The sequence below is a fragment of the Fulvivirga sediminis genome, from assembly GCF_016757215.1.
GTDB classification, from domain to species: domain Bacteria; phylum Bacteroidota; class Bacteroidia; order Cytophagales; family Cyclobacteriaceae; genus Fulvivirga; species Fulvivirga sediminis.
The window spans coordinates 230,686-288,356 of record NZ_JAESIY010000003.1; the positions used below are offsets into that span (position 1 = coordinate 230,686).

General features: G+C 38.0%; 40 protein-coding genes (2 of these 40 only partly in view). 26 read left to right on the forward strand and 14 right to left on the reverse strand.

The annotated features are described in order from the left end of the window. From JL102_RS06820 to JL102_RS06855, 8 genes are all read left to right on the forward strand, one after another. On the forward strand, window positions 1-935 hold the 3' end of the coding sequence (locus tag JL102_RS06820) for a SusC/RagA family TonB-linked outer membrane protein (RefSeq protein WP_202243516.1). It extends 2,257 nt beyond the left edge of the window; 935 of the gene's 3,192 nt are visible here — the last part of the coding sequence; its start codon lies beyond the left edge, outside the window; it ends in the stop codon at window positions 933-935. An 11-nt stretch (window positions 936-946) separates the two neighbouring features. Next, the gene (locus JL102_RS06825; RefSeq protein WP_202243517.1) at window positions 947-2,788 is read left to right on the forward strand and encodes a RagB/SusD family nutrient uptake outer membrane protein; all 1,842 of its coding nucleotides are present in this window, start codon (window positions 947-949) and stop codon (window positions 2,786-2,788) included. Window positions 2,789-2,828: 40 nt separating this feature from the next. Continuing rightward, window positions 2,829-3,518 carry a DUF3823 domain-containing protein gene (locus JL102_RS06830; protein ID WP_202243518.1) on the forward strand — a complete coding sequence of 230 codons (690 nt, stop codon included), beginning with the start codon at window positions 2,829-2,831 and terminating at the stop codon, window positions 3,516-3,518. 127 nt (window positions 3,519-3,645) lie between these two features. Then, the gene (locus tag JL102_RS06835) at window positions 3,646-5,181 is read left to right on the forward strand and encodes a glycoside hydrolase (protein ID WP_202243519.1); all 1,536 of its coding nucleotides are present in this window, start codon (window positions 3,646-3,648) and stop codon (window positions 5,179-5,181) included. A 145-nt stretch (window positions 5,182-5,326) separates the two neighbouring features. Next, window positions 5,327-9,415, forward strand: coding sequence for a hybrid sensor histidine kinase/response regulator transcription factor (locus JL102_RS06840; RefSeq protein ID WP_202243520.1), 4,089 nt, complete (start codon window positions 5,327-5,329; stop codon window positions 9,413-9,415). 247 nt (window positions 9,416-9,662) lie between these two features. After that, the gene (locus tag JL102_RS06845) at window positions 9,663-12,758 is read left to right on the forward strand and encodes a glycoside hydrolase family 2 TIM barrel-domain containing protein (RefSeq protein ID WP_202243521.1); all 3,096 of its coding nucleotides are present in this window, start codon (window positions 9,663-9,665) and stop codon (window positions 12,756-12,758) included. An 11-nt stretch (window positions 12,759-12,769) separates the two neighbouring features. Next, complete coding sequence (locus JL102_RS06850; RefSeq protein WP_237390456.1) at window positions 12,770-14,911, forward strand: family 43 glycosylhydrolase; 2,142 nt, start codon at window positions 12,770-12,772, stop codon at window positions 14,909-14,911. Window positions 14,912-14,988: 77 nt separating this feature from the next. Continuing rightward, window positions 14,989-15,945 (forward strand): glycoside hydrolase family 43 protein, encoded by a 957-nt coding sequence (locus JL102_RS06855; protein WP_237390458.1) that lies wholly within the window; start codon window positions 14,989-14,991, stop codon window positions 15,943-15,945. A gap of 194 nt (window positions 15,946-16,139) precedes the next feature. Here the strand turns inward: JL102_RS06855 and JL102_RS06860 are convergent, their stop codons facing one another. Then, window positions 16,140-16,439, reverse strand: coding sequence for a hypothetical protein (locus JL102_RS06860; RefSeq protein ID WP_202243522.1), 300 nt, complete (start codon window positions 16,437-16,439; stop codon window positions 16,140-16,142). A 14-nt stretch (window positions 16,440-16,453) separates the two neighbouring features. Here JL102_RS06860 and JL102_RS06865 point away from each other — a divergent pair, with 14 nt between their 5' ends. The 5 genes from JL102_RS06865 (at window position 16,454) to JL102_RS06885 (ending at window position 24,639) form a co-directional block, all read left to right on the forward strand. Then, window positions 16,454-17,353: a glycoside hydrolase family 16 protein gene (locus JL102_RS06865; protein ID WP_202243523.1), complete on the forward strand. Its 900-nt coding sequence runs from the start codon at window positions 16,454-16,456 to the stop codon at window positions 17,351-17,353. A gap of 1,680 nt (window positions 17,354-19,033) precedes the next feature. Beyond that, window positions 19,034-20,791 carry a DUF6119 family protein gene (locus tag JL102_RS06870; RefSeq protein ID WP_202243524.1) on the forward strand — a complete coding sequence of 586 codons (1,758 nt, stop codon included), beginning with the start codon at window positions 19,034-19,036 and terminating at the stop codon, window positions 20,789-20,791. Window positions 20,792-21,503: 712 nt separating this feature from the next. Next, window positions 21,504-21,758 carry an AAA family ATPase gene (locus tag JL102_RS06875; protein ID WP_202243525.1) on the forward strand — a complete coding sequence of 85 codons (255 nt, stop codon included), beginning with the start codon at window positions 21,504-21,506 and terminating at the stop codon, window positions 21,756-21,758. A 236-nt stretch (window positions 21,759-21,994) separates the two neighbouring features. Next, a complete protein-coding gene (locus JL102_RS06880; RefSeq protein WP_202243526.1) occupies window positions 21,995-23,293 on the forward strand; it encodes an ATP-binding protein in 1,299 nt (432 codons plus the stop codon). 851 nt (window positions 23,294-24,144) lie between these two features. Next, a complete protein-coding gene (locus JL102_RS06885; protein WP_202243527.1) occupies window positions 24,145-24,639 on the forward strand; it encodes a J domain-containing protein in 495 nt (164 codons plus the stop codon). Window positions 24,640-25,042: 403 nt separating this feature from the next. On the opposite strand, the gene JL102_RS06890 is transcribed toward JL102_RS06885, so the two are convergent. Both JL102_RS06890 and JL102_RS06895 read right to left on the reverse strand, forming a co-directional pair. Then, entirely contained in the window at window positions 25,043-25,600 is a 558-nt protein-coding gene (locus JL102_RS06890; protein ID WP_202243528.1) for a hypothetical protein, read from the reverse strand. Then, complete coding sequence (locus tag JL102_RS06895; protein WP_202243529.1) at window positions 25,600-25,971, reverse strand: hypothetical protein; 372 nt, start codon at window positions 25,969-25,971, stop codon at window positions 25,600-25,602. The genes JL102_RS06890 and JL102_RS06895 overlap by 1 nt, the downstream gene beginning before the upstream one ends. Before the next feature lie 289 nt (window positions 25,972-26,260). On the opposite strand from JL102_RS06895, the gene JL102_RS06900 reads away from it, so the two are divergent. Beyond that, complete coding sequence (locus tag JL102_RS06900; RefSeq protein WP_202243530.1) at window positions 26,261-28,636, forward strand: glycoside hydrolase family 127 protein; 2,376 nt, start codon at window positions 26,261-26,263, stop codon at window positions 28,634-28,636. Window positions 28,637-28,660: 24 nt separating this feature from the next. Here JL102_RS06900 and JL102_RS06905 read toward each other — a convergent pair whose 3' ends face one another. Both JL102_RS06905 and JL102_RS06910 read right to left on the reverse strand, forming a co-directional pair. Then, a complete protein-coding gene (locus JL102_RS06905) occupies window positions 28,661-28,987 on the reverse strand; it encodes a carboxypeptidase-like regulatory domain-containing protein (protein ID WP_202243531.1) in 327 nt (108 codons plus the stop codon). Window positions 28,988-29,072: 85 nt separating this feature from the next. Next, a complete protein-coding gene (locus JL102_RS06910; protein ID WP_202243532.1) occupies window positions 29,073-30,185 on the reverse strand; it encodes an alkaline phosphatase in 1,113 nt (370 codons plus the stop codon). A gap of 290 nt (window positions 30,186-30,475) precedes the next feature. On the opposite strand from JL102_RS06910, the gene JL102_RS06915 reads away from it, so the two are divergent. The 4 genes from JL102_RS06915 to JL102_RS06930 all read left to right on the forward strand — a co-directional run bounded on the left by JL102_RS06915 (window position 30,476) and on the right by JL102_RS06930 (window position 33,765). Further along, window positions 30,476-31,747 carry an alginate export family protein gene (locus tag JL102_RS06915; protein WP_202243533.1) on the forward strand — a complete coding sequence of 424 codons (1,272 nt, stop codon included), beginning with the start codon at window positions 30,476-30,478 and terminating at the stop codon, window positions 31,745-31,747. 269 nt (window positions 31,748-32,016) lie between these two features. Beyond that, on the forward strand, window positions 32,017-32,814 hold the full coding sequence (locus JL102_RS06920) for a HipA family kinase (protein ID WP_202243534.1): 798 nt from the start codon (window positions 32,017-32,019) through the stop codon (window positions 32,812-32,814). Then, entirely contained in the window at window positions 32,792-33,175 is a 384-nt protein-coding gene (locus JL102_RS06925; RefSeq protein WP_202243535.1) for a DUF3037 domain-containing protein, read from the forward strand. The genes JL102_RS06920 and JL102_RS06925 overlap by 23 nt, the downstream gene beginning before the upstream one ends. A 20-nt stretch (window positions 33,176-33,195) precedes the next feature. Next, the gene (locus tag JL102_RS06930; protein WP_202243536.1) at window positions 33,196-33,765 is read left to right on the forward strand and encodes an NADAR family protein; all 570 of its coding nucleotides are present in this window, start codon (window positions 33,196-33,198) and stop codon (window positions 33,763-33,765) included. 94 nt (window positions 33,766-33,859) lie between these two features. On the opposite strand, the gene JL102_RS06935 is transcribed toward JL102_RS06930, so the two are convergent. The 3 genes from JL102_RS06935 to JL102_RS06945 are packed head-to-tail and all read right to left on the reverse strand — an operon-like array spanning window position 33,860 to window position 37,852. Next, the gene (locus JL102_RS06935) at window positions 33,860-35,491 is read right to left on the reverse strand and encodes an efflux MFS transporter permease (protein ID WP_202243537.1); all 1,632 of its coding nucleotides are present in this window, start codon (window positions 35,489-35,491) and stop codon (window positions 33,860-33,862) included. Next, on the reverse strand, window positions 35,463-36,524 hold the full coding sequence (locus tag JL102_RS06940) for an HlyD family secretion protein (protein WP_202243538.1): 1,062 nt from the start codon (window positions 36,522-36,524) through the stop codon (window positions 35,463-35,465). Before JL102_RS06940 ends, JL102_RS06935 begins: the two co-directional genes overlap by 29 nt. Window positions 36,525-36,526: 2 nt before the next feature. Further along, a complete protein-coding gene (locus JL102_RS06945) occupies window positions 36,527-37,852 on the reverse strand; it encodes a TolC family protein (protein ID WP_202243539.1) in 1,326 nt (441 codons plus the stop codon). A 131-nt stretch (window positions 37,853-37,983) separates the two neighbouring features. Here JL102_RS06945 and JL102_RS06950 point away from each other — a divergent pair, with 131 nt between their 5' ends. The 7 genes from JL102_RS06950 to JL102_RS06980 all read left to right on the forward strand — a co-directional run bounded on the left by JL102_RS06950 (window position 37,984) and on the right by JL102_RS06980 (window position 47,792). Further along, entirely contained in the window at window positions 37,984-38,772 is a 789-nt protein-coding gene (locus tag JL102_RS06950) for a helix-turn-helix domain-containing protein (protein WP_202243540.1), read from the forward strand. 150 nt (window positions 38,773-38,922) lie between these two features. Then, window positions 38,923-39,765: a DUF1206 domain-containing protein gene (locus JL102_RS06955; protein ID WP_202243541.1), complete on the forward strand. Its 843-nt coding sequence runs from the start codon at window positions 38,923-38,925 to the stop codon at window positions 39,763-39,765. Window positions 39,766-40,171: 406 nt separating this feature from the next. Then, complete coding sequence (locus tag JL102_RS06960; RefSeq protein ID WP_202243542.1) at window positions 40,172-41,698, forward strand: pyridoxal phosphate-dependent decarboxylase family protein; 1,527 nt, start codon at window positions 40,172-40,174, stop codon at window positions 41,696-41,698. A gap of 23 nt (window positions 41,699-41,721) precedes the next feature. Further along, complete coding sequence (locus tag JL102_RS06965) at window positions 41,722-43,047, forward strand: lysine N(6)-hydroxylase/L-ornithine N(5)-oxygenase family protein (protein ID WP_202243543.1); 1,326 nt, start codon at window positions 41,722-41,724, stop codon at window positions 43,045-43,047. 4 nt (window positions 43,048-43,051) lie between these two features. Further along, window positions 43,052-44,236, forward strand: coding sequence for an MFS transporter (locus tag JL102_RS06970; RefSeq protein ID WP_237390460.1), 1,185 nt, complete (start codon window positions 43,052-43,054; stop codon window positions 44,234-44,236). 30 nt (window positions 44,237-44,266) lie between these two features. After that, entirely contained in the window at window positions 44,267-46,729 is a 2,463-nt protein-coding gene (locus JL102_RS06975; protein WP_237390462.1) for a GNAT family N-acetyltransferase, read from the forward strand. Beyond that, entirely contained in the window at window positions 46,710-47,792 is a 1,083-nt protein-coding gene (locus JL102_RS06980) for a heparan-alpha-glucosaminide N-acetyltransferase domain-containing protein (RefSeq protein WP_202243544.1), read from the forward strand. Before JL102_RS06975 ends, JL102_RS06980 begins: the two co-directional genes overlap by 20 nt. A gap of 60 nt (window positions 47,793-47,852) precedes the next feature. On the opposite strand, the gene JL102_RS06985 is transcribed toward JL102_RS06980, so the two are convergent. The 6 genes from JL102_RS06985 to JL102_RS07010 form a co-directional block, all read right to left on the reverse strand. Beyond that, window positions 47,853-48,704, reverse strand: coding sequence for a CheR family methyltransferase (locus JL102_RS06985; RefSeq protein ID WP_202243545.1), 852 nt, complete (start codon window positions 48,702-48,704; stop codon window positions 47,853-47,855). A gap of 65 nt (window positions 48,705-48,769) precedes the next feature. Continuing rightward, window positions 48,770-50,473, reverse strand: a complete 1,704-nt coding sequence (locus JL102_RS06990) for a methyl-accepting chemotaxis protein (RefSeq protein ID WP_202243546.1) — start codon at window positions 50,471-50,473, stop codon at window positions 48,770-48,772. Between the two features lie 48 nt (window positions 50,474-50,521). Next, window positions 50,522-51,028 (reverse strand): chemotaxis protein CheW, encoded by a 507-nt coding sequence (locus JL102_RS06995; RefSeq protein ID WP_237390464.1) that lies wholly within the window; start codon window positions 51,026-51,028, stop codon window positions 50,522-50,524. Next, entirely contained in the window at window positions 51,018-53,051 is a 2,034-nt protein-coding gene (locus JL102_RS07000) for a chemotaxis protein CheA (protein ID WP_202243547.1), read from the reverse strand. Before JL102_RS07000 ends, JL102_RS06995 begins: the two co-directional genes overlap by 11 nt. Before the next feature lie 5 nt (window positions 53,052-53,056). Further along, entirely contained in the window at window positions 53,057-53,431 is a 375-nt protein-coding gene (locus JL102_RS07005; protein ID WP_202243548.1) for a response regulator, read from the reverse strand. A gap of 366 nt (window positions 53,432-53,797) precedes the next feature. Continuing rightward, window positions 53,798-56,449: a glycoside hydrolase family 2 protein gene (locus JL102_RS07010; RefSeq protein WP_202243549.1), complete on the reverse strand. Its 2,652-nt coding sequence runs from the start codon at window positions 56,447-56,449 to the stop codon at window positions 53,798-53,800. A 355-nt stretch (window positions 56,450-56,804) separates the two neighbouring features. On the opposite strand from JL102_RS07010, the gene JL102_RS07015 reads away from it, so the two are divergent. Beyond that, window positions 56,805-57,671, forward strand: the 5' portion of a protein-coding gene (locus JL102_RS07015; protein ID WP_202243550.1) for a GH92 family glycosyl hydrolase. 1,422 nt of this gene lie beyond the right edge of the window; 867 of the gene's 2,289 nt are visible here — the first part of the coding sequence; its start codon is at window positions 56,805-56,807; the stop codon falls past the right edge of the window.

Here is a 57,671-nt window from a genome sequence, read left to right on the forward strand (position 1 = left end):
CAAGATATGACGTGCTATTGCCAAGTGAAGTGGGCTATACTTTGCCTAACGAAAACCTGAATAAGGATGGATATAACGGCGCTGAAGGTAGCATTACTTACAGTAGCAGTGTTGGTGAAGTAAGCTACCATGTAGGGGTTAATGCTACTTACTCAAGATATAGAAACATATATACTTATAAACAGAGGTATGGAAACTCATGGGATGAGTACAAGAACTCTAATATAGACAGAGTAGGAGGTACCTGGTGGGGATATCAGGTAGTAGGTAGGTTCCAGTCTGAGGAGGAGATCAGAAATTATCAAATTGATAATGACGGCAATAACAACAGTACACAGTTACCTGGAGATTTTATTTATAAAGACGTGAACGGAGATGGAGTGATTAACTCTCTGGACGAGCGTCCTATTGGTTACCCTAATAACTGGTCTCCTATGCTATCTTTTGGTGGTAATTTAGGTGCTGAATGGAAAGGGTTTGGTCTTAACATAGATTTAGTAGGTGGAGCTATGCAATCTTGGTTTCAGGATTATGAATTGAGAAATGCTTTTCATGCCGGAGGTAACTCACCCGCTTACTTGCTAGAAGACAGATGGCACCGAGCTGATCCTTATGATCCAAACAGTGAGTGGATACCTGGATATTATCCTGCTTTAAGAAATGGTAAATCTGGACCAAATTCAAGAAACAGCGACTTCTGGTTAACTAATGTGAAGTATCTGAGGATTAGGAATATAGAATTAGGATATACCTTCCCTAGTGAAATAACTTCAAAAATGAAAATGCAAAATTTGAGAGTTTATGCTAACGTTTCTAACCTCATCTCTTTTGACAATGTCAAGAAGTTCCAAATCGATCCGGAAATTGAGGCAAATGCAGCTGTAGTTTATCCTCAACAGCGAACAGTAGTTGTAGGCTTCAATCTAACACTCTAAATCTTGATATTATGAAAATACTTAATATAACACTATCAATAATACTCAGCATTTTCGTATTGACATCATGCGATAATGATAAATGGTTAGAAAGAGAACCTAAAACCATTATCACCGATGACCAATTGTGGAATGACACTGACCTGATTCAGTCACTATTAGCAAATTATTATAACCGACTTCCAGCTTTGCATGGCTTGTTTGATAGTCAAGCAATGAGCGATCTGGATGATGCACTCTGGTCAGGCCATCAGGATGCCAACTGGCATAACGATTTCCAGTTTCAGAATTCATATGGAGAATATTGGGATTATGGGTTTATTAGAGATATTAACCTTGCACTGGATAACCTTGATCAGTACGGAGTAGATCTTGATGAGCAACAAAAAGTTCTCTTCAAATCAGAGTTACGCTTTATTAGAGCTTTTGTATACTTTGAGCTGGTTAAGAGAATGGGAGGAGTGCCTATCATTACCGAGCAATTAATATATCAGTATGATGGTGATGCTTCTTATTTACGTAGACCCAGAGATACTGAAAAAGCAGTGTATGATTTCATTTATACAGAGCTTGAGGATATTAAAGAAGGGCTGAAAAATAATAATGGAAGTAAAACCCGGGCTAATACTTATACAGCCTTAGCATTGGAAAGTAGAGCCATGCTATACGCAGGTTCCATCGCTAAATACAATAGTCAAATGGATGCGCCCTTAACTTTACCTGGTGGTGAAGTGGGTATACCTGCTGATTTGGCTGCTGATTATTACACAAAATCTTTGGCCGCATCACAAGATATTATTAATAACGGTCCTTATTCACTTTATAATGAAAATCCGGACAAAGGCGCTAATTTCTATGATTTATTCATGCAAAAAGAAGGTAACATGGAAATTATTTTTGCTAAGGACTATGAATTAAGCTTAAAAACACACCTTTTTGCCTACGATAATATTGTAAAGAGTTTAACTGAAGACAATGAATCTTCTTCTAACCTTACTCCATCGCTTAACCTAGTGGAGAGCTATGATTATTTAGACGGTACAGAAGGAACTATTCATGCAAAAAATGCCGATGGCTCTTACATTGCTTACGATAATTTGCAAGATATTTTTGCCAATAAAGATGGTCGATTATATGGCACTGTAGTTTACCCAGGTACTACATTTAGCAGTAAGCCGGTAAGCATTCAAGCAGGTGTGGCCGTATGGAGCGGTTCTGCTTATGAATTTAAGGTGACAGGTAATCTCGGTCAGAGGTATGAAGACGGAGGCCTATGGACTGGTTTTGATGGCCCGGTAGATAATGCTCGAGATGTAAGTAATACAGGATTCTACATGCGCAAATTTGTAAGTGAAGCGCCTGGAGCAAGTACAAGAGGCACGGGTGCTGTAAACTGGTGGCCATGGTTCAGATTAGGAGAAATCTATCTGAATGCCGCTGAAGCAGCTTTGGAGCTAGGAAGTGCTGAAGGACTAGATTACGTTAATGCCTTAAGAGAAAGGGCTGGTTTTCCTGCCAACAGTATCACTAATCTTACTATGGATATTATTAGAAAAGAAAGAAGAGTGGAGCTGGCATTTGAAGATCATAGATTCTTCGATTTAAAGAGATGGAGAATAGCCCACGAGATGTGGGATGGTAACAGTGCCAATGAAGATGCTGTTATTTACGGTCTTTATCCTTATAGAGTGGTGCGCCCTGGGCACGAAGATGATGGTAAGTATATTTTTGAGAAAATGAGACCAACCAGATTCAGACAACCAAGATTGTTCAATGTTTCTAATTATTATTCTGCCATTAAGCAAGAGGTGCTGAACAATAATCCTGACCTGATCAAAAATCCATACCACTGATGGGTAATGGTTGATGTTTAATCACTTTAAAAATCAAAAAATGAAAAAATATTATATATATCTTATGGCGATAGCCTCTTCTCTTATGGGGTGTCAATATGATAATTTTGAAGAGCCAAAGGCAATGTTATCCGGCAACGTAATCTATAACGGTGAAAAGGTAGGAGTGGACAACAAAGAAGTTTCCAGATTGGAGCTTTGGCAAGATGGTTATGATTTGGATGTAAGCATTCCTATTTATATGGCTCAAGATGGTAGCTACTCTGTTTCTTTGTTTGACGGAGAATATAAAATGGTTAGAAAGTCAAATGGCCCTTGGGTTTCTGAGTTATCAGATACTTTATACATTACAGTAAAAGGTAATACAGTGTATGATGTACCTGTTACTCCTTATTTCACTATTTCAGATGAAAAATACAATGTAGGGGCTAATGGCGCTATTAATGCCTCCTTTTCGGTTAATAAAATCATTGACAATGCCAAGCTAAAAGAAGTCAAGCTATTTTTTGGATATAACATCCTTATTGATAATGGCGCTAATAGCAATGGAGATGGCGATAATGGTGCTTTTGATGTTTCTACTGTTGACTTTATAGATCTTAATCAAGTTACAGCAACTATTCCGGAAGCCTTAAGAGGAGAGGAGTATTTATTTGTGCGCATGGGGGTTAAATCATCTGTTTCAGATGAGTTTTATTACACCCAGGTACAGAAAGTAAGTCTGAAGTAACTAGGTGAAAGTGCATTGGTGATATCTTAAGGAGATTATTGATGCACTTTTTTAATATTCTAAGGTCTTTTCCTTAACCATTAATAATAGTCAAAATAGGCTTTTGTACTAGAAAAATAAATTAAAGATGCCATCATTAAAAATAGTAGGGGTGCTAATGGGCATCCTACTTTTTCCCTCCCTGTATATCAAAGACCAAACTAATACAGAAGATCACATTATAACCTATCACGTAGATACTAAACAGCGCTTTCAAACTATTGATAACTTTGGTGCATCAGATGCCTGGTCTTGTCAGTTTGTAGGCAACTGGCCTCTGGAGAAAAAACAAAAAATCGCCGAGCTACTTTTTAGTAAAGAGATGGATCAAGCTGGCAATCCGAAAGGAATTGGGTTGTCTCTTTGGAGGTTTAACTTAGGTGCAGGTAGTGCTCATCAAGGAGATTTAAGTGGTATAAAAGATGAATGGCGGAGGTCCGAATCATTTCTTCAGAAAGATGGAGATTATGACTGGACTAAGCAGAGCGGACAGGTCTGGTTTGCTCAAGAAGCCAAAAAATACGAGGTTGAGAACCTGTTGATATTTAATAACAGCCCACACATTAACTTCACTAAAAATGGTAAAGCTTTCACCGATAGTGGAAAGCACTCTAACTTATCTGCTTCTCAGGTTCCAAACTTTGCTAAATATCTTGTGAAATCAGCTGAAGGTCTTGAGAAGATGGGACTAACGGTAGATTATATTAGTCCTATCAATGAGCCACAGTGGGACTGGCAGGATGGAGGCCAGGAAGGTACTCCTTTCTGGAATGAGGAAGTAGCTCAAGTGGCTAGGCAGCTGAATAAGGAATTAAAAAGTAGCCAACTAAAAGCCAAAATAGATATAGCCGAGGCAGCTCAGATTAACTATTTATATGAAGTAGGAAATAAACCAGGTAGAGCTAATCATATTAATGATTTTTTTAACCAACAATCAGATAACTATCTGGGAGATTTGGAAAATGTGAGTCATACCATTTCTGGGCATAGTTACTTTACCACCGCCCCTAAGTCTACTCTTACAGGTACCAGAAATAAGCTTTTCGACCAATTACAAAACAAACCAGACCTTAAATATTGGATGTCGGAGTATTGTATTCTAGGAGATAATCACGGCGAAATTGATGGAAATGGGAGAGATCTGGGCATCGATCCTGCGCTGCATGTAGCCAAGGTTATTCATACAGACCTAACGCTTACAGGCGCTTCAGCATGGCACTGGTGGCTGGCGGTGTCTCCTTATGATTATAAGGACGGTCTTGTTTATATTGATCACAATAAGACAGATGGCCAATATTACCAAAGTAAAATGATGTGGGCTTTTGGTAATTATAGTCGTTTTGTAAGGCCAGGCTATATAAGGGTAGCTGCAAAATCAGCTGATGAAGCAGAAAGCTCACTGATGGTGTCAGGATATATAAACCCACAGGGTGAGGAGATGGTAATTGTTGCTGTAAACCCCACAGAAAAGGATACAAAAGTCAATTTGAACGTTGAAAATCATAGCATGAAATTGAAAGAGGCCTTTGAAACATCTAAAAATCATGATCTGGAAAAGGTCGATCTGTCTGTTAAGGATGGATTGCGCATTCCAGCCCAATCTATTGTGACTTTGATATATTGATTTTCGATGTGCGGTGACTTTCTGTGTATAATTATAACCGAAGGCATTAATCTTAACATTGAGAGTGAGGGACTGGTATTATTTCATGAAGTTTTATTGAAGGGTATAGTGTATAGATTCTAACCAAAATTTTGCTTATTTGAAAATGAGTAAATTCAATGACAAGACAAGCAAGCTCAAATTGAAACATGTGGCGATGTGTTTACTCTTCCTCTGGAGTAGTCAGGTGCAGGCGCAGTTATTTAAGCAGTATAAGTTTCATAGGCTCAATGAAACCCACGGCTTAACCAATAATGTAATCAATGACATTTGCCAGGATACGTTGGGGCAGATTTGGGTGGCTACCAACGAAGGCTTGTTTAGATATCAGGGGTTTAGTTTTCAGAAATTCATCAAAAATAAAGACAACCCCAATTTACTTCATAATAATTTTGTGGAGCATCTCTATAGAGATAATGCCAACAGGATTTGGCTAATGACTGATGATGGCGTAGGCCTCTACAGTTATAAAAATGACATTATAGAGCGCTTTATGCCCGACCAACTTACCGGAAGGATCAGTTCCATGGCAGTAGATAAGCGTGGAAACTACTATTTCGGGAAGTATGAAAGTGGGCTGATCAAGGTAAGCCCTGATGGAGACCTTACTACTATAGATGGTGGTAGCTCAGAGTATGATTTGAATTTCTCCAATTACAGTATTTTGGAACTGAGCCTGGTAGGAGAGCAGCTTTGGGCCATTGTGGCGGATTTAGGGGTGGTTTGTTACAATCTAAAAACTGAGAAAGTTGTCTTTTTCAGTGCTGACGAGATGGTAGGCAGGCCTAAACTTAAAATGACTGATTTGTTTATAGATCATAATCAAGTGGTTTGGGTGAGTACAGAGTATGGTGTTTATGCATTCTCTGTAAAAGGAAATGGAACAAAGCATATAGATAGAAGTTTACAAGAAGTTATTCCTGAAGGTGATTACCTTACTATATGTGAAGATCGTGATTATAACCTCTGGATCGGTTCTCGCCAAAATGGAATGTATAAAATTTATAGATTGCCTGATGGCAGCTACACTATAGCTACACATTTTACTCCCAGGCCTGATGAGTATGGTATTTCTCACCGAAGTATCAGTAAAATTCTTCAAGATGAAAACGGTTTTTTTTGGGTAGGTACACATAATGGAGGCATTAATGTATTCAACCCAGATGGAGAAGATGTAAGGTCTGTAACCAGACAGTTGCAGCCTTCCGAATTATCTTTAAGCTACCAAAATGTATGGGGACTGAGTCAATCTAAGAGCGGTAATATCTGGGTAGGTACCGATGGTAAGGGACTTAGCTCGCTTGAACCTGCTACTGGCCGTATTCAAAACAACATTTATCCAGAGCTGGAAAATCATGCTATTTTAGCTTTAATGGAAGATAGCTACTCAAGGCTTTGGGTAGGTACTTACTCTGATGGGATATACCTTTATGATTTAAAAAAGAATAAAAAAATAAAGACCATTAATACCAGTTCATCTCAGTCTGACCTGGAAGTGGATGATATCAGGTGCTTTTATGAAGCAGATGATGGCAAAGTTTACATTGGTACAAACCAGGGTGGTTTATATGTTTACGAGGAAGAAACGGGTTATCTAAGACAATTGCCCGGGCTGTTAAAACTAGATATTCGTTCTGTTACCGCCAATGATCATGACTGTTTGTGGCTAGGCACTTTCGGCAAGGGTTTAGTGAAATATAACTTAGTGAGGGAAGAGGTAATACCTACCAGTTGGAGTAGTGATCCTCAGCACAAGGGAGATGTTATCTTTGATGTTTATAAACATGGGAAAGTGCTTTGGGTGGCTACCAGGCATAATGGAGTAGTACTATACGATACGCGCAATGAAAAATTTCAAAAAGAACCAGCACTAGAGCAAATCAATGGCCTTTCTGTGTCTGGTTTACAGATGGATAAAAACCAGAACTTGTGGTTTACCACTAACACAGGGGTATACTTACTCAATCGGTTATCTCACGAATTGAAAAAATTTGGCGTTGAAAATGGATTTCAATCTGGCCACTTTAATGATGGATCTATTTTTTTATCGAAAGAGGGCTATTTGGTGCTTGGCGGAATACACGGGATGAATCTTTTCTATCCAGAAGATCTGATGGATGTACCTGTGATGACAGATATTGTGCTCAATGAATTTAAGATTTTCAATAAGGCCGTTAATCCTGCTAATTCACCAATTTTTCCTGAAGGCAAAAGTATCTTTTTAACCAAAAAAGTTACTCTCAGCTATGCCGACAATATTTTTTCTGTTCAGTTTGCTCTTCCTGGCTATACTACCTACGCCAAGCATGATTTTGTTTACATGCTGGAAGGGTATGAACAGAAGTGGCAATATGGAGCTGAGTCTAACCTGGCTACTTATAGAAATGTGCCGCCGGGTCACTATACGTTTAAGGTGAAAAGTCTGCAAAACGGAGCCGAAAAAAAGCTAAAAGTGGTTATTGAGCCTCCTTTTTGGAAGACATGGCAGGCATACATGTTTTATGTGCTCGTTATTATTCTTGTCATTTGGAGGATTAATAAATTTAGCAACAGTAGAATTTCGTTAAAACAGAAGCTAGAGTTTGAGCAAGAGCTCAGAGAAAAGGAAAAGCTCGTGATGCAGGAGAAATTAAGGTTTTATACTAATTTCTCGCATGAGTTAAAAACACCATTAACCCTAATACAAGGCCCAGTTAATGATTTGTTAAAATCAGTGGAAGATCCACAAAAGCGACAATACCTCAAGCTCATTCAGAAAAATACAGGCATCATTCTTAAGTTCATACGCCGTATGCTGGAATTTAGGAAGATTGAGATGAATAAAATTACCCTTAATGTGGGGCATCACGATTTGAAAATTTTAGCCCAGGAAGAGGCTGAGAGCTTTAGTTATTTGGCCAGTGAAAAGGAAATTAAATTCGGGTTTTATTGTCAAAATGATATTGAAGGATGGGTGGATTTGGAGAAAATACAAGTGGTTATGAATAACCTTTTGTCTAACGCGTTTAAGTTTACTCCAAAAGGGAAGAAGGTTAATTTTGGGGTTTTTGATGAGGATGACTACCTGATTATTGAAGTGAAAGACAAGGGCGTGGGGATTAGAAAAGAAGAGGTGAATAGTATCTTTTCGCCATTCTTTCAGGCCAGTAATTCTTATACCACCGGGGGAACAGGCATAGGCTTGGCCCTTTGTAAGAGTTTTGTGGAGCTCCATCTCGGCCACATAGAAGTGAGCAGTGAAGAAGGCGCAGGAACCTGTTTTACAGTTAAAATACCTAAAGGAAAGACCAAATTTGAAGATAAAGACTATGTCCGTTTCATTAATGAAAAGGAGGTAGAGGCTGAAGCCTCAGATATGAGTGAAATTGGGCTTGAAGAAGAAGACTCCATACAGAATACTGAAAATGAGAAAGTATTGCTGATCGTGGATGATAATAAGGATATATCAGCCTACGTAAAAACACTTTTTGACGATGAGTTTAGAATATTATGTGCAGAAAACGGAGTTCAGGCCTATGACCTGGCCATTAATAATCCTCCCGATATTATTATTTCTGATATGATGATGCCCGGCATGGATGGCTTAGAGTTTTGCGCGAAAATAAAAGAGAATATTTCTACCAGCCATATTCCTGTAATTATGCTTACTGCCAAGGACACTAACAAGGATAAAATTACGGGCTATAAGGTGGGTGCTGATGATTATATTACTAAGCCTTTTTCTTCTGACATTTTAGTAGCCAGAGTCAATAATCTGTTGAAGAGTAGGAAAATGTTGGAGTTGAGGTATGAAACTAATGACTTGATACATCCAGACAACGTTCAAAACTCCAAGGAAGTAGAGTTTGTGCTCAATACAGAATCTATCATTCTGCAGATGATGGAAAGGTCAGAGTTTAGTGTAGCCGCTTTGTGTAAGGAGTTAGGAATGAGCCAAAGTGCCTTATACCGAAAGATTAAATTATTAACGGGGGTTTCCATTCAGATATTCATAAGAAAGATAAGAATTAAGCAGGCGGCACAGTTACTACTGTCAGAGGATATGACGGTTACTGAAGTGGCGTTTGCTCTTGATTTTTCTGATCTCAAGTATTTTAGAAAATGCTTTAAGGAGCAGTTTAAAATGACCCCCTCAGAGTTTAAATCTACTCATAGTAAAACTGGAAATGTTAAGATAGAGCTCGATTCGTTATAGTGTTTATGTGGCATATTTATAACTCTTTGATTTTTCAGTATTTAAGACGGATAGCCCCCTATATTTTGAACGATAGTTCCCTCTTATAAAATAAATGATTAAGCAAATTTGAGGTGTAATTTAAGTGGTGTTATAGTATTCTTTCTATCCCAAGAATAATTAACAAGCGTTGATTTTTTTGGCCAAAGCTGCAGGTCTTGGAGGGTTCATGATGCCATTCACTTTTAAAGTTAACTCGACAGATTCAATGAAGAAAAATTTGATGCTTATTGCGTTGGTTATTATGCTACAATCGGCATTTGCCCAAAGCCCCCAAAATGAATGGGAAAATCCAACGATCTATGAACGAAACAAGCTCGCTGGTCATGTAGATTTTATCGCTTACCAAGATGAAAAAACGGCCAGGGCAGATGATTTTAATTCTCCTTACTACCAATCACTCAATGGTACCTGGAAGTTTAATTTTGTAAAAAAGCCGGCAGACCGTCCTACCAATTTTTATGAAACAGATTTAGACGATTCTGATTGGGCTGATATAAAAGTGCCAGCTAATTGGGAGATAGAAGGATTCGGGATGCCCATATACACCAATGTAGTGTATCCTTTCCCGAAAAACCCACCTTTTATTGATAATTCATATAACCCAGTAGGAAGTTACCGTAAGTCCTTTGAGATAAACAACGAATGGCTGGATAAGCAGGTGATTCTGAACCTTTCATCTGTATCTGGATATACGCGAGTTTTTATTAATGGTAAAGAAGTAGGCATGACTAAAGTGGCTAAGTCTCCTTCGGAGTTTGATGTTACCGAATATTTGGAGAAAGGCAAGAATCTGATTGCTATTCAGGTATTTAGATGGCATGATGGTAGTTATATAGAAGATCAGGATTTTTGGAGACTCAGCGGACTGGAGCAAGATGTGTTTTTATATGCCCTGCCAAAGGTGTCTGTTTGGGATTTCTTTTTACACGCCGGTTTGGATGCTAATTATAAGCATGGAGCTTTTAAAGCCTCTGTAGATCTTAAAGCTTTTGAAGGTAGTGCTGATACTAAAGGAGCATTGAAAATAGAGCTTTATAAGGCAGGGGCGAGTAAGCCAGTGTATTCATCTGAGCAAAAATTTGAATCTGTAAAGTCTCCCGTAACTTTTGAAACTGTCTTGAAAAATGTATCCAAATGGAGTGCCGAAACACCTAATTTGTACGATTGTGTGATCACCCTAAAAGATGCAGCGGGTAAGGTGACTATGGTTACCAGTGAGCAGATCGGTTTCAGAACTGTAGAAATCAAAAATGCCCAGCTAATGGTAAATGGAATGCCTGTATTGGTAAAGGGCGTTAACCTGCATGTGCATGATGATGTATTAGGACATGTGCCTTCAAGAAAAACTATGATGAAGGATATTCACCTGATGAAACAAAACAATATCAATGCAGTCCGTACTAGCCATTATCCACAAAATCCGCTTTGGTATAAGCTGTGTAACCAATACGGTTTGTATTTGGTAGATGAAGCCAATATTGAAACCCACCACATGGGCGCCGAGCTACAAGGCTGGTTTGATAAGTCTGTGCACCCTGCATATAGCGAAAAATGGGCTCCAGCTCATATAGACAGGATTAAGAGGCTCGTAATGAGGGATAAGAATCATCCTTCAGTGATTATATGGTCTATGGGTAATGAATGTGGAAATGGCCCGGTTTTTTATGATGCCTATAAGTGGATAAAGGAGTATGACAATCGCCCTGTTCAGTTTGAGCAAGCCGGTGAAAATGAAGATACCGACATTGTAAGCCCCATGTATCCTTCTATTTCTTACATGAAAGACTATGCTGCCAGGGATGCCGACCGACCATTTATCATGTGCGAATACTCTCATGCTATGGGTAATAGCAATGGTAACTTTCAGGAATATTGGGATATCATACTCAATAGCCCTCACATGCAAGGCGGATTTATCTGGGACTGGGTAGATCAGGGGTTAAAGACAGAAGATGAAAATGGCGTATTTTGGGCCTATGGAGGTGACTTAGGTGGTCTTAATTATCAAAATGATGAAAACTTTTGTGCCAATGGACTAGTATCAGCCAATAGAACGCCACATCCTGCCTTAGCCGAAGTAAAGAAGGTATATCAGAACGTGATCTTTGACTATGATCAAGGCGCAAATACCTTATCTCTTCATAACCTCTTCGATTTCACTGATCTAAAAGCCTATAGATTTGAATACCAGTTGTTAAAAAATGGAGAGGCCGTAATTACGAAAGAACTGTCTGTATCGGCAGCTCCTCACAGCAAAGTGAAGAAGAAACTGCAACTACCTTCTTTAGATGGAGACTCTGAATATATGCTGAATGTGTATGCTTACACCAAAACATCTACCGAAGTAGTTCCTGCTAATCATGAGATAGCCAGAGAGCAGTTTAAACTTTCTGAATACGATTTTGATCAGAAAAGCAGCAGTTCAGAAGGCTTAAAGGTAGAAGTAGATGGAGATCAGATCAAATTCACTTCAGGAGATTTGTCAGGTACTTTTAATACCAAGTGGGCAAGATTTACTTCTTATACTAATGGTAAAATGAGATTGTGGAATCTTCCAGAACCATATTTCTGGAGAGCTCCGGTAGATAATGATTTTGGAAATAGAATGCCAGAGAGACTCGGCCTGTGGAGAACAGCACATAGTAACATGGAAGTGAAGTCGGTAGACGTAATGGAGCAAGATAAAGACGGACTTAAAATTACAGTTGCTTATGAACTGATAGGACTAGCAGTTCCCTATACCATCAATTATCATATTCTAAACGATGGTTCTATTTCTGTAAATGCTTCTATTGATATGACAGGAAAGAGGCTACCTGAGTTGCCAAGATTTGGTATGCGCATGCAGGTGTCTGGTCAGTATAATGATTTGAAGTACTATGGCCGTGGACCAGAGGAGAATTATTCTGACAGAAATACTGCTGCCTTCGTGGGTATTTATGAAGATAAGGTAGATGAAATGAAGATGCCATACATTCGCCCACAAGAGTACGGTTACCACACTGATACCAGATGGGTACAGCTACTTGATAAAGAAGGTAATGGTATTAAAGTGACAGGAGGGCAGCCCCTTAGCTTTAGTGCGCTTAATATAAACACCGAAGATTTAGATCCTGGGTTGACTAAAAAGCAACAGCACCCTACAGACCTTAGGTATCATAAAGACATCACGTTCCATATAGATCTGGCACAACGGGGTGTTGGTGGAGATAATAGCTGGGGAACATATCCCCATGAGCCTTACCTGTTGAAGAATGATAAATATGAATATGAGTATCAACTGAAGTTGATTTCAAAGTAAAATAATAATATATGAATTCTCTTAAACCTATTTTTAGCAGTATGCGATTATTAGTGTTATGGCTAGGCGTAGTGGCTGTTTTTACTGCATGTTCTAAGGACGAGCCAAAATATGCAGGATATCTTTTTGCTTATTTTACCGGTAACGGCCCTGGCCAGGAGCAGGTTCACTATGCCATAAGCAAGGATGGTTACAATTATTTTGCGCTTAATCATAACCAGCCCATTATTGATTCTAAGGAAATAAGTAATAGCGGAGGAGTGAGAGATCCACATATTCTCAGAGGTGAAGACGGATGGTTTTATATGGTGCTTACTGACCTTTATGTGCCCAAGATGGGATGGGAAAATACGGCCATGGTGTTGCTTAAGTCCAAAGACCTGATCAACTGGACACACACAGTGATTGATATTCCGCAAACTTATCCTGATACATTTGGTGATGTGCGCCGCGTGTGGGCTCCACAAACCATATATGATCATCAATCAGATCAGTATATGGTTTACTGGTCTATGCTACAGCCAGGAGGAAGAGACATTATTTACTATGCTTATGCTAACGATGACTTCACTGGGTTCAAAAATGAGCCAAAACAGTTATTATTTAAAGAAGGAGCCTGTATAGATGGAGACATTGTTTTCAAAGATGGGAAATATCACTTCTTCTTTAAAAATGAAGATGAAGGAGCAAAGGGCATATTAAAGGCGGTTTCTGATAGCATCAATGGCGGGTACAAAGTAGGGCCTGAGTATGTAGACCAAACTGATGATGCAGTAGAGGGATCTGGTACTTTTAAACTCATTGGTACGGATGACTATATACTGATGTATGATATGTATACCACCGGAAAATATCAGTTCTGCATAAGCAAAGACTTAGAGAATTTTAAAGTAATCGATGAGGATATCAATATGAATTTCCATCCACGCCATGGATCTGTCATTCCTATCACAGAGGAGGAAATGAACAAACTGATGGAAAAATGGGCTTATATGGATGATGTGGTGATGGGGTCAGGTAATCCGGCTGTAAGAAAGCTGAATATTCAGATATCAGAAGACACTATTTATTTGCCAGTGGAAGCAGGAACGGATCTAAAAAGCTTTGATCCTCAACTAAATTTGATGCCGGGAGTAAAATCTTCGAAAGAAGGCAAGCAGGATTTTAGTGCCGGGGCGCTTACTTATGATTTTACATTGGGTGAGAAAACAAAAAGTTTTAAGGTGCAGGTGAGTGTAGATGGCAATCCGGTGCTTTCTGGGTACTATGCAGATCCTGAGATTATTTATTCTGAGAAAGAACAAAAATACTATTTGTACCCAACCAGCGACGGCTTTCATGGTTGGTCGGGCAAATATTTTGAAGTATTTGAGTCACCTGACTTGGTAAACTGGATCAACAAAGGCACTATTCTGGACTTGAGAAAGGAGGTAAGCTGGGCCGATAGAAATGCTTGGGCGCCATGTGCTATTGAAAAGAAAGTAGGAGATGATTATAAGTATTATTACTATTTCACCGCCGCGCAGAAGGTGGGAGTAGCAGTAGCTGATCATCCCGCAGGGCCTTTCAAAGATAGCGGAGCCCCTTTGGTTGACTTTAAACCAGAGGGCGTAAACGGAGGCCAAGAGATTGATCCTGATGTATTTACTGATCCAAACACAGGAAAGAGCTACCTCTACTGGGGTAATGGGTATATGGCCGTAGCTGAACTCAATGATGATATGGTGTCTATTAAAAAAGAGACCATTAAAGTAATTACGCCTGACCAAACTTTTAGAGAAGGTACTGAAGTGTTTTTCCGTAATGGGAAGTACTATTTCATGTGGTCTGAAGATGATACCAGAAGCCCTAACTACAAGGTGAGATATGCTACTGCAGATTCTCCGCTAGGTCCACTCACTATACCCGAAAACAACCTGGTAATAGAGAAAATTCCTGAGCAGGGTATTTACGGAACAGGGCATAACTCAGTAGTTTATTCCAAAGAAAATGATCAGTGGTATATTGTATATCATCGTTTTAATAGGCCAAATGGCATCAAAATGGGTGGCGATGCTGGTTTTCATCGCGAGGTATGCATCGATTTACTCAATTTTGATGAAGAGGGTAATGTACTACAGGTTCAACCTACCATCAAAGGACTGGCAAAATAATAATGATGACGTGGATGGTGATAAAATCTTATAAAAGGTCGTTTCAGTTGCTTTTGATTCTCTTGGCTACCATGACGATGGCACCTTTGAAAGGTCAGCAATTAAAGTTTGATAATCCTATAGCAGAAGAGCGGGCAGACCCCTGGGTATTCAAAGATACAGATGGGAAGTACTATCTCATTGCCACTGTGCCAGAGTATGACCGCATAGTAATCAGAAGAGCCGACAGCATTAACGGGTTAAAAACCGCCACCGAAAAAGTGGTGTGGACCAAGCATAAAACAGGTGTGATGGGCCATCATATTTGGGCGCCGGAGTTACATAAGATTAAAGGCAAGTGGTACATATACTTTGCAGCGGGAGAGGCTGAGCAAATCTGGAACATTCGTATGTGGGTACTCTCTAATGACGCTGATAATCCGCTAGAAGGAGAGTGGAAGGAAGAAGGACAAATAGAAACCCAAAGATCATCCTTCTCTCTCGATGCCACTACCTTCGAGCACAAAGGCAAACGCTATATGATTTGGGCTCAGGATGTACTGGAGGGTAGAAATGGCACAGGTTTGGTAATGTCTGAAATGAAAAACCCTACTACTCTGAAAGGACCTGAAGTAACCTTAACTACACCCGAGTATTCTTGGGAGACCATAAAATATAATGTTAATGAAGGCCCGGCAGTAATTGAAAGAGGCGATAAGCTTTTTGTGACTTACTCAGCCAGTGCCACTAATGAAAATTACTGCATGGGTATGTTATGGATCGATGCCGATGCCGACTTGCTGGATGCCGCTAACTGGCATAAATCACCAGGGCCGGTATTTTATTCTAACGAAGAGGTCAAGCGCTACGGACCAGGGCATAATTCATTTGTGGTAGCAGAAGATGGTAAAACCACCGTAATGATTTATCACGCACGTGACTATAAGGAAATTCAAGGCTTCGAACTAGAAGATTCAAATAGAGCTACTCGGGCACGCGAGGTAAAATGGACATCGGATGGTTTCCCTGATTTTATGCAAAATGTGGCCGATTAAGCCGATGCCTACAGTTTAAACCGATGCAACTTTTGTAGAAGTACTTAATAAAAATAATAAAAGAAGAGTCGCTTGGAGATCCGCGTGACTCTTCTTTTATTATTCAATCAACCAAGACTCATGATCATTAGAGCCTTTAGAAAAGTCTGCTTTTCTATTTAATCGCACGATGGTACAGGAATATAACGAGACAGCTAATAAAGAATACCTTGTTTCCACTTGCTGGTAGGTAGGGTCTTCATTCCTTGATCATGTAGATATAGCGTACTTATATCTGGAACCTCAGAACAATGTTGATTCCTATCTTTCACTTCGTTGTAGTTGAGGCTTTTAATTGTTTGTGTTTTAAGAGATACCACCAACCACTGGTAGCCGAATTGTACACTTAGTCCTTTTTTATAAACATACACCAGCCCTAAAGCAGTTGATACTGGTTTTAAGTTGTTCTTTAGCTGGAAAAAGTTGATTTTTATTGTTATCTTCTTATGATTCAATAATAATATACGCTATGAAAAAAAGAAACCTAAACCCACTAGTTTTATTGACATTAGTATTGGTGATGTCATGTAACAAGGATGAAATTGCAGTAAAAAATATTGCTGTTGAGCAAAAGCCAAACTTGCGGATGATGACAGAAGCAAAAAGTTGGACGAATATCCTTATTGATAATTTTGATCCAGGGAGTAATTTGGATGCCAACTGGCAACGTACAGAAAGACTGGATTATAACTCCAATCTCTGTATGTATAGGCCGTGGAATGCAAGTATTGCAAATTTGGATAATAAAAGTTGCTTAAGGTTGCGATCTTATAAAAAGGATAATCGTTGGGAATCTGCTCATGTTAAGTCAAGAGTAAACTTTAAACCAAATTATAATGAACAGGTACATGTGCAGGTAAGTGCAAAGGTAGTTGCTGTGGAAAATAGTACTTTCAAAGGCTTTGCTGAAACTTACGGTGTTTGGCCTGCAATATGGACAGTACAAGAGAATGCTTGGCCCGTACAGGGAGAAATCGACATTATGGAAGCTTATTCTTATGGATATTATGGTGGAGAGAAGTATGCTAGTAATTTGTTTTATGGTTATAATGCAGGTCAAAGCTTGCTCGATCAGAATGCAGTAAGACACTATGACTATATTGGTGAAGGATGGCATACCTATGATATGTACTGGAGCAATGTAAATGGGAGTGTATATGTGGATATTTTGGTAGATGGCAATCAAGTGGCCAATTATCATAACGGCATAGATCCAGACTTAAGGTTGGAAAACTTTGGTCCTCATAATGTTATCTTAAACCTGAATATAGGTTCCAATACTGGTATCTTTAATAATAATGCTATTAATGTTTTTTGGAATACAGATATGTATGTTGATTATGTTAGAGTACAGAAAACTTCTATTTAATCTGGTTGAAACGTTCGAAAAACTAATGATTTATCAGGCCTATGAGGGTAAGTGATTTTTTAAGTATGAAATCATGAAATTGGTGCGCGTTTTAGAAACGCGCACCTTCACCTAAATATCGTATGTTGAGAACCGTTTTGCTAGCGAAAAAAGGTACAGCAAGATGGAACCACTACCGAGGTCAGCCTGAGCTCGTCGAAGGGTAGACAGTCGGAACTGCTTCATGTGGTAATGAAGTCTTATCAGAAATTTTTGAACTGATACTTAACTGTTATGCATATACGCGCCTGGCAATATCAGGCCGTCATTCCTGAATCATGTAGCATAGCGGAATGATATCTGGAATCTTTCTGGTGGGGTAGCACTATCTGATCAGTGAGATCCCGGCTCTTCACTTCGATACGGCCGGGATGACGGTGTGATGTTGGTTATTAGTCAAGTTTATAATTTATAGGCACAAGCGGACGCTTGCACCAGGTTTTCTTATAACCTTGAACCAGAAGAGGATGATCAATCATATAAAAAATCTTTTGAAATCATGTTTATCATACTTATCAAAAACATCACAGTCTAAGACAATAGTTTCTTCAATGTTACAAGTGCTTCAGGGTGTTCTTGGTTTTGGCTGTCTATTTCTATTTTTTCGATCTCAAAAATAGCTTAGAACTTATACATCGCTTGAACCTAGTGCAGCCTTCATATTCCTTGAATTAAAAGGTAGAAGTATAACAAATGGAGTATTAGTCAAGTTTATAATTTAGAGGCACAAGTGGACGTATGTTTGACATAACCTTGGACCAGTTGGGGCCTGCATTTTATAGATTAGATTGCAACTGACGGACGCGTTTCCGCTACTCTCAAACGCGCCCAAACTGGAGACTTTTAAAATGGTCCAAAAAAATATATACACACGTGAACAGTTGTAAGGATACAGAAAAATATTGTGATAGGACGTGAATACTTAGTTGGAATGGGTTTTATTTTCTCTTTCTGCATAACCGTTTCAAATCTTCCCTCAAAAAGGTACCAAATAAGTCCGATAGTTAAATTAATCATGATTATCACTCTAACTGGCTCAGATATTTTAAATGGGTAGTAATCTTCATTCATTGCGAGTAATGATAAATTTTGAAAATAAAACAACATGAGAAATGTAAAAATATTCTGTAAAAAAACTGCTGATAGTGAATAACTATCGTATGAAGGTTTTAGTTTTAACGAAATTTGATAAAAAGGCATTAATAATATTAAGTAAATTCTTTTAATGTTATTCATAGTTAATTCGGATTCAAAAAAGTAGGTTTTAATAATCCATTTCCAAGGCTTTCCTTACCTCCAAATTTCTTGTATTTACCCGACATCCTTAGTCTTACCGAAGGCCGACTAAAAATTTATAATAAGCACGAATGTCTCTGACCCGGTAGATTTGACCCCTGCTTTATTTATAAAAACTCAATTTCTACCAAACCTCGTATTCCACTATAGTCTCCTGCGCTTGACCACCGATAGTACTCTGGTTCATCTACAATCCTGCTTCTCGTACCACCGAGATTTATATTCACGTAGCCTTGAAAGCATAAAAAATATTAAAAATTTGCTAGATTAGTGAAAAAGATATATTGCGAATATATGCAATTGCATATATTACTACGTTATGCTCAATAGGTAGACGCAAAAAATATGATCCACTCAAATCACGACATAAAAGTCTATCAAATTAACACGAGCTTCTACGAGTTCAACAATTTATCTAGCTCTCAAGAAATAGTAGAGCATATAATTAAGGATCACAAAGAGCGATTTGAGACCCCATATGATCTAGAAGATCAGCGCTCAAGTTTAGAGATTGAACCAATTGATTATTTGCTTTATGTTTTCAATGAAGTGGATAAGGAATCTATGTGGAAGACCTTTCTTCCTAAGGAAATTACAGAACAACACGATTTTAGTATACAGAGTACTTCCTTTGCTTTATTTATTCTGATTGAATCAGAGATTTTTGCACTTATTGGTGGTAAAGGAATTTCTGTTATCAAGAAATTTATTAATCACTCCTTTGGACTTGACTTATATGAGAAAATAGCTGATCCTGAGAATGATATTGTTCATTCTCAAATGTCTCGTGGTGTTACTGGTAATTTAACTTCTGAACAAAAGACCTACAGAAATGAGCAAAAGCTTATTGATTCGTTATCAATAGGAAGAGTCCCAAATAAATTTTACTTATTACTCAGACAAGACCTAAAAGACTCAGTATTTGACTTTATCGATTTTGATGATGAAAGCGTTTACTTGGAAATTGGGTCTTCATTTTGTCTAAAATGGAGATTGTCATTCGAACAGACCCATACATTAATATTGAAATTGGTTGAAATCCTAAAAAATGGAACAGGTAAACCTTTAAGTAGATTCGAACGTGTTAGGGATCCTAAATTTACCAAGGATAGCCTAGAAATGGCTCTATATGATCATTTAAGAAATGATATGGTTAGGCTAAATACGCCAGGGTCTTCAACTACAAATAATCTAGATTTTGACTTTGTCCACCCACAAAAGCTGAACGCATTTTATGAATGTGATATTTATTCAGCTTATACAAAAGGAGCGAAAACTCCATTTTTCGAGACACGAGATCGCACAAAATTGTATTATGAAATTCTGAAATATCTTTACGGTATTGTTGATCAACATGACGCTTGGAGTTTTATAAGGCATTTGTCTGGCGTCAGAATAAGAGGTTTTGTAGGTGAAGAGAAGAAAACAGAGGCAATGTTTATTAACCACCTCACCTGTGAAATTTCTGTAAATGATAGTCCCTACTTTCTAATTGACAATACTTGGTACAAGGTAAGAGGGGATTTTATTGAAACTATCAACGATCAGTGCAGTTCAATGCTTCAATCAAATGAGTTGAATCCCAACCCGATGAACAAAATATGGTCTAAGGAAATGGATGAAGGAACTTACAACTTAGAATATTTGACAGAAGGAAAATTCATCGTTCTCGATAAAATGCTGGGTCAGAATATTGAATTATGTGATTTACTTTATGAAACAGATAGCAATATCTATTTGATTCATGTGAAAGAAGGTTTTGATGCCAAAATCAGAGATGTGACTAATCAAGTTTCTATTTCTGCTAATAGATTATGGAATGATGTAAAATCTGATTTTCATTTTGTTGATGCGGTGTATAAACGGTATTCGGAAAGCTCAAACTTTGCCTACAATCCGATTTCTAAGGAAGATTTTCGTCTCAAATTCAAAAAAGATATTATATATGTTATCGCATTTTGCCACAACAAAATCAATAAAAGGGTTGCTGAAAATATTCAAGATTTTAAGTCAAACATTGCTAAATTCTCTATAATTCAAAGTGTAAGAGACATGCAAGGCAACAACTACCCTTTGAAAATAACTGAAGTAAAAAGAGCATAATCGAGTAGACGGCTCTGACTCAAATTGATCCAGAGTTCGCCTCTCACACCACCCGGCGTACGGTCCTCGTACCGGGCGGTTCATTGAATCTCTGGTTGAAGTTTGAGGTAATAATCCAGCATGCTTTCATAACCTTTCTTTCTTAGTCGTGATATGGTGATAGTAGTTCTCAGGATGGGACTTTGAGCTACTGCCCAGCCCCCATTATGCTCCCCTGCAAGCTGGCCCGTCACTAAAAATGTCCACAGGACATTTTATTTACGCTCTGTCCTTGCGGTAAGGTGAATATCCTTGTGTCTATCGCTGACTCATCTAGTATTTCGGCACTGGCATAGTCCGACCGAAATAGCCACTAGCCTCTTTCGGGGAGTTGGACTTCGGCAGCATGTGTTACCTCATCTGGCCTCATAGCCTCTGTATGTAGTTCTTGTTCATCTGTACAGACACCGCAGTCTGGCTTTATTCATGCGTATTTTATTTTGAAGGTATTCATGAATGCTTTGCATTTCTTCAGTTTCATCGTCACCGATGACAACCTTGCCACTTGCTTCGCTTCCAGGCACCACCCCAGCGCGTAAGGGACTTTCACCCCTTGGAACACTCAAATTCTTGAGTTATATTCACCATTCAAGGCGCACACAGACCCTATAAGCAATAGCGCCCTGCGGGACGCTACTGCTCATAGCTAAACCGTTGGCACCAATAAGAAAGCATGAAGATAATTGAGCAAATAACTATCCAGTATTACAGATCAATTAAAGATGAGAAAGTAAAATCTGTAAGTGAACTCAATATCTTCTCGGGAAAAAATGACGTTGGTAAATCCAATGTGCTAAAGGCTCTTGATTTATTCTTCAATAAAAATGAGACTAATTTTCTCGAAGATTTTAACAAGGAAAGACTTCAAGAAGTAAGACAGGAAAGCGTTAAAGGAAAGCAGTTCATTAAAATTCAAATTGCCTTTTAAACCCTGGGAATTACTCTACTTTACCAGAGAGGTTTACAGTTTCTAAATCCTGGGACAGACTTGGGAATTTAGTTGGCACACCAAAAGACAACTTTGATACACTAATCAAAAGAGGGAAGTTCTCTCCAAGAACTGTAGATATTTCAAGGCGTACCTTAACTGGCTTCCTTAACAAAATTCGGTATACATATGTCCCTGCAATTAGAGATGATAGATTCTTCTTTTACCTTTTGTCATTGCTACAAGAATCACTTTTTGATTCTACAAAGAATACTACAGGAGGCAATTTTGGAGAGACAATTGAACTCTTCAACAATCAAATTGGAGAGATTACTAATGAATTGAAGCATGATTTTCAAAATGTGTCTGGAATTGAGAGCAACTTATCCTTCCCAACAGAAATAGCTGACTTATTCCAGCGCTTAATTATTGATACAAAATCTGGCGAACATGATATTCCTTTAAAATTGAGAGGTGATGGCATTAGACTACGCTATATACCAACAATCATGAATCACATTGCCAGTACATCCAAATATTTTGAATTATGGGGCTTTGATGAACCTGAAAATTCTTGTGAATATGGTTTAGCAAAAAAATTAGCCGAGAATTTTTCTACTAATTATTTAAATCACGCTCAAGTATTTATCGCTTCCCACTCATTCAACTTTATTTCTCTTGAGGGTGATAAAATCTCAAAGTATCGAGTATATAAAGAAGAAGGAGGTCATAATTCCAAAATACTTCAAATAACAAAAGCAAATGAGAAACACATTCAAGAAGACATTGGTCTATTAGTGATTAATGAGCAATTAGCCGACCTATACTCAAAACTTGAAGCCGAACTCGAAATAGCTGAACAAACTAAAAATCAACTAAATGAGATTCAGAAACCTTATCTAATTTTTGAAGGAAAAACAGATAACATTCTTTTTTCCTTGGCTTATCAAGCTTTGAAAGGGAACGAATTTGAGGACAACTATTTCTTAAACAAACATGAAGAATCCAACGATGGTGGAAGTGTAGGATCTGGTGCACCATTCATTGGTGAATTTTTGAGAAACCATATCAATAAAATGCCAACGGAAAACTTATTAATTGGTGTATTCGATTATGATAATGAAGGGTTTAACCAGCTTAAAAATTTAAAAAGTCAATATGAAAAGGTGAATATTGATGGGTTCAATGAATATGTTGCATACAAACATAAAGCTCATACCAACTTTTATGCAATTAGCTTGGTTACTCCTGCTTTTCGCTCAAATTTCACGCATGCTATTCATCCTCAGCATTGTCATCTTTCCACAGAGTTACTATTGCAGGATACAGATATTCCAACGGCCAACAGAGCATATCCTACACTATTTGACAATACCGTATTCGGATTTACTGGAAAGAAGAAGAATTTTGCCGAGAAAATTTCTGAGAAGGTCGACAACGGTGAAGATATTGACTTCTCAGGATTTAAACCAACGATAGATTTAATTGAAAAAATAAGAGAAATTACTGGTGCCAATCGAGTAGACGGCTCTTAGCAGTCGCTCGGCTCTGCCGCGTGACGACTATTTCAGAGGCCTCTGGCCGGTTAGGTAAAGATGCACTTGAATAACTATGGTTAGAACCAAGTAAATTCAGGCCTTACTTTACCTTTTAAATTTTTAGGGTTATCGAATTTGTACTTTAACGGCCAGAGGCCTAAATCATAATGATCACCCGGGCGGAGCCGAGCGATTGTTTAAGTAGGTTATGCCGAACAAGTTGAAATAGAAGACATTTTTGATATAGATTCAGCAATTAATTTTATAAAGAAAAATGACGCTCTAGCTTCCTTCGATATAACTTACGAAAAATCTGTTCTTAGAATTAAGTCTACATTTCAAGAAGATTGGATTAGAATAGAGCACCTCAATCATAAAAGGCAAATTGGTAACCTTTTAACAAACGTTCAGTCCTCGTATATCTTTAATGATGAATATTTAGGATTTCTTAGTTACCATAGCTATTTAAGGGAGTTTCAAAATAAGTTTCTTTCACTGGAAGACTTTCCGTTACTAAAGTTTAGAATTCGCTTTAAAGATATAGATGGTAAAAAGTACGCCAATAAATACATTTGCAAACCCTTTTGTATTGACATAAAAGTTACTCATTTACGTTCATTAAGAAATAATACACCTATCATTCTGTCATAAATCATGGCTGCTTGTAGGTTATTATTACTTTAGCTCTTTTGTAGAAAGCCTGTCAATCCGCAGGATTGACTTATTGGTGAAGATTAATTTAATAAGCCAATCCTGCGGATTACCTCGGTAGTTAACGCAAATTTTTATACTTTTAATCAGCAACGAATTTATACAGTGGCGTTAGCGTGCATTTGACATCATAAATATTGAAAGATTACTACAAAATCCTTGGCCTACATCATAATGCAACTGCTAATGAAGTCAGAAAAGCATTTAGAAAATTAGCTCGTGAAAAACATCCTGACAAATCTGGAAAAGATACCACTCAAGACTTTATTGAAATATATGAGGCATATCAAGTATTGATAAATAATCTAGAGTTAAAGGTTAGTAACTCAAAAGGTCAATCAAATGATAAAGTCTCCTCTGACACACTTTCAGATATTAGACAAACTGCTCTAGGTTATGCCAAAGATTACACAAAATTCAACAGAAAAATATTATTCTGGATAATAGTATACTTGTTCCTTGATAAGGAAACAATTGCAGGAACAGCCTGTTTCTTTTTTGGTATTTGGACAATGATTTCAGGCATTATCAACCTTGATTTTGTATTCGTTTTAATCGGAATAATGCTGATTGGAGTAGGCTCCATTCTAGCGCGATATGTACTCAAAGAAATATTGGAAAATGCACGCTAACATGCTATAAGAGCGCATTTGCACTTCACTGTGCGAAGTCCTAAATGCTTTGTTGCTGCTAGCCCGCATCCTTTTGGTTAGTATTCCACATGTACTTTCATCACCTTAGCAGTCGCTCGGCTCTGCCGCATGACGACTATTTCAGAGGCCTCTGGCCGGTTAGGTAAAGATGCACTTGAATAACTATGGTTAGAACCAAGTAAATTCAGGCCTTACTTTACCTTTTAAATTTTTAGGGTTATCCAATTTGTACTTTAACGGGCAGAGGCCTAAATCATAATGATCACCCGGCTGGAGCCGAGCGATTGTTTAAGTCACAGACACTGGTGATCACTGAAGAGTTCGTAGCATTTGCGGGAGACTACGAGCGGAGGCATATACCCATAGTTACCCTATTCAAATACTACAACAAAATAATGATCAAGGCACCAACACCAACGCCAGCAGCAAAGGAGATGATTTTATCTTCCAGGGCTCCCCACCATAGTTTTTTGGTTTCCTTTTTTAATTCAGCTATCAGATATTCAAGGTCATTGATCTTGCTCGTCAATTGCTGGTTATTGGCTTTAAGTTCTTGATTGTTATCTTTTAACGTAGATAATACAGTATCTAGTTCTGCAATAGTTTTTATTAGATTATTGCTGAGACTGGCACTATCATTTTCTATGTTTTTTATTACCTTGGTGAGCACCTTACGGGCTTGTTTAACTTCTCCAAGCAGCTGGTCTTTATGGCTAGATAATTGTTCATAGAGTTTTTGAATTTCATCTAGTTGATCTAGCTTCTCATTTATATAACTGGCTCTAACACTACTAACTATAAATGCACTATCTGCTTCAATGATAACGGTGTCAGTTCTATATACTTTTTTATAATCATCTGCCGGCTTAAACGTAAGTTTTTGAGCTTTGAGGTGTATTGGTATGCTGAAAATAATGGCTATGAATAAGAAATATTTCATTACTGCAATCTAAAGTCGTTATTGCTACGAATGGTTTTAGTTATGGTATCTTGTCTTTGAATAATAACCAGCAGAGAATCATTAAGGGCTCGGAGGTCAGAGGTATGTATCTTCATAACAGAGTCCATCTGAGCCTTAAAATGCTGTAACTCTTCATTAGTATGTTCTAATGCTTTTAATGATTTATCGTAGCGCTCGTACAATCTTACATACTTCTTTTCAATATTATGAAGCGAATCAGTAGTGAAAGCGAATGAATGACTTAATTGTACCAGTTTTTTATGATTATCAGAATGATTTAAAACCAGACCCAAAGTGAGTAGGGCCAGCAGGCACATGATAAAGATAAAAAGAAGGGCATTTTTAGACATAATTAATCATTAAAAAATAATCTCTGCAATATAAGCCATAGGGGTAGCAGCTGCAATATTTTGATTAATTCGAGTATAAGTATAATCAGTGGGGGAGTTATACTTTCTAGAAAATCTGTTATGGTTTTGATAGAAGTATGGAGAAATCACAATAATTTGAAAGGGCAATACCTGTGATATACTTAAGGTAGATGTTTCTGCTGATGAAAGGTCTATTTATAAATGCTATCAATTTTTATATTTTAAGTGTTCTACTTACATTTAATGAGTCATTGAATGAACACTACTCATGAAAAATATATTACTATCCCTTTGTGTGGCGGGGTTGATCAGTTGTGATCCGCCAAAGCACGACGTTACAGAAGGCTCTCTTGCCTATTTTAGTTTAGAAAATGTACAATTGTTAGAGAGTCCTTTTCTACATGCACAGCAGTTGGATAAAGATTACCTGTTGAAGCTTAAGCCTGATAGGCTATTGGCACCTTTTTTAAGAGAGGCGGGCTTAGAGCCTAAGGCTGAGAGCTATACCAATTGGGAAAATACCGGTCTTGATGGTCATATTGGTGGTCACTATGTTTCTGCCCTGTCACTGATGTATGCTTCCACTCACGATGAGGAAATCGGGCAGCGTTTAGACTATATGTTATCAGAGCTCAGGCGCTGTCAGCAGGCTAATGGAAATGGTTATATTGGAGGGGTGCCTGGAGGAAAGGCCATGTGGGAAGAAATAGCTAAAGGTGATATCCGTGCCGGGAGCTTCAGCCTGAATGATAAATGGGTACCACTGTACAATATACACAAAACTTATTCCGGTCTAAAAGATGCTTACGTATACGCAAGCAAAGAACAGGCTAAAGAAATGCTCATCAGCATGACCGATTGGATGCTGAAATTGGTGTCGGGTTTATCAGATGAACAGATACAGAATTTATTAAAAAGTGAGCATGGAGGCTTAAATGAAGCCTTTGCTGACGTAGCAGGTATTACTGGCGAAGATAAGTATCTTACTTTGGCCAAAAGGTTTTCGCACCAACAAGTACTAGAACCGCTCGTAAGGGGAAAAGATAACCTTACGGGAATGCATGCGAATACTCAGATCCCCAAAGTAATAGGGTTTGAAAGAATTGCTGAGATGGAATCTGACTCATCATGGCATAATGCGGCCTCTTTTTTCTGGAATGATGTGGTGAATGACCGTACCGTTAGCATAGGAGGTAATAGTTCTTACGAGCATTTTCATCCTAAAGATGATTTTACTCAAATGATACAAGGTACACAAGGACCTGAAACTTGTAATACCTATAATATGCTCAAGCTCACCAAGATGCTTTATCAGCAGATGCCTGAGCGGAAGTATATCTCCTATTACGAAAAGGCCTTATACAATCATATATTGTCATCACAAAACCCTAAGAATGGTGGCTTGGTCTACTTTACTCAAATGCGTCCTGGTCATTATAGGGTGTACTCTCAGCCACAAACTAGTTTTTGGTGTTGTGTGGGGTCAGGTATAGAGAACCATGCTAAATATGGTGAGATGATTTATGCTCATACCAATGAATCTTTAATAGTGAATCTGTTTATCCCATCTCAGGTAAAATGGAAGGAAAAAGGAATAGAGTTAATTCAGGAAAATCATTTTCCTGAAGAGGAAGCCACTCACTTTGAAGTGAAAACGTTAAAGGACGAGGCGGTTGACTTTACCTTGTCTATAAGAAACCCTGAATGGGCCGAGGCTGTGAAGGTGATGGTTAATGGAGAAGCGTACACTGATTATGATCAGCAGGCTGAATATATTCGTATAAATAGATCTTGGAAGTCGGGAGATAAAATAGAGGTTAGTCTACCTATGCGCTTGCAGGCAGAGCAGCTGCCTGATGGACAAAATTACTATGCGTTTGAATATGGGCCGATTGTTTTGGCAGCTAAAACCGGTGAAGAAAATTTAAAAGGCCTTTTTGCTGATGATAGCAGGGGCGGACACATTGCTAGTGGAGAAATTATTCCGCTAACGGAGGTGCCAGTGGTGCTTTCTGAGCCAGACCAGCTGTTAGAGAAGGTGACTAAAAAAGAGCCTTTGAAATTTAATTTGGAAGTGGTGCAGCCGAATGGTAATAATACTTTAGAGCTTATACCTTTTTACCAGCTTCATGAAGCCCGGTATGCTATTTACTTTCCTCAGTTCACGCAAGAGGAGCTAAGCCAGAAACAGGAGGAAATGGCCTTGCAAGAGAAGATGATGAAGCAGCTGGAAGCTATTACCGTTGATAAGGTAAGTAGTGGAGAGCAGCAGCCAGAATCAGATCACTTTGTGAAACAAGAAGGAACCTGGACGGGCTATAACTATGAGCGACATTACCGAGAAGGAGGTGGATGGTTTAGCTATGAAATGAAGAATGTAGGTAAGAAGGCGAAGTTTTTGCAAGTGAACTATCTTGATGTTGACCAAAATAGAGCGTGCAATGTATACATCAATGATAAGAAAATAGGAGAGATAGTATCTAATGGAGAACAGGAGAGTAGCTTACAGAAAATCGAATGGAATATACCCGCTGGGTTATTGAAAGAAGATCAGTTTACTGTAAAAATAGAAGCTAAAGATAAACTTTGGATGCTTAAGGTTGTAGGTGTTCGGCTGTTAAGTAGTGCAGGGGGTAATATGTAAATGATACCCTTTCTGCCCATGGCTCTAAAGTCCATCTGGTTGAAGCATGATTAATAAGAAACTACTATGATTAATGGTAACGGTCATAGTTTTATGGCCTTGGCAAGATACTTCCAAAAGGCCATTAACCGGAGCAGTGATGCTGAATTGCCCAGTTAGGCTGGTTGATGTAACCTGATCATGGTCAGGAGATAGAATAGAAGCATGCCCCAGAGGGATACCATTACCAGAAATCACTATGCCTGATATGCTCATGAACTCTGTTTTAGCCAAACATATTCTGGAGCCATCTGAGAGATCAGCTGCTTTGGGATAACTATTTTTATGAGAAACTGCAAAAGAAGAAATCATAGCTCAGTTATTATAATGTTGTTTTAGTGAAAGGCCATTTTAGTATGAGAAAGTAGTTCTTCTCTCTAAAATGGCCTTTTATTAATTATTTAATATTTCCCAGTGCTTCAGCTAGCTTATGGTTGATTTCATTGTTTTCATAGATCCCTCTAAAGCTGTCTTCATGGTCTCCTTTGGAGAAAACAGGAATGAGCTCAGCTGTATGTTGGTCAGTAGTAAAGTAAACGGCCACGCTATCAGCACGGTCAGATTTACCAATGGCTACACCCCCTGTTTCGTGGTCAGCAGTAACTACTAATAAAGTGTTTTCATGTTTTTCCACATAGTCCAATACATAGCCTAAGGTCTTATCGAAATCCAACATTTCCGTTACCATCATTTCAGCGTTTTTAGCATGGCCACCCCAGTCTATATAAGAGCCTTCTACCATGAGAAAATAGCCAGAGTCAGATGCTGAGAGGTGATCTAACGCTAGTTTAGTAGCATCAAGCAAGTAATCACCACGGCCCTCAATCTTAGCAGGAATGCCATCTTCAGCTAGCACAAAGCCGTATTTCTTATTAGCATCAAGGTCACTTTTTAAACCGGTAGAATCCATAGTGTACCCTGCTTTTTCGAATTCATCAAATAGATTCCTGCCATCCGTTCTCTTTGAAAAGTACTTCAACCCACCTCCGGCAAAGAAGTCCGTTCCGCTGGTGAGCAATTGAGTCGCTATATCTTCATGCATATCTCTGTCTTTTACGTGAGCATAAAAACAGGCCGGGGTAGCATGTGTAATAGAAGTAAGGCTGATTAAGCCAGTTTTGTAATTCTTCGCTTCCAGCTTTTCTAATATGGTAGGCATATTAGTAGTATCAGTACTTACGCTGATGGCCCTGTTATAGGTCTTATTACCTGTGGCAAATGCGGAAGCGCCAGCAGCGGAGTCGGTAACTTTATTGCTTTTAGATGAAGTCTTGATAAAGCCTATATTCTTGAAACGCTCGAAGTTTGAAGGTGAGCCTTTGTAGTAAAAAGAAGAAGTGATTTGAGGAAGCCCCATGCCATCACCAATCATAAAAATTACATTGAGAGGTTTATCATTTTTATCTGCTTGCTCACTACTCTTTGATTGAGATTCTTGGTTTTGAGAACAGTTAAACAATAAAAATACAGTTAATATACTGCCTATTGAAAATAATTTGTTGAAGGTCATTTTTTAAAAAAATCTATTGAATATTAAAACAGCTCAAATTACCTCAAAAGCACGCAGGTAATAGTGATCATTAATATTATGTTTAAGTGAAGTAAATATGATCCTATCTTTAATCTCAATGTAAAAGGTGAATAGCTTCTAAGTAATCTATCAAATAGAATATGTCTATAATTGGGAATGATAGCAATAAATTATGATTCTTAAATTATTGATATTCAGTTATTTATTTTGGTGGCATGGACATTGTCAACCGGGTAATTATTTCAGAGAAACTAACCATTATTTATATTATGAAGAAGACTTTACTATTACTAATTTTTTTTGGATCAATAGCTTATCATGCTCAGGCTCAATTTACGGTCAGTGGTGATTTCAGATTTAGATCCGAATTGAGAGATGGATCCAGGGTGCTATTAGATAGTACAAAAAATGCTTCTGTAGTATCATCACAGCGGACTCGGCTGATTACTAATTATAAATTTGATAGGTTTGAAATAAGGGTTGCCTTCCAAAATGCCAGAATATGGGGGCAAGATAGAGAGCGAGCTAATGTGCCTAACTTAAACATGGCTGAAGGTTGGCTTCGATACAAGCTGAATGAAGATACAACCAAAGGTTTTTTTGTGAAAGTTGGTCGTCAGCATTTGGTGTTGGATGATGGTCGTATTTTTGGTATGAGAAACTGGAATGATATTGCTGTATCTCATGATTTAGCTTTGTTGGAATATGAAAATAAGGGATGGAATATTATAGGTGGTGGAGCTTATAATAATGATGCTAATAAGTATTTTGAATCCGCTTATGAGGTGAACTATTACAAATATTTGGGATTAGTTTGGGTCAACAAACAAATCAATGAAAAGTGGCAAGCATCATTGCTAAACAGTGTGGAAGGTCATGAGGACGAAGATAACTATAAGGTTTTATACCCTAGAGCTACCTCTGGTGTTTATTTGAAAAAAGATAAAGGAGATTTACCTCTTTCTTTGCAAGCTTCTTTTTATTATCAGTATGGAAAGAATCCTGTAGGTGTGAAGCAAAATGCTTATATGTATTCTATAGTGCCTACTTACCACATTAGCAAGAAATGGAAAACTACATTTGGGGTTAACTATCTGAGTGGTAATGATCAGACAAAAGCTTCAGATAAAAACGAAGCATTTAATAAGCTGTTTGGAGATGGTCATAGATACTATGGGTATATGGACTATTTTTTAAATATAGAAGATAACAGTAAAGGTGGAGGTATGAGAGAATTGTTTGCTGGTTTATTTTACAATTTCACTGAAAAAACTCAGTTAGAATTGTCATATCATAACTTCGGCCTTGCTGGTACACTTGTCAATCCGGATAATGGAAATAAAGTAGAAGGGCAATTAGGACATGAAATTGACTTGCAGTTAAAGCACTCTCTAGGCAAAGCGGTCACTTTAGTGATTGACTATTCTACTATGTTTGCCACTGAAGAAATGGAATATTTAAAGGGAGGAGATCATACTAGGTATCAGCAGTGGGCTAATGTTATGCTCATAGCCAAGCCCCAGTTTTTTAAAAGTAAGTAAATAAAAAGTGCAGGGAGTAATGTGTAAGGCTATGGTAACACAGTCCACCTAAAGGTGTAGATAAAGCAATGTATCTAATCATCTTATGAAAAAGCATCACTAATAATAGTGATGCTTTTTGTTTTTAACGGTAACATGAAATTCAAAGCATTTCATGTTCACTTTTCTAACAGCAGGCCATAATAAGCTTGCTCACTAAAAAACAACACAACCTTATAGACTTCTACCTGCTTTCTGTGATCTTTGTTTTTAGAAATTGAACAAATTAGATGATTCCAGAAGATAATCCTTTAAACTTAAGGCTAGTTAATACTACCCGATACGTAACACCGCTGCGTGAAGGTGGGTCTATGCCGGCTATAGTAGAAGCCGATGATGATTTTTTATATGTGCTGAAGTTTCGTGGCGCAGGTCAGGGTACCAAGGCTCTTATATCTGAGCTCATAGGTGGAGAGATAGCAAGAAAATTGGGCTTTCATGTTCCTGAAATTGTATTTGTAGATTTACAAGATGGCTTTGGTAAAATGGAAGGTGATGAAGAAATACAAGATTTGCTGAATAATAGTGTAGGTACCAATCTTGGACTGCATTATTTGTCTAACTCCATTACTTTTGATCCTGTGGCCACCGAAATTGACACTCGCTTGGCCTCTCAGGTGGTGTGGTTAGATGCCCTGCTCATGAATGTGGACAGAACAGTGCGTAATACCAATATGCTGTGGTGGAATAATGAGCTTTGGCTTATTGATCATGGTGCTTCGCTGTATTTTCATCATGCCTGGAATAATTACGAAGGAACCCAGCCTTTTTCATTAATTAAAAACCATGTTTTGCTAAGCAAGGCCACAGAACTCAATGAGGTTAATGATGTTTTTCAACCTCTTATTACTCCTGATTTTATTGATCTGTTAGTTGATTCTATTCCAGATGATTGGTTGAAAGATGAGCATGTTTTTGATACTAAAGATGAGCATCGTAATGCCTATAAAACCTTCCTGAAGGCCAGGATCGCTAATTCGCAATTATTCATAAAAGAAGCAGACCATGCAAGATTATCACTTATATGAGTATGCTACGCTTCGGCTTATGCCCAGGGTAGAGCGCGGAGAGTTTGTGAATATTGGCACTATATTATACTGCAAAGCAGATAGGTTTTTAGAATGTAGATTTCACTGGGATAGTAACAGAATTAAAGCTCTTTTTCCAGAAATAGATCTTGAGCTGGTGAAAAAATATGCTATGGCTATAGAAGATATCTGCGCCGGAGGAAAAAGGGGAGGAGCAATAGGAGAGCTAACTTTAGCAGAACGCTTTAGGTGGATTACGGCTACCAGAAGCACTATTTTACAAGCTTCACCAGTGCATCCGGCTTTTTGTAAAGAGGCTGAGGCTACGTTAGAAAGGTTGCACGAAGAACTGGTTTTATAATTATAACTTTTATATAGAATATGCAGAAATATGATATTGATTGGCTAGAGCAGCAGGAAAACGTGAAATACCTTTTCTTTTGGGGACATACCAAAAAGAAGGGGGAAGTAAATCAATCGTGTTTTAGCCAATGGTATGAGAGCTCTTTTGAAGTAAGCGGTATTACCTATAAAACAGCCGAACATTGGATGATGTATCATAAGGCCTTGATTTTTAAAAATGACGATATAGCCAATAAAATTATTCAGTGCGCTACGCCTGCAGAAGCCAAGAAGCTGGGCCGAAAGGTTAAAGGTTTTGATGATAAAGTATGGAATGATGAGCGTTATGACTTAGTGAGAAGAGGTAACATACATAAGTTTAATCAAAATCAATCTTTAGGAGAGTACTTGCTGAATACGAATAATAGAGTATTAGTGGAAGCTAGCCCGGTAGATGCTATTTGGGGTATAGGTTTGGCTAAGGATAATGAAAAGGCACAAAACGTAAAAGACTGGAAGGGATTGAACCTTCTTGGCTTTGCTCTGATGGAAGCTAGAGATTTTTTAAATGAGAAAGGTTTTTTTGAAGGGGATAGTCTGCCTGAGTAGGTTATTAAAAATATAAAAATTCTATTGGTGGCAATGTGCCCACCAATAGAATTACTTAACATCAACAAATAATGTCTCACCTACATTCAGATAGCTATACAGGAATAAGTTTGGCTCCTATTTTTCTTAAGTGATAATGAAAACGTGGGATTACAGCAATAGCTAGCATAATGAGAGCTATAAAAATGCTCATATAAATGTAATAGTCTCTCGCATATAATAGATTACTTTGTTTCGCCACGGCTTTACCTAGCAATTTTTTTGCTCCTTGGGTGCTTTGCAGCCTAGATGCCCCGCCATGTGTTAAAGCCATTTGATAGCCTTGGAGTCTTTGCATTGAAAGTGTATTGGTAGCCGTAATATCTTCTGAAAAGCTATTATAATGGATTTTTTCTTGTCTTAACCCCATGAATGAAACCATAGCCATGCTGGCGGTAAAGGTGGCGAATCTAAAAGCTACACCAGTTACAGAAGCAGAAAATGCGATTTTTTCGGGGACAGCTGTCACGTAGAATATTACAATAGACAATATGAGTATGCCATTACCAAAGCCTAGTAGGAATAATGGTAGTAAGATGTCAAAGGTTTCTGCCTGATGGCTAATGACCCTCAAGCTTAGCAAGTGGAACGCTAATAATGATCCAAAACCTGCTAGCCATATTAGCCTGATTCTTGTTTTTACCAATATGAACCTGGCCGCTAACGCAGCTCCTGCTATAATTCCAAAGGCGTTGACTATCATAATATAGCTTTGATGATAGGCATCTAGATGGAGGCTATTAGCAAAAAAGCCATATAAAACACTGGTATCTCCTTTACTAAAATAAAAAGCTATGAGCAGAAGCATTCCTATTCTAAAGTTTCTTTGCTTAAATATAGCGAGATCTATATAAGGATTTTTTAGCCTGAGCTGCCTTACTATATTCAAAGTGAAGATAAATATAAATGCTATGCAGCAAATGATTATCCTCATACTGTAAAACCAATGGTAGTATTGGCCATACAATAATATATAGGCCAGTAGCAATAGTGATGATGAATAAAGTACAAAGCTGGCCCAGTCTACTGTTTTAAGAGATATTTTGCCTTCTTTTCTGAAATCAATGTCATTTCTCAATACCAAGCATAGAAGGATCATTCCAGGAATGACGGAGTAAATCTTCAATAAAAAGATAGCATTGAAATCATATTTATTGAATACGAATGCATCTAACAACTGAGATAATGGAGCAGTGCTAAGTAAGGTGGCATAGAAGGTGGCATAACCCAGCACTCGACTTCTCTGAGCATGAAATTGCTGGAATATGAGTGAAAACATCATTCCTATGAAGCCTAGTGATAGCATTCCTCCTACAAATCTGAAAAATAGCAGTAGGCCGAAGCTGTTACTATTGTATAGAATGAGGTTAATAATCACGAAAATGATGGAACAGCCTACCAGATAGGGCTTAGAGGCAAAGCGATTAAAGAAATTTCTTTCTAAGGGAAATGCTGCAGCAATAGCTAAATAGAACACTACCACAGAGTAGCGCACATCTGTACTGTCAACACCATAATAGCTGGCAGCACTGCCTACCCCACCCATATATATGCCCAGCACTGCGGCTACAGGCACTAGCGTAAGGAATATCGCCACTACGGCCAGCCAGTTAGGCACCCATGATCTAAATATTTGATGATTGGCTTTAGCCATATAGCTATTCTTTTGGTATTGAAACGATGGCATTCATGCCTGCTTTTAGCTTATTAAGCTGTTCAGGAGCATCAGTAAAAGCTATTTTTACAGGGAAACGTTGTGTTATTTTTACGAAGTTACCCGTGGCGTTGTCTGGTGGTAATAGAGAAAATTGAGCTCCCGTAGCAGGAGATAGAGACTCTATTTGTCCGTGAAAAGTCTTATTAGGAAAGGCGTCTATAGTTATTTTTGCAGATTGACCTTCCTGCATATTGGCAATTTGAGTTTCCTCGAAATTAGCTACTATCCACTTGCCTTGTTTTTGATCTACCATAAAGCCTATAGTCTGACCTTTTTGAATGAACTGCCCTATCTGAATAGTTTTATTTCCCATGTAACCGTCAGAAGGAGAGGTTATAACAGCGTATTTAAGGTCAAGCTTTACCCGGGCTAAAGCAGCTTCTTTTTGCTTTACATCAGCCTCAGCTACACTTAGTTCTGAAGTAACGTCTGTGGTGCGGTTTTGTGAGGCCTTGTAAGAGTTCTTTAAAGCTTCATAGTTTGATTTAGCTACTTCTAACTTGGTTTTTATATTTTCGAATTGCTGCTGCGTTACAGCTTCCCCTTCTAATAACTTTTTATAACGGTCATATTCCTGTTGTTGATGCCATAGCTCTGCCTGAGCAGCGCCTATCTTAGCTTTGTTTACACTAGCACTGCTGCTAGCTGTGTTAATATTACTTTCAAGTACTTTTAGCCTTGCTTGGGAAGATGCCAGTGCCGCTTCCGCTTCTTTGAGTTGCACAGAAGCTTCATCTACATCTAATATTAACAGCGTATCTCCCTTACTCACTTTTTGGTGATCTTTAAATCTGATGTCTTTGATATATCCACTAGCCCTGCTTAATATAGGGTTAATATATTCCTTTACTTGAGCATCATTAGTTTCTTCGTACTTCCAAAAATTAATCATAGCAAAGGCTCCCCAAATGATCAGCCCAGCTAATATGACCACAGCCACGGCATAGGTTGTTTTTATGGCTAAATGGTCTATCTTTTCATATTTTTTTATATCGTTGCTCATGTTTATAGTTGCCCTGTTATTTTAAGTAATTGATAATAATGCAGTCTGGCAGAAATTTTACTGTTGATCAGATCAAACTTGGCTTGTAAAAGCTGGGTGTCAGCATCTAGCAAGTCTGTAAGTAATGACAGTTGATTGAAATACATCTGATTGACTATTCTGTAGTTCTCTTCTGCCTGTATAATATTCATTTTGGCCACTTTCACTTCCTCCAGATCCTCATGAAAATGCTTGTAGGCGGCTTTTACTTGTGTTCTAAGCTGATCTTCAGTATGCTCTTTTGCTAATTTTGTTTGCTCTATCGCTATCTCGGCAGCTTCTTCCTTGTGCTTATCATGGTATAATGCTGAGAGATTATAAGAGAAACGCAAACCAGCCATACCTAATAAGTAGGGTGCTGTGCTATATGGGTAGAGTTTGATCTGTGGGTAAGAGTATGTATACTCACCAAAAAGGCCCAACCGGGGTAGCTTGTCTGATTTAAGTTCTTGCAGTTTAAATTCAGTGATAGCAATTTTTGATTGGGCAATTTTCTCGCTCGGAGATAAACGCACGGCATCGTCTATATATTCTAAGTAAGCTTTCTCGGCCTTTATCAGGTCAATGTCTATACTATCAGTAGGCTTTATAGGCTGTTCGTCATCATAACCAATAAGTATGTTAAGCTGCTGAGTGGCGAGCTCTACATTGTTTTTCATTTTCAGTAGGTTAGTTTCCTGTCGGGAAAGCTGAAGCTTAGCTCTCAGTAGGTCACTTTTAAGTACTACACCGTTTTCATAGAGTTGACTGATTTGGTCCAATCGTTTATTATTTCTATAAATGTTTTGCACGATGAGTTTTTTAAGTTCTAGTGCTCGCTGCATATCCAGATATTCCATAGCTACTCTATAATGGATATCAGAGATACTTTTCTCCTCCAGATATTGAAGCAGTACTTCCTTTTCTTCTGCTTCTTTTATATGTACTTGGGTTTTATGACCACTATAAAGGTTTAAATAGGCCTCTATGCCAGCATCATATATTGTGTGATCTTCTATAGGAATATATTCTGGCTTTTCTAATAGCCCATCTTTAAATACAGGTACATTGGCTAGCCTTCCATAGCTACCATCAATAGCCACATGCGGTAGCCATTGCTTTTTAGAATTCATTACTTCTTTTTCCCCAATCTTAGTGTCATAGTGCTTTAAGCGTAGCTCTTTGCTGTAAGTATTCGCTTTTTCCCAAGCTTCTTCAATACTCAGATATACGCTATCTTGCTGCTTATTCTGCCCATTCAGTACTCCACTTAAGACCAAAAAGAAGAAGAAAAGAATCTTGCTTTTCATATTGTCTTGAGTTATAAAAAATTTCATATGCAAAGTTTCTTTTATTTTGTTGGTCTTGTTTTCAATAATTAGACAATTGTTTTATAATTTAAGCCATCCTATATAATGACTAGAAATAACTATATTATACTATGAGTCAGTTTCTTGAGAAGGTAGATAATGACATACATGCTTATTTTGTGCATCATGACAGGGCTGAGGAAAAGCTACCGATGCATCAGCATACAAAGCATCAGTTAAGTTATGTGGAAGGGGGAGTTGCGTTTCTCAATACGCTAGAGAAATCTTACTTTCTGCCAGCCAGGCATTTTTTGTGGATACCTGCTGGTGTTAAGCACAATGTTACGTCTCGTACTTCTGTGAAGATGGTGCATAATGTGTATATACCTACTTCATTGTTTCCTGCGGAACATGTGCTTAGTCAAAATGGAGGTATATATCCGGTGACCAATTTGCTGATGGAAATGATTTATTATACTGAACAATGGAATGGAGAAATAGCGAAGCAAGACAGGGAACAATTTGAATTTTTAAATGTATTCAAAAATGTGGTATTAGATGTGGCTAAAATACCATTTCCATTGGTATTGCCAACCACAGATAATGAAGGCCTCAGAGAAGTACTTAAATATATACACCTCAACATTGATCAACCCTTATATTTAAATGAGGTGGCTAAAAGGTTTGGGTATAGTTCTCGTTCACTTTCCCGGTTATTCAAAAAGCATATGGATACGTCATTTTTGCAATATGTCAAACTGACCAGGATAGTGAGGGGTATGGAGAAATTGCTTAAAACTGATCAGTCTATCAGTGAGATAGCTTATAGTTGCGGCTATAATAGTTTGTCATCTTTTAGCTTTACTTTTCACCAGGTAGCCCACATGTCTCCTGCGGAGTTTAGGAAGCAGAATTTATAAATTGTGGTTAAAACGTTGGGAAGATTCCCCATGAAGGGGGAATATAATTCATGATTTACCCTACCAAATCCTTATTTAATCATATTGGGGGCTAGGCATGGTTTTGGAATACTTCAAATCAAATATTTTGTAACCAAACCATGAAAACCAATGTCATCAATTACACAAACCGCACGATCAGCTAAATCTTCTTTCGAATACACAGAGTGGAAAGAGAAGTTGGCTCGTATTGGGCACGCAGCCAAAGGAGCAGTATATGGAATAGCAGGTGTACTTACACTAATGGCAGCCTTTAATATGGGTGGCCAAAAAGCAGGAAAAACACAAGTGATTGATTTTCTCGAAAAACAGGCCTTTGGTCAGGTGTTAGTAATCCTGATGGGGATAGGATTAGCTTGCTATGCGTTTTACAGATTTGTACAAGTAGCTGGTAAATCTGAAAAGCTTCAAGATAAAAGTGATTTAAAAAGAACCGCTTTAAAAGCAGGATTCTTTATATCTGGAATTATATATCTTGGTTTTGCTTATTATGCCATTTCTCAAGTATTAGGAAGTTCAGGATCAAGCGGATCGAGTAAAGGGCTTCTTTCTTCTATGATGGAGCATTCTTGGGGAATAGTGGTAATATATATTGCCTCAAGTTTATTGTTGATAAAAGCTATATACCAGTTTGTAAAAGTAGCTAATAAAGAATATTATGAGGGAGTAAGAGGAATGAACGTAGGTGTTGAAAAAGCGAAGTCTATTGTAAGAAAAGCTGGTGCAGTAGGATTTATTGCTAGAGGAATTTTAATAGGTATAACAGCTTATTTCTTCTTTCAGGCCGCTCAAACTCATGACGCCTCTCAGGTAAAAGGAACCTCAGGCGCATTTTCCTTTTTACAGCAGAGTAGTAGCGGGCCGTGGTTAATGGCTGCAGTAGCTCTTGGTTTAATAGGATATGCCGTATATATGGTGATAGTATCTAGATATAAAAACTTTCATATTAAATAGATTCTTGGGTTTTAAAAGTGCAGTAAAAGCAGCGCAATTTATTTTGTGCTGCTTTTTTTTATTATCAGCTTTTGAAGGCAGATTTTTTTGCTGATAGCAAGTTATATTGTGTTAGAAAAACGCATTCATTATTGCTAGTGAATCATATCATCATTAATGGTTATTAGTCTTATTTTTTAATAAATTGATAATCAGTAGTTAATAGTTTTTGTTTTAATTTCTTCTCTCGACCTAATTCTTATCATCCCCAAAATTAGTTATGTATTTACACTAGCATTAGCGATTGCGACTGTTGAAATATGCTTATAGTTTTGTTTTATTCTTATTTAAACTAAATAAAAATAGAGTTAGGTAGGAATGCATTGTGTCTAATGAAATAGTGTAAACCTAAACCAGAACATAGCTTATGTTGCAGGAAAAATATGCTCATCAACTGCTGGAGAGTGAGAGACCGGATCAATTGTACAAATACCTATTTAACGATCTTCCGGAAAATAAAGCTTATTATCAGAAAAGTATTAATCAAACAGTAAATGCAGTAATAGATCACTTAGAGACACGTAGTACCCCTTATAGTGGCGCTTCGGTGGATCAAATTAGAGAGCGCTTTAGCAGACTGCAGGCGGAGCATCCGGAGGGCAATTCATTGCAAATTGTGCTGGAAGAGCTAAAAGAACTTTATCTTAACGATGCCATTTCTTTTCATAATACAAAGTATGTGGCACATCTCAACTGCCCTATTCTTATCCCTACTTTGGCTGCTGAGGTTATTATCAGTGCTATAAATACATCTATGGATACTTGGGATCAAAGTGCAGGAGGTACTTTTATAGAGCTGAAGCTTATAGAGTGGACACTAGATAAAATCGGCTATCCGGAAAATGCTGATGGTGTTTTTACTAGTGGCGGCACTCAGTCTAATATGATGGGCCTATTGCTGGCCCGTGATCATTTCATTAGTAATAATTATTCCATTGATCCGGGCATGGATGGTTTACCGGCAGAAGCCACTAAATTTCGAATATTCTGCTCTGAAGTAAGTCATTTTAGTCTTAAAAAGAATGCAGCATTACTGGGCTTAGGGCAAAATTCAGTGGTATCAGTGGCTGTTAATGATAAGTATCAAATGGATACTGAAGCGCTGGAGGAGGCGATTATCAAAGAAAAGAGCTTGGGAAATATCCCCATTGCTGTTGTAGGCACGGCTGGTACTACAGACTTCGGTTCCATAGATCCGCTTTATGCAATGGCAGCTGTCGCTGATCAATACAAAATATGGTTTCATGTGGATGCTGCTTATGGTGGAGGACTCATCCTTAGCGATAAGCATAAAGAGAAACTAAAGGGAATAGAGCTATCAGATTCAGCGACTATAGATTACCATAAAACCTTTTTTCAGCCAGTAAGCTCCAGTGGTTTTTTTATGAGAGATAAGAGCTATATCAATTACATAAAATACCATGCGGATTACCTCAATAGTAAAGAGCAGGAAGAAGAGGGTATCCCTAATATGGTAAAAAAGTCCATACAAACTACCCGTCGTTTTGATGCATTGAAGCTTTGGGTGAGTTTGCGTACCATGGGAACACAACGTTTGGGGCAATACATTGATGATATTATTGAGTTGGCCCAGAGAACTTCTTTAATGCTTAGAAATAGAGCCAAGTTTGAGGTGCTAAACCATCCCGAGATTAGTGCTGTAGTGTTTAGGTATAATCCTTTGCCAAATACAAAAACTGATGTTTGCGCACTTAATGCTTATATAAGGAAGTCGATGTTTGATGAGGGTAAGGCTTTAATAGCCAGTACTAAGGTAGAGGGTAAGGTATACCTGAAATTTACTTTGCTCAACCCGGTAACTCAGCTGAGTGATATGCAGGAAATTGTAGATCACATAGAAAGACACGGCCATAACTACTTTATAAAAAACTAATCAAAATATTTAAATATACTGCAATGAATGACGAAAGCATTTATGATTTTGTAGGCATGGGTATTGGCCCTTTTAATTTGGGCTTGGCCAGCCTTACTCATTCTATAGACGAACTTAATGGCATTTTCTTCGACCAGGCAGACCAGTTTAACTGGCACCCGGGCATGATGATGCAAGATACTACACTTCAAATCCCCTTCATGGCTGATTTGGTAACTCTCGCTGATCCCACTAGTCCCTTTAGTTTTCTTAATTTCCTTAAAAATGAAGGGCGTATTTACTCATTCTATATTCGTGAAAATTTTCTGGTTTTACGCCATGAATATAACAGATATTGTCAGTGGGTAATCAGTCAGCTATCTAATGTTCATTTTTGTAATCAGGTGGTTGATGTGAAATATGATAATGACCATCAATGGTATGTAGTGAACGTGAGGCATACTAAAACGGGAGAACATAGAGAGGTAAAAGCCAGGAAGCTTGTTTTGGGAACAGGAACTTCCCCTTATGTGCCAGCATGTTGCGAAAATATTATGGATAGAGCCACTCATTCAGCTCATTATCTGGATAATAAAAAAGATTTACAACAGAAGAAATCAATTACCGTGCTGGGCAGTGGCCAGAGTGCGGCCGAAATATATTATGATTTACTTCAGGATATAGATCACTACGGTTATGAGCTAAATTGGATTACTCGCTCACCTCGATTTTTCCCTTTGGAGTACAGCAAGCTTACGTTAGAAATGACTTCTCCTGAATATGTAGACTATTTCTTTAATCTTCCTCCGGCCAAGAGAGATGATCTCATCAGCAATCAAAAGCATTTGTATAAAGGCATTAATAGTACTCTAATAGGAGATATTTTTGACCTGTTGTATAATAAAAGACTGCTGGCAGATATAAAAGTAGGTTTAAGAACTAATGCAGAGTTGCGTGAGGTTGCATATGACGCTTCTTTAGATTACTTCAATTTGGAATTATACCAACATGAGCAGGAAAAGGCTTTTTTACATAAAACAGAAGGTCTAGTGTTAGCTACTGGCTACGGATATAAGCAGCCTAAATTTATTGATGGACTCAAAGATCAGATACAATGGGACCATAAGGGCCGCTATGATGTCAACCGTAATTATACAATTGATAAGCGGGGAGCGGATATATTCGTTCAAAATGCTGAACTGCACACCCATGGTTTTGTTACTCCAGATTTGGGTATGGCTTGTTATCGTAACTCATACATTATCAAAGAGATAACGGGGAGAGAATACTATTCGGTAGAACGTAAAATTGCATTTCAGCAATTTGAAGTGTCTGAGGAAGAAGCGGTGTCTAATTTTGAACTAGCCTGATCATATGTCTTTACGTTCTTTCCTTATAGGGATGACTTTGATCTCTGTAGTCAGCGACTCCATGTTACACCCATTTTTCCCTCAGTTTTTTGAGGGGACTTTTGGGAAGGATGATCCGAAACATGTAGGTTATTACATAGCAGCCATGTGTTTAACAGTGATGTTTGCCTTTCCCTTTTGGGCTTATGTAGCTCGGCGCATTGCAGAACTGAAATTACTTGCATGGACACAGTTGGCCGCCGGCCTTTTGTGTGTGTACTGCTTTTGGACTACTTCGCTCGTTGGGTTTTGGATAGTTTCTCTTTCTATGATTGTTTTTAAGGGGAGCTACCTGCTTATTTACCCTTACGTAATGAGCCTGGAGCAGAAGGATAACCATACCAGTACGGTGGGTTTGCTATCAGTTATAGTTCATTTTGGCGCTATAGTGGGAGCAGTTTTGGGAGGTTTGGTGGTTGATTCGTTTAATCCCAGATACATATTTCTGGTAATGGCTGCCGGTGATTTTATTCAGATTTTCGTAAGCATTTACTTATTGAGAAGCTCCCAGTATGATACCAGCTATAAGGCTCCTGAAAAAGAGGAAGGTGCAGGCAACCTAGTCCCTAGGGGGTTCATATTAAAACTTGGCATTATTACCCTCTTGCTTTACGGCTTTGCTTATATGATAAGGCCATTCTTCTCACTTTACTGGGAGCAAATATCACAATATGATAGCAAGTTGATATCAGGAACTATCTACGCTATACCTGGTTTTGTGGCACTATTAGCTCTTTGGCTGGAGAAGAAGCAACAGGTGGGGAATAGTACCTTGAATGCTATTGTACCTTCATTACTTCTTGGCATAGTAGGACTAATGTTACAAGGTTCGGGCGTTTCATTAGTGGTAATAGCTGGCCGCTTAATTTACGGGTGGGCCATTTATCAGGCGCTGGTGAAATTCGATGTATTGCTATTTGAACTGAGCACCCCAAAATCTTATGCTACAGATTATAGTAAAATCCATTTTTTTCAAAACCTGGGAGTGCTCATCGCATCATGTAGCGTAGGTGTTCTGGTAGATAATTTTGGCCTTTATATGCCTTTCTGGACAGCGACCTGTGGCTTTGCTATCACTTTAATACTCTACCTGCTGGCTTTTAAATCTGAGACTATTACCTCTAAAAAGCCTTCGATGAGCAGTAAGTAGACCTTAAACCATATTTAAGAAATATATCTTATGAATATTCAGACTAATATTAATAAAGAACCTGTTTTTACTAAACACATAGAAGGGTACGGCACATTTACGCTTCACCCTTTTGATTTGGAGGCAGACAGCCCATTTATCCATGATTGTGTAAATAGAGAATATGCCCGCTATTGGGACATGATGGATACTTCTCTAGAAGATGTGAAGAAGACCTACTCCGAAATTGTAAATAGCCATACGGAGGTTTACATAGGCTACTTTGATAATAAAAAGGCTTTTTTGTTAGAAAAGTATAATCCTGCTCAAGACCTAATAGCTGATTATTATGAAGTACAATCAGGTGACTGTGGCATGCATATTTTGGTGGGGCCCGCGGAGCAGCCGAAAGCTAACTTCACCTGGCATGTTTTCAATACTATCATGGAATTTATTTTTAATGATGATCAAGTAAATCGGGTTGTAGTAGAACCAGATATTAGAAATGAGAAAATCCATGTTCTTAATACCCGCGCTGGTTTTCAGTATGATAAGAAGTTGAACTTACCTCACAAAACCGCTCATTTGGCTTTTTGCACCAGATTGGATTATCAGCAAGCGGTTAAGTATGAACTCCTTAAAAGCGGGACAGTTCCATCTAGCCTTGGTGACCCGTTTAATGCAGAAGACGCTGTGCGTCACCTGTCTCAAGCTCATTGGCAAAAGGCAAATGTTATGTTTATAAAAAAGGCCATAGCTGAGTTTACTCATGAGCTTATTTTGCAGCCTCATTTGGTGCAGAAAGAAAACTCAGGAAGTCATCATTATGCTTTAAGTGCAGATAAGCCAGGAGTCATTTATTATTTCCAAGCCAGGAAAATGGCTTTAGATCACTGGTCTATCGATGAGAATACTATTACCAAAAAACTAAACAACGAGCCTGTAGATTTGGATGGAGTTTCATTTATTCTGGATTTCAAGGAGCAGCTGGGTATTCCAAAAGAACTTTTACCCACTTATATGGAGGAAATAGCCAGTACATTATATGGGAGTGCCTACATGCTTGAAAAAAAAAGTATGTCGGCAGCAGAGCTGATCGGTAGTGGATATCAAGAGATAGAACATGCTATGACGGCTGGCCACCCTTGTTTTGTAGCAAATAATGGACGTATAGGTTTTGATGCTAAAGACTATAAGGTGTATGCGCCAGAGGCCAATACTCCTTTCCATATCATATGGCTGGCGGGTCATGTAGATAGAACTCATTATGCTCATGTGGAAGAGCTGCCTTATCAAAACTTACTGGAGCAGGAGCTAGGTAGGGAGCAGGTGGAGGCTTTTAAAAATCAGTTGGTTAACCAAGGCCTTAACCCCGAAGATTATTTCTTTATTCCTGTGCATCCGTGGCAGTGGTTTAATAAGCTAGCGAGTATATTCTCTCCTGATATTGCAAATAAGAAACTAGTTTATTTAGGCAAAAGCCATGACAAGTATTCGGCCCAGCAGTCCATCAGAACATTATATAATATTACCAATACCCATAAATTTTATGTAAAAACCTCACTATCTATTCTCAATATGGGCTTTATGCGTGGTTTGTCACCGTATTATATGGGAGGTACACCGGCTATTACAGAATGGGTGCAGACTGTATTGGGTAATGATGAATACTTAAAGAGTCAAGGGTTTGAGATGCTAGGAGAGATGGCTACCATGGGGTACCGTAATTTGTATTTCGAAGAGTTGGGCAAAACCAGTGCTTATAATAAAATGTTGGCCGCCCTGTGGAGAGAAAGCCCGGTGCATAAACTTGAAGAGGAGCAATCGCTAATGACCATGGCGGCCTTGCTTCACATTGACCAGGAAGGAACGGCTTTAGTAGGTGAATTGATCAAGGCTTCAGGTCTGGTTGCATCTGACTGGTTAAAAAGTTATTTAAAATGCTATATGAAACCGCTTTTACACTGCTTTTATAAATATGATACCGTGTTTATGCCGCATGGAGAAAACATTATTCTTATAATGGAAAATCATGTTCCTGTAAAAGCTATTATGAAGGATATTACAGAAGAAATGCAGGTGCTAAGCGACGAGGTAGAGCTGCCCGGAGATGTGAAAAGGATCTATGCTGATGTGCCTCATTCGGTAAGGCTACTTTCCATTTTTACTGATGTGTTTGATTGCTTTTTTAGATTTTTAAGTGCTATTATGGAAGAGCATGAAGTATGTGAAGAAGAAAATTTTTGGAATGCTGTGGCTGAAACTATTCATGAATATCAGCAGGAATGGCCGGAGTTTAATCAAAAGTTTGCCGATCATGATCTTTTTACTTCTGAATTCGCACGTTCTTGTTTAAATAGGCTGCAGCTCAAAAACAACAAGCAAATGGTAGACCTGTCAGATCCTGCTGCTGCCTTGCAATTTTATGGTACTTTAATAAACCCAATAGCCTCATATAAAGAAAAACAATTGACCAACCTAAGCTTAAATACCTATGAAAGCGAAAGCAAGTGAAAGAATAAAAGCTATTGATTTTGGAAGAGGGATGAGTGTGCTGGTGATGATACTGGTGCATACTCTTTGGGTTTATGGCAGTATAGAAACTCAGCGGGATTCTATGCTAGGGCATGTCATTCATATTTTAGGCAAGGGTACAGCTATGTTTCTGGTATCAATGGGGGTTTCTTTCGTACTTTCTAGTCGGCAGAGCGTCGCAGGCTCTATGAAAAGAGGCCTCATTATTTTGGCTGTAGGCTACCTCATGAATATTCTCAAATTTATTGTGCCTTTAGAGATTTTTCATACGATGCCAGAAGGTTTTCTACAAGATTATGGCTGGACTCGCCCCTTAAGCGCTGGTAAGTTGATATGGTTAGCGTCTTTGGGTGATATCCTACAGCTGGCAGGTTTATCCTTATTTTTTATGGGTTTGGCCAATCGATACGTCAAAAATAAATTTGGCTTATTAATCATAGCATTACTTATAGCCTTACCATCACGCTTTCTCAGTGGAGTTTCTACTGATATCACAGGGCTTCATTATCTATGTGAGTTATTATTTAGTGATGGCTGGCATGTATACTTTCCTGCTTTTCCGTGGATGTCATTTATGTTTGCAGGTATGTTCTTTGGCAGGTGGTATAAGGAGTTGCAATACGATCAGGATCTTCTCTTTAAAAAAATGCTTATTTGGGGAGTAGTTCTTTTATTGATTGGCGGAGGGCTGTGTTATTATGATTTTAGCTACCACTTCGGAGATTTTTTCCATCTGGGGCCTGGTGGAGCATTCTACTTATTAGGATTAAACTTGGTAGTCTTTTGGCTAGTACATCTGTGTGTTAAAAATGCAAAAACCAACTATTTCCTGGGGCTTACTTATTATTGTAGTAAAAATGTAACTTCTATGTATGTCATACAATGGACACTGGTTTTTTGGGGTACTATGATATTTGGTTATAAAACTCATTCCCCTCTAAGCACCGTTTTGATTATGCCTATAATTGTAGTGGCCACTTTTGGAGTGAATTACTTATTTAAGTTAGCCAAGAAAAAGGTCATGAAGGCTGTCCCTTCATGAGCAAAATGGCGCTGGAGTTGAATAACGCATGAGTTGATCATATTAATACAGGATGCCAGATTATCTTGTTTTCAGGTATCCTGTATGAATTTTTTGAACAAGAGGAAGATCCATTCCCATGATAGATTCTGAATGACCTAAAAATAGATATCCACCTGTTTTAAGGCATTGGGTGAGTTTAGTAACTACTTTTTCCTGTGTTTCTTTGTCAAAGTAAATAAGCACATTTCGGCAGAATATAATGTCGAAGCTTTCGTGTGTAGGGTAGCGCTCATCCATTAGGTTAAATCGGCTAAATTTCACTTTATCTCTAATGCTTTTAATCAAGCGAACTTTGCTATGAGACTTATCTTTACTTCTTAGAAAATACTTTCTTTTCAGATCAATAGGAACAGTAGATATTCTGCTTTCATCATATATAGCCATTTGTCCTGTTTTGAGCACATCAGTACTGATGTCTGAGCCAATGATGGAATAGTGTAGTTTATGCTCTGATTGTAAGTTAAACTCTTCCATAGTCATGGCTAGTGTATAGGCTTCTTCTCCGCTTGAGCTGGCGGCACTCCATATTTTTATTTCTCTTTCTTTTTCAATAACTGCTTGCGGAAGTATTATACTGCGCATGTAATCGAAGTGAGATTTTTCCCTGAAGAAATCGGTTTTGTTGGTAGAAACCAGGTTAATCATATAGACTACCTCTTCATGTTCCTGGTCATTACATACTTGCTCTATATATTTTTTGAATGAAGGAATACCGATCTTCCGAAGATGTTTTTGAAGCCGGCTCTCTAAAAGTACTTTTTTGGCTATCGGGAGGTTAATGCCATAGTGAGCATAAATGAATTTGCTGAGCTTATTAAACTCACTCATATTCATTTGGATATTAATCATAGGATCAATAGGAGTACGCATATTTATTTATATGAGAATATCCCGATATAGTATGTAATCTTACTATATCGGGATAGTTTTAGTTATTAATACTTTTCAAAATCACTGTCTAAATTGTCAGAGGAGTCATTCATTATCAGGTCAAACCCTTTGCCTTTTGCAGGTTTAGCCGGAGCCTTTACCTTCGGCTTGGTAGACTTTACATCTTTATGACTGGTGAAAATGTTCTGACTATGATCTAACTCTTGTGTGTTTCCCAGGTTGAAGAAAGCAATAGCTTCTCTAAGTGTGTCTGATTGGTTATTCAACTCTTCTGAGTTAGATGCCAATTCTTCAGCACTGGCAGCATTTTGCTGTACTACAGAGTTCAGCTGTTGTATGGCTACGTTAATCTGGTTGGCACCTTCATTCTGTTCTGTACTGGCAGAGCTAATTTCAGCCACCAGGTTAGTGGTTTTTTCAATTTCAGGCACCAGCTTGCTAAGCATTTCACCAGCAGTACGCGCTATTTTTTCGCTTGAATTAGATATTTCATCTATTTCCTTAGCCGCGTTCTGGCTTCTTTCAGCAAGTTTTCTGATTTCGGCAGCTACTACAGCAAATCCTTTTCCGTGCTCACCAGCTCTGGCTGCTTCTACTGCAGCATTAAGCGCAAGTAAGTTGGTTTGACGAGCAATCTCACCTATGATTGTATTTTTCTTCACAATAAGATTCATAGAATCAACTGTTTCTATTACTGCATCATTAGATTGCGCCACTTGTTCATTTGATTTTCTGGCTATTTTTTCTGTTTCTCTAGCATTGTCAGTGTTTTGCATAATGTTAGAAGTCATTTCTTCCATTGAAGAAGAAACTTCTTCTACAGAGCTGGCCTGCATAGATGCACCTTCAGATAACTGACCAGCCGCCGCGCTTAATTCTACACTGGCTTTATTAATATATTCAGCTCCTTTTTTTACGGTCCATATTACTCTTCGCTGGCTTTGTGCCATGTCATCCATTTTCAGTAATAAGAATCCTATTTGATCCTTTTTGTTGTACTCACTTCTGTCAATAGATATTCTTAAATCACCATTAGAGATTTTTTCTACTATTCTAGCTGCCTGATTTAAAGGTTTAGAAATGCTGTTTTTTAAGAAAAGACCACCAGCAATAATAAGAACCATCACCAGTACCACTATAATCATAGAGTTACGGAAAATACTTTCACTTAATGATATACTCGATTCATAAGATTCTTCTGATGCCTGTAGGCTCAGGTCTGTATATTTATCCATAGCAGATCTCATCGGCTCGAAGGATGCCATATAGTCTCCATAGTATAAATCAGTGGCTTCTTCATATTGACCATTTTGAAGCATATTTACTAAGCGATCGGATAGCATATTCCATTTTTTATGCTCCTTTCTAAAATTTTCATCGTAGACATCATATTGATTGTACTTATCGTTTTTGGTGAATGCAGATATTTTGTAAAACTTGGAATATCTTTCTTCTACCTGATCAACGTTTTCTGCGATTTCGTTAAGGGCATTGTTAAATTTTGAGTTATCTCTTTGAATGTTTTTAGATAACGCCTGAGCTACAGCAATGCTTGATTGGTAAGCATCTCTGTCAGCCTCAATTAAGTAGTCAATACTTAATAGGTTGTCATTATATATTTTTTCTATTTCAGCCTTCAAACTCTGAGTTTGCAAGCTATTGAACACAGCTCCCGAAACGGATACTAGCAGTACAAATGCGAATATACCGACGATACGCTGATTAGTAGTAAATCTTGATCCTTTCATTATAGTCTTTCTTAAAAAATAAATGTTGAATGTGAGTGAAAGAGTTTTTTAGTCTCTTTGTTGTTCTTGGTTATTTTCTTTAATGGCTTCAATCTCTTCAATTGAAAAAGTATGGTCTATATCTAGTACCATTACAAAATCATCTCCTTCTTTTAGAAGTCCCTGAATAAACCTCATGTCGTACTTAGAATTTACATTAGGAGTAGGCAGCATGGTTTCTTCATCCATCTCCAGTACTTCGAGTACCTGGTCTACTAGAGCTCCGAAATACATGGTTTTTTCATCAATAATCATATTTATGACTATGATGCAATGGTCCTTGGTGAGTTCTATAGGAGTAAGTCCAAACTTGATTCGTGTATCAATCACAGGTAAAACCTGACCTCTAAGGTTAATGACACCTTTCATATAGTCAGGAGCCTTAGGAACTTTGGTAACCCTTGGTACCTCCATAATTTCTACGACCTTATCTACCCCCAGCGCAAACACTTCATGGTTGAGCTTAAAGGTTAAATAAGCTTTCATTTGTTTTGTAGCTGTTGCTTCATTGTTCATCTATCATATTGGTTAGTTTTTCCTGTTCTATTAACTTGTTTATATCCAGTACCAGAGCGATGGACCCATCTCCCAAAATGGTGGCACCAGATATAAAATCCTGATCTTTATAGTAATCGCTTATAGGTTTAAGTACCGTTTGGTAATTACCTATGATTTCATCTACAATGAGTATAATGCTTCTTTCTCTTCCCTGAATATTTATTCCCATACCTTTTATGGGTACAGGGGTAGTATTAAGAGTCATTTCTTTACGGATATTAATAAACGGATGGGGTTCATTATCTACCGTAATCCATTTACTTACATTATTGGCGAGCAAATTATAAGGCACCTCATAGCACTTATGTACCATAGCTAGCGGCACTATGAAATGGGTGTCATCAGCTTTTACCAGTAGGCCGTCTATAATAGAGAGCGTTAAAGGTACTTTAATGGTAAAAGTGGTTCCTTGTCCTTCTTTTGAATGAATGTCAATAGATCCATGTATTGATTCGATATTTTTCTTCACTACATCCATGCCTACACCTCGTCCGGATACATCCGTAACATTTTGAGCGGTAGAAAAACCAGGTATAAAAATTAGTTGAAATACCTCCTGATCTGTTAATGCTTCCTCTGCGGTGATCAATCCTTTTTCAATGGCCTTATTTTTAATGGCCGGTATGGATAGTCCTTTGCCATCGTCAATAATGTCAATTTGCACTTTAGTGCCAGAGTAAAAGGCATCAAAAGTGATAGTTCCTTTGACAGGTTTCCCTTTTTCAATACGCTCTTCAGGGGTTTCTATCCCATGATCCACACAGTTTCTGAGCATATGCATGATAGGGTCAGAGAGTGTTTCAATAAAGGTTTTATCTAACTCAGTCTTTTCCCCCTTCACTATGAAATCCACCTCCTTATCCATTGCCAGAGCGCAGTCTCTCACCATTCTATGAAACTTGCCTGTCATTCGTTCTACAGGTACCAGAGTCATATCGAAAGAGATATCTCTTAATTGCTGAATGTGCCTATGAATGTTTTCCGCTAGGGCTTCAAGCTGCGAATTGTTTGATTGTGAAGCCAACAGGTGTAATGAGGCCTGATCAGTCACTAGTTCGCTGACCAGGTTCATGAGATCGTCAATCTTTTCAGAAGATACCCTTAGGCTACTATTCTTTTTTTGCTTTTTATCCGTGTTCTGTTTGCTTTCTTCAGTGTCTAAAGTGTCTTTTAAAGAACTTACATACTGAGTAATTTCTTCTAATTTTTGCTCAGAGGGAATTTTTTTAAGCACCTTTAGCAGCTCATCAAATCCCATTTCTTTGAATAGATCGAAGTTGGCTACTTTATGAATAGAGGTAGTTACTTCATCTTCAATGAAGAGAAATTCGGCAGAAATATCTTCTTTAGTGATTTGCCCTGAAATGTACAGATCCCACCTGCTGATAAGAGCCTCATTATTTTTATCTCTTTCTTCTACTATTTCAAGCGTTGTTTTATCAGCCAATTCCTCGAAAATCTGGAATATAGGATGAAATGAACCTGAATCAATGGGTTCTGTCGGGTTCAAGGAAGCGTAATAGGTACTTATATTTTCTTGGTCTTCCTGGTCTATGTCAGCCTCTAGCAGTGCTTCTTCTTTTTCCTGGTTATTTTGTTTAAGGGTTTTAATGACATGATTGGCTATTTCATTTACCTCTTCCAGTATTTGCTTATGCTTTTTAGTTTTAGTGAACTGATCTGATTCATTCATCATTTTCCTGAGATGATCCAGATAGTTCAAGGTTTTAGTAGTAATTCCCGGTTCATTATGAATAACCTTGTTACGAATTCCGTCTAGCACATATTCGATCAGGTGGGCAAAATCACCTAATTCTTTAAAGGAAAAAATGTGAGCCGCTCCCTTGAAGGTATGTAATGACCTAAAGGCCTCTTCTATATCTTGAAGATCAAAAGATCTCTCGAAAGAAAGGAGAGCCTGCTCAGCAATTTCCAGCTGTTCAAGTGCTTCTTCTCTAAATACTTCATCGTGCTTAGACATGAAAATTACTTTTTGTTAATTGTATAGCTGATCATTCCTATAAAGCTTTCGATCTTATAAGGCTTTTGAATCCAGGCATCTAGTCCAGCTTCTTTGGCTAACCTTTTCTTTTCAGTATCTTGCTCACTGGTGAGAAGTATAAATGGGTGCTTTTTTAATTTGGGATCACCTTTTACAGCACGTAATAATCCCAGCCCATCCATGTTTGGCATGTTAAAATCTGAGAGTATTAAGTCCACTTGTAGTGCGCCGCCTTTGAGCTTATCAAGAGCATCCTGTCCATCAGAGGCTTGTTCTGTTTTGAACCCATGACGCTGTAGGGTTTCAGCGACGACTTGCCTTATACTGGCGAAGTCATCTACGACTAAAATAGTGTGCATTTTGATTTGGCAGTTTGTTGGTTATCATTATTTAACCATTGCTGACAATGCTGATGCCATTTGGTTAAATATCTGAAAATCAGACATATATGTATTTTGCCAAAATGTTAAATTTCCCTTAATAGGAAAATTTTACTTAATATAGATTTATTATTCAATAATGGTGAAACATTGAATAATATTCGTAAAAAGTAACTTTAAATTTGTAATTGTTTGTTGTGTTTGCTGATGATGCTGTGTAGCTGCTTTATGAAGTAGAGCAGTAATCTTAAAAAAGAGAGGCAGCTATCAGTTTTACCCAAGGAGAATACGAGGTGGAAAAGATAAAAAGGGGAGCACTGCTGTAACTCCCCTTTGACTAGGTGGCTATTGAATCTGGATATGTTGATTGCTTACATTCCATCCCTCAATTGCAATTTCTGAATTACTAAGATCAATGGTCGCAGGGTCATAATCTATAGTGATGGTTTTACTTTCTTCTGCTATCACTGATACATAATTGTCATCATAGAATACTGGTAGCACTCTTTTACCTGTTTTTTTGTCTACTACAGATATTCTATTGAAAAAGGCTACTGGCTGATTCGCATTTTGGCTTAATTTCACTTCAATTTTTCCTTTAGCTGTTTTTTTAGCTTCAACGTTTATTGAGGTGGTTGGCATATTTTTAATGCCGCTGTATTCACCTTTTGCATCAGGCACCCAATAGAAGTTTTCTGCAACAGGTTGCTGATTCATATCTAGTAGTTGGAGTCTCAGGAATATCCCTTTCTCTTTAGCTACTTTATCGAGATAGTTTTTTACAGATAAGTATTTTTTACTGGAAGAGGGCTCAATACCAACTATTACCTGTGTAAATAGCTCTTTATTTCCCTCCATATCTACAGATTCAATACGAAGCATGAGGTTGTGGTAGGTATCAAAAGTATTGTTTACCGCCATAACCATGCCGTCAGTATGGTTATACATAACGTGTACAGGCTCACTTCCTTTTCTAAGTCCGTACAGGCAAGCGTTGGGATCAAGATAATAATCGTACATCTGCCCCCTCATAGCTGTCCATGGGTTTTGGGTTTTCCAGATAATGGTACCTGTATACCAGTCCCATATGTGCGAACTAAAACCTTCCATTAAGGCTCTGTATTGATTATAGTTGACTAATTGGGCCTTCCTTCCAAAGTCTTCGGCATCTTTAGCATCTCCATATGGCCTTATATGGTGTTCATAACCTATGTATTTATGGTAGTCCCATACTTTGTCTACGGTAGAGTCATTGAAAGTAGGGGGGACCAGATTTTCTTCGGGTATAAACCTTTTGAGCGATTGAATATCTCCAACGCCTACTGAGCCTACTTCAGAATTAAATGGCCATGTCTTATGGTTCCAAAATACCTCAGTATCCTGAATAGTGTAAGGGCCATCTCCATTGCCTCCCAAGAAGTTAAAGGACATGCTGTCTGCGTTAGAGTAGGTAATAAACCACCTGGTTCCATCTTCTTCTGGAAGCACTTCATTTTGCAAAGCGTCCATAATATCTATAGGAGGGGTAATTTCATTACCTCCACAGTATATCGCTAATGAGGGGTGATTTCTTATCATTTTCACCATGTCACGAGCTGATTCTATGAAAAGATTATGATCATCAGGATATTTTCTTCTGGTCCATTGATCTTCTAATTTCATAGGATCTAACCATTTACCATTACAGTCAGCCGAAATCCAGAAATCCTGGATCACTAATAAGCCATACTTATCGCATGCTTCATAAAACTCTGGTCTTTCTGTAAGAGCACCTCCCCATATCCTAATGAGGTTCAGGTTCATGTCTTTGTGAAATCTTATTTCGGCATCGTATCTCTCGGGAGTAAACCTTAGCATAGCATCAGAAATAATCCAATTACCTCCTTTAATGAATACTTTCTTTCCGTTTACCATAATTTGCATACTTCTGGTATGATCATTCCATTTTCTGGTGATTTCACGCACTCCAAATTTTATATTTTCTTCATCAGAGATACCTTCTTTCTTTTCTTTGAAAGTAAGCTTTATGGAATATAGGTTTTGTGGGCCAAGCATATTGGGCCACCATAGTTTAGGATTTTTAATAGTGAATTCAGGCAATTGTACTTTGGTAGTACTATTGGCTTTAAGGGTAACATCTTTACTTACAGTTTCTCCATTCAGCTCATATGATAACGTACCTTCCACGTTTTTTTTGGTGGCATTTTCTAGTTCGGCGGCAACGTCAAGAAAAGCATCTGGTTGAATTGCTGAATCACTACTTCTTTCACCTGGTACTTTAGTAATAAGGTGTGGGTTTTTCACGTTTACTGAGCCTGTTTTTTCTATTGTCACTTTGTCCCAAATACCAGTGTTTCTATCTCTGATAGGCTGTATCCAGTCCCAACCAGCAACATATTGATGGCTTACATTTTTTGCTATAATACCATCTCCACCCTGGCCTCCATTAGGGTTGCCTACTTCATCAGGAGGGTAAACGATAACGGCTAATCTGTTTTTTCCTTTATCTTTTAAAAGACCTGTTATATTAAAGCTTTTTCTTAAGAACATGCCTTTGAAGGGCTGAGCATTCACTTTGTTGCCGTTTAAAAATATGTCGCAGCTGTAGTTAATTCCTCTGAAGTTTAGCCATATCTGCTCATTTTTCTTTGATGACACTTCAAAATCATTTACAAACCAATAGGTATAATGATCTCTTCCTGTTTCATAAATATCTGGTATATCCAGGTTATTCATTCCATAAAAAGGATCTGGAATCTTTTTATTATTCAATAGTGTAGTAAGCACTGTGCCCGGAACGGTGGCTGGCAACCATGAACTAATATCATAGCCAGTGTCTGATAATTGCTTCCCGCTAATAGTAACCTCTTTTATAGGAGCACACTTCCAACCGGAGTTGAGCTCTTCCATGTCTTGTCCATGAGCTTGCCATGAATAGATCATTGCAAAAGTAAGTAGAGGGATAATGAGTTGTAATTTAAATTTTTTAAAAGTCATGCCGAATAGATAAGCTTGATGTAAAGTATTTGTGCGCGCACACATTATTCAAATTTATAAATAAAATTTAAAAAATCTTTGAGTGTGTCTCGTTTAATCATTTAAAGATGAGAAAATATGTTCTGTGCTCAAAAAATGCGCATTTTTTAAATATAAGTCTCTTTATTAATTCAGAATATTGTTTTGTGTTTGCGTACACAAAGCTTAAAAATAATGATTTTATTCTTTAATTATAAAATTATTAGTATAACTTTAACGCAATAAATCGGAGGGTATTAGTAGGTACATTAGTCGTTTCGACCCGTCATTAACTAATGCTTTTGTGCAGACAAGCATGATAAATTAATTAATATTCATGAACAGATTTTCATTATTAGCTGCGATAGCCTTTCTAATCAGCAGCTGCCAAAAGGAGACTCAGGAAACATTAACTAGTGACAGTGAAGTGGTTGAGGATTATACTCAATATGTAGATCAATATATAGGTACCGGTTTTCATGGTCATGTTTTCTTAGGAGCCAACGTTCCTTTTGGAGCAGTGCAGCTAGGACCAACTAACCTTACTGAAGGCTGGGATTGGTGTTCAGGCTATCATTATAGTGATACAACGGTAATTGGCTTTGCCCATACTCACCTCAGTGGTACAGGAATAGGAGATCTAGGCGATATCTTGTTAATGCCTACAAGAGGGGATATAAATCTGAATAGAGGTTCAATTAAAGACTCTACTCAGGAAGATGGATATGTGGCCTTTTATCATCATGAAGATGAAACCATAAAGCCAGGATATTACAGCGTTTGGCTAGATAAATATGATGTTAAAGCGGAGCTTACGGCCACGGCTAGGGCAGGAATGCAGCATTATAAGTATGAGAAAGAAGGCCCATATAATGTTATTATCGATCTTGAAAGAGGAATTGGCTGGGACCTACCAACTAAAACATATGTAGAGCAGGTAGATGAAAAAACTATTAAAGGCTACCGCTATTCAAAAGGATGGGCTGTAGATCAGAAAATTTATTTCTATATGCAATTTTCAGCTCCTATAAGTAAGATAGTTGCAGAGAAGAGAGGAAATTTAGAGGAAAATACGTCAATAGAAGGCGAGAGGGTAAAAGCGGCCTTTGTGTTTAATGAGTTGCCTGAAGGTGAAGTTACGGTTAAAACTGGTATTTCTGCAGTAAGTATTGAAAATGCCAAGGAAAATCTAGAATCTGAGATG

Bases quoted from the DNA above. Each gene is read 5' to 3' on its own strand.
- JL102_RS06825 (WP_202243517.1), top strand. From the start codon at position 947: ATGAAAATACTTAATATAACACTATCAATAATACTCAGCATTTTCGTA.
- JL102_RS06830 (WP_202243518.1), top strand. From the start codon at position 2,829: ATGAAAAAATATTATATATATCTTATGGCGATAGCCTCTTCTCTTATG.
- JL102_RS06835 (WP_202243519.1), top strand. From the start codon at position 3,646: ATGCCATCATTAAAAATAGTAGGGGTGCTAATGGGCATCCTACTTTTT.
- JL102_RS06840 (WP_202243520.1), top strand. From the start codon at position 5,327: ATGAGTAAATTCAATGACAAGACAAGCAAGCTCAAATTGAAACATGTG.
- JL102_RS06845 (WP_202243521.1), top strand. From the start codon at position 9,663: ATGAAGAAAAATTTGATGCTTATTGCGTTGGTTATTATGCTACAATCG.
- JL102_RS06850 (WP_237390456.1), top strand. From the start codon at position 12,770: ATGAATTCTCTTAAACCTATTTTTAGCAGTATGCGATTATTAGTGTTA.
- JL102_RS06855 (WP_237390458.1), top strand. From the start codon at position 14,989: ATGGCACCTTTGAAAGGTCAGCAATTAAAGTTTGATAATCCTATAGCA.
- JL102_RS06865 (WP_202243523.1), top strand. From the start codon at position 16,454: ATGAAAAAAAGAAACCTAAACCCACTAGTTTTATTGACATTAGTATTG.
- JL102_RS06870 (WP_202243524.1), top strand. From the start codon at position 19,034: ATGATCCACTCAAATCACGACATAAAAGTCTATCAAATTAACACGAGC.
- JL102_RS06875 (WP_202243525.1), top strand. From the start codon at position 21,504: ATGAAGATAATTGAGCAAATAACTATCCAGTATTACAGATCAATTAAA.
- JL102_RS06890 (WP_202243528.1), bottom strand. From the start codon at position 25,600: ATGAAATATTTCTTATTCATAGCCATTATTTTCAGCATACCAATACAC.
- JL102_RS06895 (WP_202243529.1), bottom strand. From the start codon at position 25,971: ATGTCTAAAAATGCCCTTCTTTTTATCTTTATCATGTGCCTGCTGGCC.
- JL102_RS06900 (WP_202243530.1), top strand. From the start codon at position 26,261: ATGAAAAATATATTACTATCCCTTTGTGTGGCGGGGTTGATCAGTTGT.
- JL102_RS06905 (WP_202243531.1), bottom strand. From the start codon at position 28,987: ATGATTTCTTCTTTTGCAGTTTCTCATAAAAATAGTTATCCCAAAGCA.
- JL102_RS06910 (WP_202243532.1), bottom strand. From the start codon at position 30,185: ATGACCTTCAACAAATTATTTTCAATAGGCAGTATATTAACTGTATTT.
- JL102_RS06915 (WP_202243533.1), top strand. From the start codon at position 30,476: ATGAAGAAGACTTTACTATTACTAATTTTTTTTGGATCAATAGCTTAT.
- JL102_RS06920 (WP_202243534.1), top strand. From the start codon at position 32,017: ATGATTCCAGAAGATAATCCTTTAAACTTAAGGCTAGTTAATACTACC.
- JL102_RS06925 (WP_202243535.1), top strand. From the start codon at position 32,792: ATGCAAGATTATCACTTATATGAGTATGCTACGCTTCGGCTTATGCCC.
- JL102_RS06930 (WP_202243536.1), top strand. From the start codon at position 33,196: ATGCAGAAATATGATATTGATTGGCTAGAGCAGCAGGAAAACGTGAAA.
- JL102_RS06935 (WP_202243537.1), bottom strand. From the start codon at position 35,491: ATGCCATCGTTTCAATACCAAAAGAATAGCTATATGGCTAAAGCCAAT.
- JL102_RS06940 (WP_202243538.1), bottom strand. From the start codon at position 36,524: ATGAGCAACGATATAAAAAAATATGAAAAGATAGACCATTTAGCCATA.
- JL102_RS06945 (WP_202243539.1), bottom strand. From the start codon at position 37,852: ATGAAAAGCAAGATTCTTTTCTTCTTCTTTTTGGTCTTAAGTGGAGTA.
- JL102_RS06950 (WP_202243540.1), top strand. From the start codon at position 37,984: ATGAGTCAGTTTCTTGAGAAGGTAGATAATGACATACATGCTTATTTT.
- JL102_RS06955 (WP_202243541.1), top strand. From the start codon at position 38,923: ATGTCATCAATTACACAAACCGCACGATCAGCTAAATCTTCTTTCGAA.
- JL102_RS06960 (WP_202243542.1), top strand. From the start codon at position 40,172: ATGTTGCAGGAAAAATATGCTCATCAACTGCTGGAGAGTGAGAGACCG.
- JL102_RS06965 (WP_202243543.1), top strand. From the start codon at position 41,722: ATGAATGACGAAAGCATTTATGATTTTGTAGGCATGGGTATTGGCCCT.
- JL102_RS06970 (WP_237390460.1), top strand. From the start codon at position 43,052: ATGTCTTTACGTTCTTTCCTTATAGGGATGACTTTGATCTCTGTAGTC.
- JL102_RS06975 (WP_237390462.1), top strand. From the start codon at position 44,267: ATGAATATTCAGACTAATATTAATAAAGAACCTGTTTTTACTAAACAC.
- JL102_RS06980 (WP_202243544.1), top strand. From the start codon at position 46,710: ATGAAAGCGAAAGCAAGTGAAAGAATAAAAGCTATTGATTTTGGAAGA.
- JL102_RS06985 (WP_202243545.1), bottom strand. From the start codon at position 48,704: ATGCGTACTCCTATTGATCCTATGATTAATATCCAAATGAATATGAGT.
- JL102_RS06990 (WP_202243546.1), bottom strand. From the start codon at position 50,473: ATGAAAGGATCAAGATTTACTACTAATCAGCGTATCGTCGGTATATTC.
- JL102_RS06995 (WP_237390464.1), bottom strand. From the start codon at position 51,028: ATGAACAATGAAGCAACAGCTACAAAACAAATGAAAGCTTATTTAACC.
- JL102_RS07000 (WP_202243547.1), bottom strand. From the start codon at position 53,051: ATGTCTAAGCACGATGAAGTATTTAGAGAAGAAGCACTTGAACAGCTG.
- JL102_RS07005 (WP_202243548.1), bottom strand. From the start codon at position 53,431: ATGCACACTATTTTAGTCGTAGATGACTTCGCCAGTATAAGGCAAGTC.
- JL102_RS07010 (WP_202243549.1), bottom strand. From the start codon at position 56,449: ATGACTTTTAAAAAATTTAAATTACAACTCATTATCCCTCTACTTACT.